The sequence below is a fragment of the Caballeronia sp. SEWSISQ10-4 2 genome, assembly GCF_030464885.1.
GTDB lineage: Bacteria > Pseudomonadota > Gammaproteobacteria > Burkholderiales > Burkholderiaceae > Caballeronia.
Genome location: NZ_JALPRJ010000041.1, coordinates 1 through 57,671 on the forward strand (window position 1 = coordinate 1; position 57,671 = coordinate 57,671).

General features: G+C 59.6%; 50 protein-coding genes and 1 pseudogene (1 of these 51 running past the window's edge). 39 read left to right on the top strand and 12 right to left on the bottom strand.

Annotated features, from left to right (window positions below; all coding sequences use genetic code 11):
• Positions 1 to 498 precede the first annotated feature (498 nt).
• The 5 genes from M0D69_RS25550 (at position 499) to M0D69_RS25570 (ending at position 6,266) form a co-directional block, all read left to right on the top strand.
• The gene (locus tag M0D69_RS25550; protein WP_301784652.1) at positions 499 to 1,710 is read left to right on the top strand and encodes a porin; all 1,212 of its coding nucleotides are present in this window, start codon (positions 499 to 501) and stop codon (positions 1,708 to 1,710) included.
• 211 nt (positions 1,711 to 1,921) lie between these two features.
• Positions 1,922 to 3,244: an MFS transporter gene (locus M0D69_RS25555; protein ID WP_301784653.1), complete on the top strand. Its 1,323-nt coding sequence runs from the start codon at positions 1,922 to 1,924 to the stop codon at positions 3,242 to 3,244.
• A gap of 27 nt (positions 3,245 to 3,271) precedes the next feature.
• On the top strand, positions 3,272 to 4,105 hold the full coding sequence (locus tag M0D69_RS25560; RefSeq protein ID WP_301784654.1) for a shikimate dehydrogenase: 834 nt from the start codon (positions 3,272 to 3,274) through the stop codon (positions 4,103 to 4,105).
• A 12-nt stretch (positions 4,106 to 4,117) separates the two neighbouring features.
• Positions 4,118 to 4,573 (top strand): type II 3-dehydroquinate dehydratase, encoded by a 456-nt coding sequence (gene aroQ / locus M0D69_RS25565; RefSeq protein ID WP_301784655.1) that lies wholly within the window; start codon positions 4,118 to 4,120, stop codon positions 4,571 to 4,573.
• 151 nt (positions 4,574 to 4,724) lie between these two features.
• Entirely contained in the window at positions 4,725 to 6,266 is a 1,542-nt protein-coding gene (locus M0D69_RS25570; protein ID WP_301784715.1) for a methyl-accepting chemotaxis protein, read from the top strand.
• Between the two features lie 73 nt (positions 6,267 to 6,339).
• Here the strand turns inward: M0D69_RS25570 and M0D69_RS25575 are convergent, their stop codons facing one another.
• A complete protein-coding gene (locus M0D69_RS25575; RefSeq protein WP_301784656.1) occupies positions 6,340 to 7,305 on the bottom strand; it encodes a helix-turn-helix domain-containing protein in 966 nt (321 codons plus the stop codon).
• 95 nt (positions 7,306 to 7,400) lie between these two features.
• Here M0D69_RS25575 and M0D69_RS25580 point away from each other — a divergent pair, with 95 nt between their 5' ends.
• Entirely contained in the window at positions 7,401 to 8,648 is a 1,248-nt protein-coding gene (locus tag M0D69_RS25580) for a DUF1479 domain-containing protein (RefSeq protein ID WP_301784657.1), read from the top strand.
• Here M0D69_RS25580 and M0D69_RS25585 read toward each other — a convergent pair.
• On the bottom strand, positions 8,631 to 9,143 hold the full coding sequence (locus M0D69_RS25585) for a hypothetical protein (RefSeq protein ID WP_301784658.1): 513 nt from the start codon (positions 9,141 to 9,143) through the stop codon (positions 8,631 to 8,633). The genes M0D69_RS25580 and M0D69_RS25585 overlap by 18 nt on opposite strands.
• An 85-nt stretch (positions 9,144 to 9,228) precedes the next feature.
• Between M0D69_RS25585 and M0D69_RS25590 the strand changes: the two genes are divergently transcribed.
• The 4 genes and pseudogenes from M0D69_RS25590 to M0D69_RS25605 all read left to right on the top strand — a co-directional run bounded on the left by M0D69_RS25590 (position 9,229) and on the right by M0D69_RS25605 (position 13,303).
• On the top strand, positions 9,229 to 10,059 hold the full coding sequence (locus tag M0D69_RS25590) for an AraC family transcriptional regulator (protein ID WP_301784659.1): 831 nt from the start codon (positions 9,229 to 9,231) through the stop codon (positions 10,057 to 10,059).
• Positions 10,060 to 10,287: 228 nt separating this feature from the next.
• Positions 10,288 to 11,969 (top strand): annotated as a pseudogene (locus M0D69_RS25595) (pyrroloquinoline quinone-dependent dehydrogenase).
• Positions 11,970 to 11,986: 17 nt separating this feature from the next.
• Positions 11,987 to 12,598 (top strand): cytochrome c, encoded by a 612-nt coding sequence (locus M0D69_RS25600; protein ID WP_301784660.1) that lies wholly within the window; start codon positions 11,987 to 11,989, stop codon positions 12,596 to 12,598.
• Between the two features lie 57 nt (positions 12,599 to 12,655).
• A complete protein-coding gene (locus M0D69_RS25605; protein ID WP_301784661.1) occupies positions 12,656 to 13,303 on the top strand; it encodes an ankyrin repeat domain-containing protein in 648 nt (215 codons plus the stop codon).
• Between the two features lie 29 nt (positions 13,304 to 13,332).
• On the opposite strand, the gene M0D69_RS25610 is transcribed toward M0D69_RS25605, so the two are convergent.
• A complete protein-coding gene (locus M0D69_RS25610) occupies positions 13,333 to 14,505 on the bottom strand; it encodes a YncE family protein (protein ID WP_301784662.1) in 1,173 nt (390 codons plus the stop codon).
• A gap of 55 nt (positions 14,506 to 14,560) precedes the next feature.
• Positions 14,561 to 15,376, bottom strand: a complete 816-nt coding sequence (locus M0D69_RS25615; protein ID WP_301784663.1) for a creatininase family protein — start codon at positions 15,374 to 15,376, stop codon at positions 14,561 to 14,563.
• Between the two features lie 450 nt (positions 15,377 to 15,826).
• On the opposite strand from M0D69_RS25615, the gene M0D69_RS25620 reads away from it, so the two are divergent.
• The 7 genes from M0D69_RS25620 (at position 15,827) to M0D69_RS25650 (ending at position 25,084) form a co-directional block, all read left to right on the top strand.
• The gene (locus M0D69_RS25620; protein ID WP_301784664.1) at positions 15,827 to 16,660 is read left to right on the top strand and encodes a transporter substrate-binding domain-containing protein; all 834 of its coding nucleotides are present in this window, start codon (positions 15,827 to 15,829) and stop codon (positions 16,658 to 16,660) included.
• 54 nt (positions 16,661 to 16,714) lie between these two features.
• A complete protein-coding gene (locus M0D69_RS25625) occupies positions 16,715 to 17,440 on the top strand; it encodes an amino acid ABC transporter permease (protein WP_301784665.1) in 726 nt (241 codons plus the stop codon).
• 2 nt (positions 17,441 to 17,442) lie between these two features.
• A complete protein-coding gene (locus M0D69_RS25630; RefSeq protein ID WP_301784666.1) occupies positions 17,443 to 18,093 on the top strand; it encodes an amino acid ABC transporter permease in 651 nt (216 codons plus the stop codon).
• Entirely contained in the window at positions 18,090 to 18,842 is a 753-nt protein-coding gene (locus M0D69_RS25635) for an amino acid ABC transporter ATP-binding protein (protein ID WP_047846232.1), read from the top strand. The genes M0D69_RS25630 and M0D69_RS25635 overlap by 4 nt, the downstream gene beginning before the upstream one ends.
• An 88-nt stretch (positions 18,843 to 18,930) precedes the next feature.
• A complete protein-coding gene (locus M0D69_RS25640; protein WP_301784667.1) occupies positions 18,931 to 19,710 on the top strand; it encodes an IclR family transcriptional regulator in 780 nt (259 codons plus the stop codon).
• A 107-nt stretch (positions 19,711 to 19,817) separates the two neighbouring features.
• Positions 19,818 to 20,945 (top strand): aminotransferase, encoded by a 1,128-nt coding sequence (locus M0D69_RS25645; RefSeq protein WP_301784668.1) that lies wholly within the window; start codon positions 19,818 to 19,820, stop codon positions 20,943 to 20,945.
• An 836-nt stretch (positions 20,946 to 21,781) separates the two neighbouring features.
• A complete protein-coding gene (locus M0D69_RS25650; RefSeq protein WP_301784669.1) occupies positions 21,782 to 25,084 on the top strand; it encodes an EAL domain-containing protein in 3,303 nt (1,100 codons plus the stop codon).
• 75 nt (positions 25,085 to 25,159) lie between these two features.
• On the opposite strand, the gene M0D69_RS25655 is transcribed toward M0D69_RS25650, so the two are convergent.
• A complete protein-coding gene (locus tag M0D69_RS25655) occupies positions 25,160 to 26,224 on the bottom strand; it encodes a hypothetical protein (RefSeq protein WP_301784670.1) in 1,065 nt (354 codons plus the stop codon).
• A 353-nt stretch (positions 26,225 to 26,577) separates the two neighbouring features.
• On the opposite strand from M0D69_RS25655, the gene M0D69_RS25660 reads away from it, so the two are divergent.
• On the top strand, positions 26,578 to 27,567 hold the full coding sequence (locus M0D69_RS25660; protein ID WP_301784671.1) for a metallophosphoesterase: 990 nt from the start codon (positions 26,578 to 26,580) through the stop codon (positions 27,565 to 27,567).
• Between the two features lie 221 nt (positions 27,568 to 27,788).
• Here the strand turns inward: M0D69_RS25660 and M0D69_RS25665 are convergent, their stop codons facing one another.
• Positions 27,789 to 28,673 carry an SDR family NAD(P)-dependent oxidoreductase gene (locus M0D69_RS25665; protein WP_301784672.1) on the bottom strand — a complete coding sequence of 295 codons (885 nt, stop codon included), beginning with the start codon at positions 28,671 to 28,673 and terminating at the stop codon, positions 27,789 to 27,791.
• Positions 28,674 to 28,684: 11 nt separating this feature from the next.
• Positions 28,685 to 29,518: an SDR family NAD(P)-dependent oxidoreductase gene (locus M0D69_RS25670; protein ID WP_301784673.1), complete on the bottom strand. Its 834-nt coding sequence runs from the start codon at positions 29,516 to 29,518 to the stop codon at positions 28,685 to 28,687.
• Positions 29,519 to 29,645: 127 nt separating this feature from the next.
• Between M0D69_RS25670 and M0D69_RS25675 the strand changes: the two genes are divergently transcribed.
• The gene (locus M0D69_RS25675; protein ID WP_301784674.1) at positions 29,646 to 30,215 is read left to right on the top strand and encodes a TetR/AcrR family transcriptional regulator; all 570 of its coding nucleotides are present in this window, start codon (positions 29,646 to 29,648) and stop codon (positions 30,213 to 30,215) included.
• Between the two features lie 145 nt (positions 30,216 to 30,360).
• Here M0D69_RS25675 and M0D69_RS25680 read toward each other — a convergent pair whose 3' ends face one another.
• Positions 30,361 to 31,191, bottom strand: coding sequence for an SDR family oxidoreductase (locus M0D69_RS25680; protein WP_301784675.1), 831 nt, complete (start codon positions 31,189 to 31,191; stop codon positions 30,361 to 30,363).
• Between the two features lie 115 nt (positions 31,192 to 31,306).
• Here M0D69_RS25680 and M0D69_RS25685 point away from each other — a divergent pair, with 115 nt between their 5' ends.
• The 7 genes from M0D69_RS25685 (at position 31,307) to M0D69_RS25715 (ending at position 39,589) form a co-directional block, all read left to right on the top strand.
• Complete coding sequence (locus tag M0D69_RS25685) at positions 31,307 to 32,200, top strand: LysR family transcriptional regulator (RefSeq protein WP_301784676.1); 894 nt, start codon at positions 31,307 to 31,309, stop codon at positions 32,198 to 32,200.
• Between the two features lie 210 nt (positions 32,201 to 32,410).
• On the top strand, positions 32,411 to 33,184 hold the full coding sequence (locus M0D69_RS25690) for a PTS sugar transporter subunit IIA (RefSeq protein ID WP_301784677.1): 774 nt from the start codon (positions 32,411 to 32,413) through the stop codon (positions 33,182 to 33,184).
• A gap of 802 nt (positions 33,185 to 33,986) precedes the next feature.
• Positions 33,987 to 35,108 (top strand): sensor histidine kinase, encoded by a 1,122-nt coding sequence (locus tag M0D69_RS25695; protein ID WP_301784678.1) that lies wholly within the window; start codon positions 33,987 to 33,989, stop codon positions 35,106 to 35,108.
• Between the two features lie 243 nt (positions 35,109 to 35,351).
• Positions 35,352 to 35,648: a hypothetical protein gene (locus M0D69_RS25700; protein ID WP_301784679.1), complete on the top strand. Its 297-nt coding sequence runs from the start codon at positions 35,352 to 35,354 to the stop codon at positions 35,646 to 35,648.
• A gap of 144 nt (positions 35,649 to 35,792) precedes the next feature.
• Positions 35,793 to 36,929 carry an NAD(P)/FAD-dependent oxidoreductase gene (locus M0D69_RS25705; RefSeq protein WP_301784680.1) on the top strand — a complete coding sequence of 379 codons (1,137 nt, stop codon included), beginning with the start codon at positions 35,793 to 35,795 and terminating at the stop codon, positions 36,927 to 36,929.
• Positions 36,930 to 37,130: 201 nt separating this feature from the next.
• Positions 37,131 to 38,774 carry an acyl-CoA synthetase gene (locus M0D69_RS25710; protein ID WP_301784681.1) on the top strand — a complete coding sequence of 548 codons (1,644 nt, stop codon included), beginning with the start codon at positions 37,131 to 37,133 and terminating at the stop codon, positions 38,772 to 38,774.
• Between the two features lie 11 nt (positions 38,775 to 38,785).
• Positions 38,786 to 39,589 carry an enoyl-CoA hydratase gene (locus M0D69_RS25715; protein WP_301784682.1) on the top strand — a complete coding sequence of 268 codons (804 nt, stop codon included), beginning with the start codon at positions 38,786 to 38,788 and terminating at the stop codon, positions 39,587 to 39,589.
• Positions 39,590 to 39,880: 291 nt separating this feature from the next.
• Here the strand turns inward: M0D69_RS25715 and M0D69_RS25720 are convergent, their stop codons facing one another.
• Complete coding sequence (locus M0D69_RS25720) at positions 39,881 to 40,792, bottom strand: LysR family transcriptional regulator (RefSeq protein ID WP_301784683.1); 912 nt, start codon at positions 40,790 to 40,792, stop codon at positions 39,881 to 39,883.
• Between the two features lie 191 nt (positions 40,793 to 40,983).
• Between M0D69_RS25720 and M0D69_RS25725 the strand changes: the two genes are divergently transcribed.
• Entirely contained in the window at positions 40,984 to 41,997 is a 1,014-nt protein-coding gene (locus M0D69_RS25725) for an NAD(P)-dependent alcohol dehydrogenase (protein ID WP_301784684.1), read from the top strand.
• Positions 41,998 to 42,093: 96 nt separating this feature from the next.
• On the top strand, positions 42,094 to 43,233 hold the full coding sequence (locus M0D69_RS25730; RefSeq protein ID WP_301784685.1) for an ABC transporter substrate-binding protein: 1,140 nt from the start codon (positions 42,094 to 42,096) through the stop codon (positions 43,231 to 43,233).
• A gap of 30 nt (positions 43,234 to 43,263) precedes the next feature.
• Here M0D69_RS25730 and M0D69_RS25735 read toward each other — a convergent pair whose 3' ends face one another.
• Together M0D69_RS25735 and rpiB are read right to left on the bottom strand one after the other, a co-directional pair.
• Positions 43,264 to 44,250 (bottom strand): sugar-binding transcriptional regulator, encoded by a 987-nt coding sequence (locus tag M0D69_RS25735; RefSeq protein ID WP_301784686.1) that lies wholly within the window; start codon positions 44,248 to 44,250, stop codon positions 43,264 to 43,266.
• An 86-nt stretch (positions 44,251 to 44,336) separates the two neighbouring features.
• A complete protein-coding gene (gene rpiB, locus M0D69_RS25740) occupies positions 44,337 to 44,807 on the bottom strand; it encodes a ribose 5-phosphate isomerase B (protein WP_301784687.1) in 471 nt (156 codons plus the stop codon).
• A gap of 289 nt (positions 44,808 to 45,096) precedes the next feature.
• Here rpiB and M0D69_RS25745 point away from each other — a divergent pair, with 289 nt between their 5' ends.
• The 7 genes from M0D69_RS25745 to tkt all read left to right on the top strand — a co-directional run bounded on the left by M0D69_RS25745 (position 45,097) and on the right by tkt (position 53,222).
• Positions 45,097 to 46,575: a sugar ABC transporter ATP-binding protein gene (locus tag M0D69_RS25745; RefSeq protein WP_301784688.1), complete on the top strand. Its 1,479-nt coding sequence runs from the start codon at positions 45,097 to 45,099 to the stop codon at positions 46,573 to 46,575.
• Positions 46,572 to 47,558: an ABC transporter permease gene (locus M0D69_RS25750; protein ID WP_301784689.1), complete on the top strand. Its 987-nt coding sequence runs from the start codon at positions 46,572 to 46,574 to the stop codon at positions 47,556 to 47,558. The genes M0D69_RS25745 and M0D69_RS25750 overlap by 4 nt, the downstream gene beginning before the upstream one ends.
• 43 nt (positions 47,559 to 47,601) lie before the next feature.
• Entirely contained in the window at positions 47,602 to 48,603 is a 1,002-nt protein-coding gene (locus M0D69_RS25755) for a substrate-binding domain-containing protein (protein WP_301784690.1), read from the top strand.
• 15 nt (positions 48,604 to 48,618) lie between these two features.
• Positions 48,619 to 49,386 carry an SDR family oxidoreductase gene (locus M0D69_RS25760; protein WP_301784691.1) on the top strand — a complete coding sequence of 256 codons (768 nt, stop codon included), beginning with the start codon at positions 48,619 to 48,621 and terminating at the stop codon, positions 49,384 to 49,386.
• 26 nt (positions 49,387 to 49,412) lie between these two features.
• On the top strand, positions 49,413 to 50,417 hold the full coding sequence (locus M0D69_RS25765; RefSeq protein WP_301784692.1) for a dihydroxyacetone kinase subunit DhaK: 1,005 nt from the start codon (positions 49,413 to 49,415) through the stop codon (positions 50,415 to 50,417).
• Entirely contained in the window at positions 50,414 to 51,115 is a 702-nt protein-coding gene (gene dhaL, locus M0D69_RS25770; RefSeq protein WP_301784693.1) for a dihydroxyacetone kinase subunit DhaL, read from the top strand. Before M0D69_RS25765 ends, dhaL begins: the two co-directional genes overlap by 4 nt.
• 70 nt (positions 51,116 to 51,185) lie before the next feature.
• Positions 51,186 to 53,222 (top strand): transketolase, encoded by a 2,037-nt coding sequence (gene tkt / locus M0D69_RS25775; protein WP_301784694.1) that lies wholly within the window; start codon positions 51,186 to 51,188, stop codon positions 53,220 to 53,222.
• Here tkt and M0D69_RS25780 read toward each other — a convergent pair.
• On the bottom strand, positions 53,219 to 53,341 hold the full coding sequence (locus tag M0D69_RS25780) for a hypothetical protein (RefSeq protein ID WP_301784695.1): 123 nt from the start codon (positions 53,339 to 53,341) through the stop codon (positions 53,219 to 53,221). The genes tkt and M0D69_RS25780 overlap by 4 nt on opposite strands.
• A gap of 69 nt (positions 53,342 to 53,410) precedes the next feature.
• Here M0D69_RS25780 and M0D69_RS25785 point away from each other — a divergent pair, with 69 nt between their 5' ends.
• The 4 genes from M0D69_RS25785 to M0D69_RS25800 form a co-directional block, all read left to right on the top strand.
• On the top strand, positions 53,411 to 54,109 hold the full coding sequence (locus M0D69_RS25785) for a GntR family transcriptional regulator (RefSeq protein ID WP_301784696.1): 699 nt from the start codon (positions 53,411 to 53,413) through the stop codon (positions 54,107 to 54,109).
• A gap of 218 nt (positions 54,110 to 54,327) precedes the next feature.
• Complete coding sequence (locus M0D69_RS25790; protein ID WP_301784697.1) at positions 54,328 to 55,221, top strand: dihydrodipicolinate synthase family protein; 894 nt, start codon at positions 54,328 to 54,330, stop codon at positions 55,219 to 55,221.
• A gap of 131 nt (positions 55,222 to 55,352) precedes the next feature.
• A complete protein-coding gene (locus M0D69_RS25795; RefSeq protein WP_301784698.1) occupies positions 55,353 to 56,777 on the top strand; it encodes an FAD-binding oxidoreductase in 1,425 nt (474 codons plus the stop codon).
• A gap of 81 nt (positions 56,778 to 56,858) precedes the next feature.
• On the top strand, positions 56,859 to 57,671 hold the 5' portion of the coding sequence (locus M0D69_RS25800; RefSeq protein WP_301784699.1) for an MFS transporter. Its footprint extends 531 nt past the window's final position; only the first 813 of its 1,344 coding nucleotides appear in the window; its start codon is at positions 56,859 to 56,861; its stop codon lies off the right edge, out of view.

Here is a 57,671-nt window from a genome sequence, read left to right on the forward strand (position 1 = left end):
GTGATAAAAAATACAGCTAACTCACGCAGACCACTAAGGCCGAAAGCAGCAACCCGGCATCAACCCCGACCACTAACCCTGAAAGCACGAACCCAGCATCCCCCAGCTACACGACCAGTCGATCGCGTTCGCCCGGTGTAGCGCCACACCGACAAAGGCAGCATGTCCAGATAAGTGCAAACCCCAATAATGCGCGATTATCGAACGAATGCGTTCGATAATCGATTTCTTTCAGTAGCAAGACATTGCCCTTGATCGAACATGACATTATTGTGTGGATATGCTGATCCAATAAGCCAAGCGCGGCATGCTCCGTCAGTACGAAGCTTTATTTTCGGCTGAAAAATTCCGGCAGTAGCAGAACCGTTCCGACCGTCATCAAGAAGTAGCGTAACAGGTTAGGAAAGCTGATTAATGAATGTTGCAAGTGTTTCCCGGGTTCATCCAGGTAACCGGCTGTAACAACGACCCCACGAAAAATCGAAGGAGGAGATGCAGATGAAGCAGTCCAGACAGGCAGGAGCCGCGGTCGTCATCACGGTAGCAATGGCTACGTCCGCGCATGCGCAGACCAGCGTAACGTTGTACGGCATCGTCGATAACTCGCTGACTTATCAAAGCAGCCAGACGACCCTCGGTTCTACCAAGGGTGGTCGTTCGAACATCAAGATGTCGTCGGGCGTATGGGCAGGCAGCCGCTTCGGCCTGAAGGGCGCCGAGGATCTCGGCGGCGGCACCAAGGCGATCTTCCAACTGGAGTCGGGCTTCAACAGCGCTACCGGCGCACAGCAGTACACCAATGCGGAATTCGGCCGGCAAGCATGGGTGGGTATGACGAACCCCACATACGGAACGTTTACGGCCGGACGCCAGTACACGTCTTACTATTCGCTGCTCTCGCCGTATAGCCCGACCACCTGGCTCACCGGCTTCTACGGCGCGCATCCGGGCGACGTCGACGGACTGGACACCATCTATCGCGCGAATAACTCACTGGTATATACGTCGCCCAAGCTGTATGGCATCACGTTCAGTGGCTCGTATTCGTTCGCGGGCGTGCCGGGCAGCGTGAACCAGGGTTCGACGTGGAGTGGCGCAGTCCAGTACACCAACGGTCCGTTCGGGATCGCGGCGGGCATCACGCGCCTCAACAACTCGACTCCGGGCGGCGGCGCATTCGGCACGGATTCGACCACGAACTCAGCCGGACAGTCGGGGGTGTCGGCCGTGACCAACGGCTACCAGACGGCGCAGGCACAACAGCGTTTCGCCATCGGCACGGGTTATGCGTTCAATAGTTCGTGGGACGTGTCGGCGACCTACTCGAACGTGCAGTACATCCCCGGTATTCACTCGCTGTACCGCGACACCGCGATCTTCAACACGGCCGGCGCGGTGCTTCACTGGCACGCTTTGAGCACGCTCGATCTTGCGACGGGATATAGCTATACCCGCGCGACGAAAGCAAACGGCATCGACAGCGTCGCTCAGTATCATCAGTTCAACTTGTCCCAGTATTACTCGTTATCGAAACGAACCGGCCTGTATGCGTTGCAGGCGTTCCAGCGCGCGAAGGGCAAGACGCTCGGCACGGCGGGCTCATCGAGCATCATCAATGCGACCGCTACATTGGGCGACGGCTTCCAGTCGGCTCCGTCGTCGTCGCAAAGCCAGTTCGCAGCCGGCGTTGGCATCATCCACCGGTTCTGAGGACCGGGTGTACGGCGGGCTCGCCGCTCGCCACACGTAGCGTTGCAGTGGTAGCGCATACACGGCCCGCCTGGGTGAATACCCGGGTTGGCCGCAGCACAATTCAGCGTAGACCGTCGGTTATACGCTAGGATCGCCACCCCCAATAACATCGCTCGCTGACCAGGTTCGCAGGGCGGGAATATCATCACTTTGAGTCAGGAGACGCCTCATGCAAGAAGTTCATAACTCCCCGGCGGTGCACACCGGCGCGGCGGTCCGCACGCGCTCGCGTACGCGGTTCGTGATCCTCGCGCTGCTCGCCGTGGGCACAATGATCAACTATCTGGACCGCACGGTCCTGGGCATCGCGGCACCGACGATGACCAAGGAACTCGGCATCGACGCGGCCGTGATGGGGATCGTCTTCTCGGCGTTCTCATGGACCTATGCGCTGGCCCAGATTCCAGGCGGCATCTTTCTCGATCGTTTCGGCAGCAAGGTTACGTACTTCCTTGCATTGACGTTCTGGTCGCTCTTTACGTTGTTTCAGGGTTTCGCCGTAGGCCTCAAGTCATTGCTGCTGTTTCGCTTTGGCCTGGGTGTCAGCGAGGCGCCCTGTTTCCCGGTCAACAGCCGTGTGGTCGCCACGTGGTTTCCGCAACACGAGCGCGCCCGGGCGACAGGTATCTATACGGTGGGCGAATACCTCGGCCTCGCGTGTTTTGCGCCGGCGCTGTTCTGGATCATGGGGAACTTCGGCTGGCGTGCGTTGTTCCTGGTGGTCGGTGTTGTCGGCATTGTGTTCGGGCTTGTGTGGTGGATCTTCTATCGCGAACCGCATGACTCGAAGACGGTTAATCAGGCGGAGCTCGATTACATCTCCGCAGGCGGCGGGCTCGAGCCGCCCGGCGGCCAGCAGACGCTGGCGTTCTCGTGGAGCAGCGTCGGCAAGTTGCTCAAGCGCCGCCAGATCGCAGGCGCATGTCTCGGCCAGTTTGCAGGCAATACCACGCTGGTCTTCTTCCTCACCTGGTTTCCGACCTATCTTGCAACCGAGCGCCACATGGGCTGGATCAAGGTTGGTTTCTTCGCCGTGATGCCGTTTCTGGCGGCGGCGATCGGCGTGATGTTCGGCGGCTGGGTGTCCGATCTCCTGCTCAAGCGGACCGGCTCGGCCAACATTGCGCGCAAGCTGCCGATCATCTTCGGCTTGCTGGGGGCGTCTACCATCATCTCCGCGAACTTCGTCAGCAGCGACGTCATGGTCATCGCCATTCTCTCGTTCGCGTTCTTCGGACAAGGCATGGTCGGGCTCGGCTGGACGCTGATCTCGGACATCGCGCCGAAGAACCTGATGGGGCTCACCGGCGGTATCTTCAACTTTTGCGCGAACCTGGCCGGCATTGTGACGCCGCTGGTGATCGGCGTCATCGTGGCGAAGACCGGCTCGTTTTTCTACGCGCTGGCCTACGTCGGAGCGGCTGCGCTGGTGGGTGCGTTGTCGTATGTGTTTATCGTCGGCGATGTACGTCGCGTCGAGTTGGCGGACTGAGCGCCGAACTTTTTGAGGCACGCAGCCATGATTAGCGGAAAAACCACGCTGATTGCCCACATCGGTTATCCGACGGAGGCATTCAAAGCGCCCATGATCTACAACCCCTGGTTCGAACAGAACGGTATCGACGCGGTAGTGATGCCGATGGGCGTGAAGGCCGAGGACTACGCGAGCGTCTTGCCGTCCCTGTTCAGGCTCACCAACATTCGCGGCGCGCTGGTGACCATGCCGCATAAGGTGATGACCACGAGTCTCGTCGATGAACTGACGCCCACGGCCCGCATTGCCGGTGCGTGCAATGCGATTCTCCTGCGCCCCGACGGCACGCTGCTCGGCGATCAGTTCGACGGCGCGGGTTTCACGCGAGGCGTCGAACGCAAGGGCAGGCCGCTCAAGGGTGCGCGTGCGTTCGTGCTCGGCAGCGGTGGCGTGGGCTCTGCGATCGCGGCGTCGCTTGCGGCAGCGGGCGTAGCAGGGCTCGCACTCTTCGATACCAACACCGCAGCGGTCGAGGCGCTTGCCGGCCGCTTGCGTGAGCATTATCCGCAGCTTGTGGTCACGACGGGCTCCAGGGATCCGGCAGGCTACGACGTGGTCGTCAACGCCACGCCGCTCGGCATGAACGACGGTGATCCGCTGCCGTTCGACATCGACCGTATTTCGCCTGCCACGTTCGTTGGCGAAGTCGTCATGAAAGCCGAATACACCCCGTTGTTGCGCGCGGCCAGGGAGAAGGGCTGTGCGGTGCAGGTCGGCACCGACATGCTCTTCGAAATGATTCCGGCGTACCTCGAGTTCTTTGGTTTCGGCACGGCTACGCCCGAGCAATTGCGCGCGGTTGCGCAGATCAAATATTGATGAGGTGATGCCATGAAAAAGGTGCTCGTTCTCAACGGACCCAATCTCAACCTGCTAGGCCAGCGCGAGCCCGCGCAGTATGGCACCGACACGCTCGCCACCGTCGAGACGCTGTGCAAGGAAGCCGGCGAGCGGCTAGGTGTGGAGGTGGAGTGCCGGCAGTCGAATCATGAGGGTGTACTCATCGACTGGATTCACGAGGCTGGCCGGGAGATGGCAGCGGGTAACATGCTGGGTGTTGTGATGAACCCGGGTGCCTTCACGCACACATCGATTGCCCTTCACGACGCCATCAAGGGCGCGAGCGTCACGCTGATCGAGCTCCATATCTCCAACGTTCACGCGCGGGAATCGTTTCGTCACCACTCGTATATTTCGCCGGTGGCGCGCGGGATTATCGTCGGCCTGGGCGTCAAGGGTTATGCCCTTGCCATCGATGCGCTCGTGCAGGTGTCGCAGGCTACGTAAGCGGTCGTAATTGTTAAAGAAGGGCTGAAACGGGAGGCCTGTTTTTTAATCAGTCAGACGAAAAGGAAACCTAACGGTTAATTTCGGCGGGCCGATATATGAGTTGTTGCGTTCACTTCGACAAGGATGCGCCGTGCGCGCTTCAACACCCATGAAAGTATCGACCAAACTGCTCTTACTTGTTATTACAGCGCTGGCGGGCGTCGTCTGCATAGCTGCGATCGCGCTGTCGCAACTCGACCGTACGCTCATCGAAAGCCGTCAAGCGCAAATTTTCATACTGCTGGACAAGGCAGAACATCTTACGTTGTACTACCAGTCGCTCGAAGCCAGCGGCAAGATGAGTCGCGACGACGCGCAGTCCGCCGCTAAAATGGCACTCAGCCAGTTGAATGCAAATAGCAAAAGTTACTATTGGGTAACCAACACCGACAGTATTAACCTCGTTCATCCGAACGCAAAGCTGATCGGTACCAAGGCGGGTGGCAACAAGACCAAGGACGGCAATCTGACCGATACGCAGGCGTATCAGCAAGGTCTCGCGAACAACCATATCGCGCTGGTGGATGTGCTGATCAAGCGTTCGCAAGACGGTCCGCTCGAAGCGAAGTTGCAAGGCGTGGTCGCGATTCCGGTGTGGGGTTGGTGGATTGGCACAGGCTTCTTCTACGACGACATCAATACCGCCTACTGGAAGCTCGCCAAGACACTGGTCGGTATCGCAATTGCGATCTTCCTGGCCGTCGGCGCCATGGCCTGGTTCATGACGCGCAGCGTAACTCGTGCGCTGGGTGGCGAGCCGGCGGACGCAGCAGCATTTGCCGCGCAAATCGCGGCGGGCAACCTGGGCGCTAATATCAAGCTCGCGCCGTCGGACCGCTCGAGCCTGCTGTTTGCGTTGAGCGAAATGCGTCTGAAGCTGCGCGATCTTGTGCAGGGTATTCAGCGTTCGAGCGATTCGATTGCGACCGGCTCCGGTGAAATTGCGCAAGGCAACATCGACCTGTCGCAACGCACGGAAGAACAGGCGGCATCTTTGCAGGAGACCGCTGCGAGCATGGAGCAATTGACCGCGACGGTGAAGCAGAACGCGGACAGCGCGCGTCAGGCGAGCCAGCTCGCCACGCTTGCATCGGATGCAACCGAACGCGGCGGTAGCGCGGTGGATGAAGTGATCGGCACGATGCAAAACATTGCTGAGGAGTCGCGGAAGATCGGCCAGATTATCAGCGTGATCGAAGGCATCGCATTTCAGACCAATATTCTTGCGCTGAACGCAGCGGTCGAAGCGGCGCGCGCCGGCGACGAGGGTCGCGGCTTCGCGGTCGTCGCCGGTGAAGTGCGGACACTGGCGCAGCGCAGCGCGTCTGCGGCGAAGGACATCAAGGAACTGATCGGATCGTCGGTAGCACGCGTCGACGACGGCACGGGTCAGGTCGCGGTTGCTGGCGAACGGATGCGAGAGATTGTGCAGTCGATCAAGCGCGTCAGCGACATCATGGGGGAGATTGCAGCGGCATCGATCGAGCAGAGCACCGGCATAGAACAGGTCAACCGCGCGGTGTCGCAGATGGACGAAACCACGCAACAGAATGCGGCACTTGTCGAAGAGGCGGCGGCAGCCGCGGCTTCGCTGGACGAACAGGCTGGAAGGCTGCGCGCGACGGTGGGGGTGTTCCGGTTGGAGGGCTAATTACGCAGTGGAACAAGTTGCAGTGCAGACGTGAAAAATCAGGCCACCTTCTTTCTGCCGCGGTTCGCCGGGTTCAGTCTTCAGCCTCAGAACGCATTAGCCTTCCAGCTCCACGTCGAAGCGATGGTGAACGTTCAGTCAGTGGTGGAGAGAAGACCTCATCCGGTGCGCTTCCCGACGCGAACTGCCTGCGATACGCGGCGGGCGTCGTCCCCTTCATTGCCTTGAACTGCCGATTGAAGTTTGCAATGTTTCCAAAACCGGACCGCGCCGCGATTATAGAAACGGGTAATGCCGTATCGGCAAGCATCCGGCACGCGTGGCCCATCCTGACACGGGTGATGTATCGGCCCACGCTCTCGCCGATGTGCTGAGCAAAATAACGCGTGAGTGTACGCTCCGACAGGTTTGCGGCCGCGCAAAGCTCAGGCAGCCGCAGCGGCTCGGCGAACCGTGCGTCGATCATCGACAGCACACGGTTGATCCGTTCAGGTTCATGCCCCGATGGCCCCTCGGTCCTTGCATTGAATGCGCTGGGCGATGCAAGTGGAACTCCGGGCGCATCGGCGAGGAGGCACAGGATATCGAGCGTCGCGGCAAGACGCTCACGCGGCTCGCTCGAAAGCAGGTCGCCCGCGCGCAATCGCATGGCCGCTCCCGCGTCCTGTCCGAATGCCAGACCACAGGCCGCCCTGCGCAGCAGCCGGTGCAGCGCTTCATATTCCGGACAACAATCCGCGAGCCGACGCGCCCAGTCGCCATCAAACCAGATCACGATCGCCACCTGTGGTGACGATGAATCGATCGAGCGGTTCGACGCCCACGTATGCGGAAGATCTGGCGGAACCAGTACGAGATCCTCTACCTCGTAGTCCACGACCGAATCGCCGATGTACCGCTTTCCCTGACTGTTCATGGTCAGGGTCAACTCATATTCCCGGTGATGATGCCACTCAAACGGAATGCGTGGCAGGCGCCTGTGATAGATGCGGACTGAACATTTGTCGCCGAACTCGACGTATTCATAGATGGGTTTCATGGCCGAAATTGCGAAATAGTTGTCTGTATAGTATCACTGCTCCGCGTACACACGGCCTATGCTGCTGTGGTAGTAAAACGCAAACGGAGACAGACATGGCAGCACTGCAAATTGATGATCTGCCCGCCGCTATCCGGCAGGCAAAACGCGAGCTCCGCGAGAGATTGCCTAACTATCGCGAGGTATTCGCTGAAGTCGAAAAAGCGATCAGTGAAGAAGCGCGGCTTATCGCTGGGAGACGCGATCGAGGCGAAGCCGTCATTCCCGAGATCCAGTTTTCCGACATCGCCGAACAGCGCGTCGGGCCGGCGCAGATCGAACTCGTGAAGGCGCGCGGGGCATGCGTGATCCGCAATGTATTCGACCGTAAGCTCGTCGAAGGTTGGGACCGGGAGATTGCCGACTATGTAGAGCATAACGATCTCGACAGGCGTCTGCAGCATCGCGCGGAGGACAAATATTTCGGCGAACTCCAGTCGAGCAAACCACAGATCTACGGCATCTACTGGTCCAGGCCGCAGGTGCTGGCCCGGCAGGCACCATCGCTCACGGCCGCGCGCGTGTTCCTGAACCGGCTGTGGCGCAACGAAAGCGAGGGTCGCGTGCACTTCGATCCTGACCGCGTGCCGGTCTATGCCGACCGTCTGCGTCGCCGGCCGCCCGGCTCGGCATCGCTCGGTCTGTCCGCGCACTGCGATGGTGGCTCCGTCGAACGCTGGATCGAAAGCAACTTTCGTAAGGTGTACCGACATGTGTTCGACGGCAACTGGCGACGCTACGATGCGTTCGACGCCGCGTTCCGGCCGGACGTGCTGGAGATTGCGTCGCCGGCGGTGTGTTCCATGTTTCGTACATTCCAGGGCTGGACGGCGCTGACTCCCCAAGGGCCAGGCGACGGCACGTTGCAACTCGTTCCGATTGCCAACTCGATGGTTTATATCCTGCTGCGCGCCCTTCAGGACGATGTCGCCGAAGATGACCTTTGTGGCGCAATGCCCGGACGCGCGTTGTCGATCAAGCCGGAATGGCATGGACCCTTATTCGACGCACTGTCACCTATACCGAAGATGGAAGCCGGCGACACAGTGTTCTGGCACAGCGATGTGATCCACGCGGTAGAAGACGCACACCGTGGCACTGGGTACAGCAACGTGATGTATATCGCGTCGGCGCCGGCGTGTGCCAAGAACAATGAGTATCTGGAGCGTCAATTACCCGCCTTTCTTGAAGGGAAAAGTCCGCCCGACTTCCCGTCTGACCACTTCGAAGTCGATTTCGTCGGACGGGCTACCACCGACGACCTGACGCCGCTGGGTAGAGCCCAACTAGGTCTCGATCTGTAAGCGGCGCGCAGAAAAATCTGCGTCGATGCGCCACGTCTTCCCCTGATCCTGGGAACGTTCGCCAATCCAGCGAAAGGAGTCAGGCGTGATTTCCGTGAAGCTCCAACGCACGGCGTCGCCTGCGCTGTTGTGGCCTTCCTGGACGATGTCGTTACCCGAAGCGCGGCCCAACTGCCGCGAATAATACTGGCGGAGCGGGTCGCTCCACAGGATGTGCCAGGCGTCCAGAGCAGGGTCGTAGACTCGCAGCGTCGTGCCGTGGAAGATCCCCGGAAGAATCCATACATCCTGGATCGCGCGGCCATCGAGAACCCAACCGAAATGAATTTCGCCGCGACCGGTTTGCGGCGTGCCGTCATCGCCGTAGACGATCGTGTCCATCTCCCAGCGGCCGCCGCGGTCAATCAACCAGCCGTAAAGTTTCATTTTTTCGGTGCGATCGGCAGCGGGTTGATTGGTATGAAGAGCAGCAATCAAGGATTGCGATGTCAGCATGATAAGAACTCCGTCAGGCATTGGATTTCCTATCCTAAGCGGCAACGGCTCGCACGGCTTGGGGAAAATTGCTATATCTTTGGATATGGCTCCCACTCCCCATCTCCTTGCAGCAGGTTCCGGATGGCGCGTCCATGACGTCGTCTGCACCGCCAGTTCGCACGACCGGCCTTTCGAAGAGCAGCACGAGGCCCTGTGCATTGCAGCAGTGATGTCGGGCACGTTCCGCTATCGTTCAACTCAAGGGTCGGCCACGCTTGCGCCGGGGGCAGTGCTGCTCGGCAATGAACAAAACTGTTATGAATGCAGCCATGAGCACAGCGCCGGGGACCGCTGCCTCTCCTTTCATTTCACACCTGAGTTCTTCGAGCAAATAATCTCCGCCGTGCCGGGTGCGCGGCGCGTTTCATTCGATGTGCCCAATCTGCCGCCATTACCGGCGTTGATACCCACCGTCGCGGCAGCGGAGGCTGCGCGTGCCGACGGCGACTTTGCCGCGTTTGAAGAGTTGGCGTTGTGTCTGGCCGGCACGGTGTCGACAGCGTTGGCCGGCGCAAAGCGGCTCAGGCGCACACCCAGCCCACGCGATGAACGACGGGTCGCCGCCGTTTTGCACAGGATCGAGCGAGAGTCGCATCAGCCGCTTGCGCTGGCGGATCTCGCGAGTGAAGCCGCAACCAGTCAATATCACTTTCTGCGTCTGTTTTTGCAGGTCGTAGGCGTGACGCCTCACCAGTACCTCATGCGTACGCGATTGCACGAGGCGGCCGTGCGTCTTCGCGGGTCCAACGAGAGCGTCTTGAGCGTGGCGCTGGAGACCGGCTTCAATGACGTGTCGACATTCAATAACCACTTCCGGCGAATCATGGGAATGAGCCCGAGCGCTTATCGTCAACTGAAAGGCGGAGTGGAATAGCGTTCACAGGGTTATTGAAAGAAGTGAATCGATAACGTCGCACCATGTTTTGATCGGTTTAAGCCGCATTCATAAAATCTGGAAAAGCCATTCCGGCTCACCTATTCTTAATCGATGCGGATGACTGAATAATTAGTGCGCCACACAACAAAAAAGAACTATCGGGAGACACGCATGTCCAGATCCCGTACGCCGCTTTTCTCCCTGTTTACCTGCTCCGCACTTGGCATGCTCGCACCGGGCGTAACAGCGCTTGCCGCCGACGAGATACAAGGCGCCGCGACCACTCAAGCGGCATCCATGCCCGACGCACTGCGACCCGTGACACATCAGCAACTCGATTCGGCCGGTGGTAACCAGGCTGCGTGGTTGCAGCCCAACGGCTCCTACACCGAAACGCGGTTCGCGCCCGCCACGCAAATCACTCCGGCAAACGTGTCGAAACTGAGGCCGGCATTCGTGTTTCAGACGGCCGTGATGGAATCGATGGAAACGGCGCCCATCGTGTCGAACGGCGTGATGTTCCTCACCACGTCGTATAACCACGTCTATGCCATCGACGCCGTGACCGGCAAGGAATACTGGCATTACAAACACAAGATGGGCTCCGTCACGACCTATTGCTGCGGGCCGAATAACCGCGGTGTCGCGATCTTCGGCGATCGCTTGTACATGGGCACGCTCGACTCCAAACTCGTCGCACTCGATACCAAGACCGGCAAGCTCCTGTGGGAAACCCAGATTGCGGATCCTGAACTTGGCTACTCGGAAACCATGGCGCCAGTCGTGGTCGACGGTAAGGTGCTGATTGGCACGAACGGCGGCGAATACGGCATTCGCGGTTTTGTGAAAGCGTTCGATGCCGACTCGGGTCAACTTTTGTGGACCTTCTACACCATCCCCGATACAGGGCAGGAAGGCATCTGGGCGGAAAACGATGCAGTCGGCCGCAACATGAAGCGCGACGTCGCTAACGAAAAGCAGCAACTGGCGGCGAAGGGCGGGGACTTCTACAAGACGCTCGGCGGCGGTGTCTGGATGACGCCGGCCATCGACCGGAAAGAACATACGGTGTATTTCGTGGTCGGCAATCCTTCGCCTGACCTGTATGGCGCGGTGCGTCCAGGAGACAATCTTTATACGGATTCGCTCGTTGCAATCGATCTCGATACCGGCAAATACAAGTGGCACTACCAATACATCGCCCATGATCTATGGGATCTCGACGCCGCGAGTCCGCCGATCCTCGTCGACGTGCGGGACAAGAGCGGCCGGATGATTCCGGGCATCATCCACGGCGGCAAGACCGGGTTTATCTATGTGCATGACCGTCGTGATGGACACCTGATCCGCTTCTCCGAGGTCATGATTCCGCAAGAGGGTGTATGGACGCTGCCGACGCCAACCGGTGCACGCATGCTGCCGGGCGCGAATGGCGGCGTGGAATGGTCGCCCATGGCCTTCGATCCGAAAACCCGCATGGCATACGCGGCAAACCTGCATCAGCCGATGACGTACCAGGTTGAAGTGTAGCTTATCCGGGCGGCAAGCTGTGGCTTGGCGGCGCCTTCAAGACCATTCCTTCGGAAGAGCAATGGGGCAAGCTGGTCGCAGTCAATATCGATACCGGCAAGATCGCGTGGTCCTATAAGACCGCGCAGCCGTTGATCGGCGGTGTGCTGGCAACCGCTGGCGGTCTCGTCTTCAACGGCGAAGGCAACGGGCTGTTCCGAGCCTTCGACGCAGCCACAGGCAAGAAACTCTGGGAGTTCCAGTGCGGTGCGGGTGTCAACGCTCCGGCTGTCTCCTACACCGTTCGCGGCAAGCAATACATCGCGGTCGCGGCAGGCGGCAATACGCAACTCGACTTCAAGCGCGGCAACAGCGTGCTTGTGTTCGCGTTGCCTTAGGACGCGGGGACGCGGGGATGCGGGGTCCCAGGCAGCGTCTTCGAGCTGGACAACGGCATGCGCTTGCGTTGAGTGTGTGCGTGAGTTTCTGGGCGCTTCCTGCCGCCGTTCATGCCGACGCCGATGCTGGCAAAACCAAGGCGGCGGTCTGCGTTGCGTGCCACGGTCCGATGGGAAATTCGACCAGTCCGGACTATCCGGTTCTGGCCGGTCAGACGGCGCGTTACCTCTATCTTGAGCTCCGTGATTTCAAGGCTGGACGTCGCAGTGATCCGCGTATGAGCCCGATGGCGGCTAACCTCTCGCCCGAGGACATGCATGACCTCGCCGACTATTTCGCGGCGCAACAGCCGGTGCCGGTTGTTTTCAAGGCCGATCCCATCAAGGTCGACGCCGGCCGCAAGAAGGCCGCCGAAGTCTTGTGCACGATGTGCCATCTCGGTGGTTTCATCGGGCAGAACGAGATGCCGCGGGTGGCTGGGCAGCACTATCAATACATCGTCAAGCAGCTCGAGGATTCCCGCGCGCGCAGGCGTACCAACGACGCTGGCAGCATGACAAGCGTGACAACCGGCCTGTCCGAAGCGGATATCGAGAACCTCGCTAATTGCATTGTCAATCTTCAGTAGGCTGACTTGGTAATTTGACTCAATAAGCCGAGCAAGCTTCTTTTGCGAGTGTGTGAGATGAAGAGAACGTCTGGCTGGCGCACGATTGTTCTTGCGCTCGCCGCTTTCAGCGGCGTCGTTCGGGCGGCCGACTTGAGCGTCAATGAACAATTGCTCGCGGCGGCGCGCAGCAATGATGAAACGGGCGTGACGCGAGCGCTCGACGCAGGCGCCGCTGTTGATTCGCGTAACCGTATCGGCGATACGGCGTTGATCAGCGCCTGCAAGAAGGGCCTGGCGCCGATGGCGCGCGTCCTGATCGATCATGGCGCGAACGTCAGCCAGGCCGACGTGCAGGGCGTGACGCCGCTGATGGCTGCGGCGTTCGGCGGATACAAGGAGATCGTTGCGTGGTTGCTTGCTCATCATGCAGACGTGGCCAGCACGGATCGTGTGGGCAAGACCGCGATCGAATATGCGGCCGGACTTGGACACACCGCCGTGGTCCAGCAACTGCTGGATGCGGGTGTGGATGTGAACACGGTTTATCACAACCATCTGACGGCACTCATGTGGGCGGCCGGCTACGATCAGATACAGACGGTGTCGCTACTGCTTGCACGAGGGGCAAAGCGTGACATGCGTGACGATCGCGGCTTGACGGCGAAAGATATCGCGGACCAGACCGGATCGAAGCAGGCCGCGCTGGTTTTATCGAAACAGTGAGCGCGGCTTGCGTCGCTTCCTCTCACGCGTCAACGCATGTTGCCCGTGTGCCCCAGCGAATAACGCCCGGGTTGCGGCCAGACGGTCAGGCCATGCGGTTCCATGCCGACGGCAATAGACGTGACCGCACCGGTCGATGTGTTGATGGCGTACACCACATCGTCGTAGCGGCCCGAGAGCCACAGCATGGTGCCGTCAGCGCTGACGTTGCCCATGTCCGGGCTGCCGCCGCCTGGAATCGGCCAGGTCGTCAGGACTTTTCGCGTGGCAAAGTCGATGACCGACACACTGCCTTTGCCATGAGGCGCTCCGTGAACGCGGTTCGATCCGCGATTCGAAACATACAAGTGCTTACCGTCGCGGCTCGGATAGAGGCCGTGCGTGCCGACGCCCGTCGGGATGAAACCGATCTTCGTGAAGCTGTCGCCATCGATCAGGTAGACGCCATCGGCCATCATGTCGGCGACGTAAAACACACGGCCGTCGGGCGCTACGCGGATGTCCTGCGGCATGCCCTTCTTGTCGAGTTGCAGATAGCCCACCACCGTCCTATTCACCATATCGATCTTCGCAAGACGTCCGCCGAACTCACAGGTAAAAAGCGCGTATTTTCCGTCGATGGAAAAGTCCGCATGATTGATCCCCTTGCACTGCGGCACGGACAGGCTGGAGGTCAGCGCCATGGTATGCGGGTCGCGAAAGTCGAGCCGCGCATGCGCTTCCGCGACGACAATGGCCTCCTTGCCATCCGGCGTGAAATACATGTTGTACGGGTCGTCGACCATCACAGCGTGGCCGGGCTTGCCCGTCTTCGGGTCGATCGGCGTCAGGCTGCCGTCGGTGCGGCCCTCGGCATTGTTAGCTACCCATAGGGTTTTCAGATCCCATGACGGAACCACGTGCTGCGGGCTCAACCCGACGCGATATTTATCGACAACCTTGAGCGTGGCCGGGTCGATCACATACACATCGTTTGAGCGCAGATTGGGCACGTAGACCCGAGGCAGAGCATCGGCTACCGATGCACTGAGATGGCCCGCACCCGCTTCGCTATAAAGATTGCTGGTGTCGACCACGGGCGGCATGCCGGGCACAGTCGCAACGGCGGGCGCGGCGAAGGCAGCGCTCGTTGACCATAAACCGGCGGCCGCAAAGCTGATCGAAGAGACGAGACGCAAGAGGCGGCGGGCACACGAATGCATGGCAGATCCTGTGATTGATTGAAGCACCAGCTCGACGCCGGCGAGGAAGATAGTGTCAGCGTCCGGCAGTTTCTTTTTTGATCGCATCGATGGTTCGCGACACGATCGCGTCTATGCCGGCTTGTCCGAGTTGCGCGGTCGAGTGCCGCGGATCGCCGCCATAAACGCCAACGGAAGATCCCGGCTTGGGCGCATTCTTCATGTCGTCGAGCCGTACCATTTGCGGTGCCACTGCGAGCAACAGGGAGGTATCGGCGAGCCCGGCGTGCGTGCCGATCTCGTCGTCCCGAACGCCGTGCTCACGAAGGATCTGGTCATACCCCGTGGAACTGGTGCCGTAGTACTCGGCCGGGACGAACGCGCGCGCATCCGAACCCGCCCAGCTCTTGTTGAGCCGTGCAACGACGCGCCGGACGTCGTCCTGATAACCACCGTGATCGCCGAGGAAAACGATGTTGCGAAAGCCGTGGACCTTGAAGCCGTTAGCCGCCGATTCAAGCGTCTTTTCGAATACATCGTCCGGTACGGTGATGGTGCCGGGGAAACGCATGTGCGAAGTCGGGGGCGCGGTGTTGCCTTCGGGCACATACGCGATCACCGGCGCAACGATTGCATTGCCCAGTCCTTCGGCAATGCGTTGCGACAGGATCTTGACCCGCACGTTGTGCTTGCCGAGCGCGACATAAGGACCGGTCTGCTCGGTCCCGCCGATCGGGACGAGGATGGTTGTCTTGCCCGCATGGATCTCGTCGCGCAGCTCGGTCCACGTCAGGTCCTCGAGCTCGACAGTCTTGGGCGGAACCGCCAGGGCGATTTGCGCGACGACGAGAAGAAGGGCGGCGCCGACAGCCTGTCGTAAGGGAAAACGCATAAATGATCCTCGTGGAAAACTCAGATTGGGTCTCGACCCGCGAAGCGTCTTTGCGAGCTCTGACAGGCTCGCGACGCGCAATGCCCTCTAGATTATCTGCATCGTTCGCCGCCGTGAGTGAAAACGCGAGATCGAATTCGCAACGCCAAACCAGCCGTTCGCATCAGCGGCACCCCCCATTGCCACGTGTTTTTTTCTGTGAAAGACTTCGTTCATCTGCTGTGCCGGACATCATTCCGGTATATCAGACAACTGGTTCAGGTGCTCTATCAGGCATCGGCGATCGTTCATGCAAAGAGGGCCGGACCGCGACATCGATTTATGCAGGCCCATGCCGGGGCATGGGAAGGGCGTTGAACCCAGGGGCTTCTCTGGCCGCCGCCGTCTGCCCATAAGCAATCCCTGAGCAATCCCCAAGCGGACATTTTCACTTTCAAGGCTGAGACCCAAATGAGATTTGTCAAAGAAAGCGCACGTATTGCCTGTCTATTCGCGGTGGCTGGTCTGGTGACGCTGGCCGGCTGCACGAAGGTTGCCGCACCGGCCCAGGACGGGGCGACAGAGTCCACTCTGAAGACGGTCTTGCAGCGCGGTACGCTGCGCGTCGGCGACTGTCTGAGCTTCGCTCCCTTCGGTTTCTATAACAAGGATGGTGCGCCCGACGGTTACGACGTCGACCTCGCGAAAGAACTGGCGAAGCAAATGGGTGTGAAGCTCGAGGTTGTCAATACAACGAGCGCCAACCGTATTCCGAACCTGCAAACCAGCAAGGTCGATGTGGTCTTCTGTAATTTCACGCGCAATCTTGAGCGGGCCAAGGAAATCGGCTTCACCAATCCCTACGTCGTGGCCAGCGAAGCGCTGCTCGTCAAGAAGAGCAGCGGCATCAAGTCCGTCAAGGACATGTCCAGCCGCACGATCGCGACGGTAAAGGGATCCACGAACGGCGACGAAGTGCGCGCACTGAACATGCAGGTGAAGATCCAGGAATTCGACAGTTCGCAGGCCGCCATCCTCGCAGTCAAGCAAGGCCAGGCCGACGCGATGATCGAAGACAACAACTTCCTCGCTTATCAGGCGTCGCTCGATCCCGAGTTGACCGTGACCGACGAAGCGCTCGTTCCGCTGGAATACAACGCGTTCGGCGTGAAGGCGGGCGATCAGGTCTGGCTCGATTACCTCAACCTGTTTCTGTTCCAGATCAACGCGTCGAAGATGAACGCCCAGCTCTATAAGAAGTGGTTCGGAGCCGACCCGCGTTTCCCGTTGAATCCGCAGTACTGAAGTGCTGAAGCGCCAGCGCCGGTTGCATCGCGCGAGTCTGAAGATGGAGGAGCAATGAGCTATCAATGGGTGACCCTGTCGGGCTATCTGAACGATTTCGTGCGAGCGGCCTGGCTAACGCTCCAGGTCACGTTGCTGGCCTTCGTCGTCGCGATGCTGCTCGGCTTGCTGGCCGCACTGGCGAGCACGTCGCGGGTCGCGGTGCTGCGTGCGATCGCCAGTTGTTATATCGAGGTGATCCGCAACACGCCTGTGCTGCTGCAGATCTTCATTGTTTTCTTCGGCTTGCCGTCGATGGGCATCACGCTCAATGCATATACCGCGGGTGTCATCGCACTTGGCGTGAATGTCGGCGCGTATTTGGCCGAAGTGTTCAGGGCGGGGATTCAGTCGGTGCCGCGCGGTCAACTGGAGGCGGCTTCCATCCTCGGCCTGGAGCGTTCGCAGATCTTCATTGAAGTGGTTATGCCGCAGGCTGCGCGCGCCGTGTATCCCGCGATCGTCAACAACCTGATCCAGCTTCTGCTCGGGACTTCGCTGCTGTCGGCTATCGCGTTGCCGGAACTGACCGGCATGGCGACCGTCATAAACTCGCGCACGTTGCTGTATATCCAGACGTTTACCGTGACGTTGATTGCCTATCTTGTGCTGAGCAACTTTTTGTCGTGGATCGCCGGGGTGATTGGGGCGCGCTTGTTTCATCCGCCGCTCGTGTTGCCGAAGCGCACGCGTATGCCGTTCCTGATCAGGCGGCGCGTGAGTCCTGGAACCGGAGAGTGAACATGACAAGCGATCTCTTGATGAGCAGCCTGCCCATCCTGCTTCAGGGCCTGCTGACGACGCTCATTCTCTCGGTAGCAGCAATCGTGGGCGGGACGCTCGTGGGGCTGCTAGCAGCGGTATTACGGACCTTCGGGCCGTGGGGAACGCCACGACTCGCCCGGCTCTACACCGAGCTGTTTCGCGGCACGCCGGTCCTGATCACGCTGATGTTCATCTATTTCGGCGTGTCGTATTTCGGTTACGCCATCGATGTCTTCGCAGCCGGTGTGATAGGGCTCAGCGTCTATCAAGGTGCCTATATTGCAGAGGTTTTCCGCTCGGGGATTGAATCGGTCCAGAAGGGGCAGTGGGAAGTCTCGCAAATCCTTGGACTAAGCAAGACGCAGGCGTTCTTTTCGGTGATCCTGCCGCAGACTGGCAAGATCGTGCTGCCGCCGTTGATCGGCCAGTATTTGTCCCTTATCAAGGACACGTCGATTGTCAGCATGATCGGCATGTCCGAGCTGATGCACCAGGGCCAGGCGATTGTCGACCGGATCGGCAAGCCGGTGGAGATTTATGGTCTCGTCGCCGTGCTGTATTTCGTTGTCTGCTTTCCCCTGTCGCGGTGGGTGCGCCGCCATGATCGAAGAAGGAGCCTGTTGTCATGAACACTGCCATCGCGCCTAAACCCATCATCAACCTGAGTGGCGTCACCAAGTCGTTCGGTACGACCCAGGTGCTCAAGGAGATCAACCTCGACGTGCGCCAGGGCGAAGTGCTCGTCCTCATAGGCGCCTCCGGTTCAGGCAAGAGCACCGTACTACGCATCATGAGCGGTCTTGAAACCGCGGATGCCGGCGAGGTCTGGGTCAACGAAGTGCCGCTTCACGACGCACGCCGCGCACGCGAGATTCGCGGGCACGTGGGCATGGTGTTCCAGCAGTTCAACCTGTTCCCGCACAAGAACGCGTTGGGCAATGTTTCACTGGCCTTGATCAAGGCACGCAAGATGAATCCCGCCGATGCCCGCAAGCGTGCGATGGACGCGCTTGATCGCGTGGGTCTCGCCGATCGTGCCGATCACTATCCAAGCCAGTTGTCAGGCGGCCAGCAGCAACGGGTCGCGATTGCGCGCGCACTGGCCGTGGAGCCGGGCATCATGTTCTTCGATGAAGCCACCTCGGCGCTCGATCCCGAGTTGGTCGGCGAAGTCACCGAGGTCATGCGAGGCCTTGCACGCGACGGTATGACGATGGTGGTCGTCACCCATGAGATGGGGTTTGCGCGCAAGACCGCCGACCGCGTGGTGTTCATGGACAAGGGCGTGATTGCAGAGCAGGGCGCACCCGAGCAGATCTTCGTGAATCCGCAGAACGTGCGCACGCAGCAGTTCCTGCACCGGGTCCTCGACCATTGAGCGCAACCGGTATGCAACTGTTCACGCGCTAAACTCGCGTCAGTCCAAGATCGAAAAAGCAAATCATATTGCCGACGGAGTTCGAGTCATGTCTGTAGCGGAATCTTCAAGGGCGAGGGGAGTCGACCGGGTCGTCTCCATCCTCAAGCAATTGCATAGCGTGCGGCGTCCGATGACAATGCGCGAATTGATCGAGGCGACCGGCGCGCCGCGCTCCAGCATCTACGAACTCGTGACGATCCTGACCGAGGCAGGGTGGCTGGAAGCGGGGGCGGACGGCAGTGTGTTTTTCGGCCGCGAGATGCACTACTACGGCTCCGACTATGCCGTGCACAACGACCTGATCAGCCGGGCTCACCAGGTCATTCTCGGGCTTGTCCGGCGCCACGATGAAACTGCCCAGCTATGTATGCTGGAGGGCAATAAGTACACCGTGGTCCTGTCGGAAAACAGTTCTCGCCCGTTCAACATCAGCTCGGACATAGGCGTGAAAGTGCCGATTCCCTGGACCGCGTCCGGCCGTTTATTGCTGGGACATTTGAGGGCAGACGACATTCGTTCGTTGATTCCAGAGGAAGACTTTATCCTCGACAACGGCAAGCGGATCGAGGTATCGGAATTTCTGGGCGATGTCGAACGGGCCGCGCGGCAAGGGTTTTTCTGCACGGAGGGTCTGTCCCACACGTTTCGATATTGCATGGCGGCACCCGTCAGGGACAAGAACGGGCAAGCCGTTGCCGCGCTGTGCTTCATGACCAGCCGCGACACAGACCCGAACAAGCGGGCGGCCATGCTGGAAGACCTCATAGGCTCGGCTAGAACACTATCGCAGCCGTATTACGGAACGAGTTTCGGAATGGCGAGTTGATGGCGGTACGAGGCATTGCTTGCTTAGCGGCGCAAGACTTGAACGAACCGGTGTGCTGCAGATTCAGGTAAAGGTCGTATCAGGGCAGCCGATTCACGGAGATTTCAATGAAGATCAAGGACTTTCTTGTCGAACGCTGGATGGACCGGTACGAGCATGAGGCGCGCTATAACCTCGCTGAAACCTGCGTCGAATCGCTGACTGTTGCGCAACTGCTCGAATTGACCGGCAAGCAGGACAGCCTGCTCGACGAGCTCCGACCCATGAAGCTGACCTACGGAGCGATCGAAGGATCGGACCGGCTGCGGGCCAATATCGCGGCTTTATATGAGCGGCAGACGCCGAAGAATATTGTCGTGACGCACGGTGCTATTGGCGGCAATGCGCTGGTGTACGAGACGCTGGTTGAACCCGGTGACTGCGTGATCGCCGTGTTGCCGACCTACCAGCAGCATTATTCGATTCCTGAAAGCTACGGCGCGAATGTGCAGACCATGACGCTGCGCGAAGAGAACGGTTTCCTGCCCGATCTCGACGAGCTTCGCAAACTGGCCAGCCAAAAAACGAAGCTCATTGCCATCAACAACCCGAGCAACCCGACGGGCTCACTGATGGATGAAGCTTTCCTCAAGGTGGTGGTTGCAATCGCCCAATCGTGCGGCGCATATCTCTTGTGCGATGAGGTTTATCGCGGCACCGATCAGCAAGGCTCGGGGTTCACCGCATCTGTCGCGGACCTTTACGAGCGGGGTATCAGCACCGGCAGTATGTCGAAGACGTGGTCGCTGGCCGGCTTGCGCCTGGGGTGGATCGCCGGACCGGTCGAACTGATCCGCGCGGTGTGTATTCATCGCGACTACAACACCATCAGCGTAGGGATGATCGACGATTATCTTGCGTCCATTGCGCTCGAGGCGAAGGACAAGATCCTGGCGCGCAACCACGCCATTACGCGGACCAACCTGGCGGTCCTCGACAACTGGATCAGCAAGGAGCCACTGGTTTCGTACATCAAGCCCAAGGCTGCGACGGTTTGTCTCGTCAAGGTCGACGTCGAACTGTCATCGGCTGAATTTTGCACTGCCTTGATCGAGGCCACCGGCGTCATGTTTACACCCGGCAGCGCGTTCGATATGGAAGGGTATATCCGGATCGGATTCGGCAACCCGCTCGATGTCCTTCAACAGGGGCTGGCGGAGGTTTCCGGCTTCCTTGCAAGCATTGGACGCAAGTGAAGGAAAACAGCTTCCCGCACGCTTTGCCGCTCGGCATCGCTTTGTTGATCTCATTCAAAAAACTGTCCGCTTTCTAAGCAAATGTGCGGTCTCCCCGCCATTGCGACACAAACACCTCAACGTGGCAACACCCCGTTCGCAACTTCGATAGAAAAATACGGTTTTACCCTCTCAATCCAAGAATGAATACTTTGTGATGCAGACTGTTTTCTGGAAGACACACAGGACATTTTGCTTACTCGTTGCTATTACAAATTTTACTAACGAGATTGGATTTTTTTGCCCGGCCATTAAACTTTTCTCTGCAAAGGCCGTTATCAGGTTGAGGATCACTATCGGGCTCAGTGCGATTGGCGCTTTGAACAACGCACTTTGCTCACCAGGCGGCGATCACTGAGTTTGTCGTCGTGTCCTCAGCAATTGGCTTGCAATGCTGAAAGAAAGCCTCGTTGGCGAACATCACCTCGGCCGCATAGCTTTTTGGTGGGCACCGCGACACCGTAGCCTCGGCCTCGCAAGACGATGCAGCGGACCGCGGCGAATTCTAAAAGACAAACACGGGCCATTGCCTCGCCGGTTGAACGAGTACGGGTCGAAACTGCTCTTCAAGAGATGCGGCAAACTTCCGCTCGACGTGCGGAACCCACCGCCGCGAGGAGAGCACTCGTCTCCATGCTCGATTCACTCGGTTATATCGACGAAGTTGGGGCGGCTGCAAGCGTCAAAGTGATGCTGAGTTCACTAGCCGGGCGCCTTCGTTGACTAATTCCGAGGTCCCGCGCGCTAGTGACTTGAACAGGAAGGAACGGCAGCCATGCAGAATCGGAGCAGGCATCATGCGTCACGACACACGAAACCTGGATAGCACGGGCAGTCGCATCGGATTGATGGCTCAGGGTGTAGTGAGCGCTCAGATCATCCGCATGCGTCGGCTGGGTGCGAAAGTGCGCTCCGCGCTTCGGCGTTTGCTCGAAGCCTACGTACTGTTCCCGCTATTTGCGGCGATGCTGCTCGTGTTCGCGTGGACGGCCGTCATTCATCTAGTCACCGTCGAACACGCCGTTGCCCGGGGTGCCGCGGTGGAATTGAGTCGCGAACTCGCTGATACCTATGAAGCGCAGATGGTGCGCGATCTCGTCGCCATAGACCGAGCGCTCAAGACGGTCAAGTATGTGTACGAGACGAGGGGCAGTGTGCGGTTGTCAGAGCTGCAGGAGCAGGGCCTGCTGCCCTTCGCGATCGTGTTCAAGGTAGCGATCGCTGGCAGCGACGGCCGTCTTCGCGACGCGACACGGGTGCAGGCACCCGCGACCCTGGTAGACCAGCCGTATTTCACCGTGCAGCGCGATCGCACCAACGACAGTCCAGTGCCGTTCGTAAGCGGGGTTACTCGCAACGCCACGACTGGCGTCCCGGAAATTATCTTCAGCCGGCGATTGAAGAACGCAGCCGGAGAATTTGCCGGGATCGTAATGCTCTCTGTGAACCCTGGCTATTTCACGAGCAGCTACGACCACGCGCGCATGGGCAACGAAGGCGTATTGGCGCTGCTCGGTACAGATGGCGTGATGCGCGCAGAGCAAGTGGGCGAACGGTCCTCGTGGGGCGCGGTCCTCCCGGAGACGGCTATGCGAGCCGCAGAAGCATCGTCCGACCTGTCCGCCGTGCAGCCGTGGGATCACGGCGTGCGCCGCTATACGAACCTGCGCCAGTTGCAGGGCTTCCCGCTCATCGCGATAGTCGGTCTTGGTCAGGAAGAACAACTCGCGCAGTTCCGAAGTCACCGGCGTGCTTACCTGCTATGGGCAAGCTTCGGCAGTGTGGTGCTGGTCCTGCTGGCAGCCGCGCTTAGCCGCTCGAGCTGGCTGCTCGCGGTAAGCCGGCAGCGAGCACGGCGGGCACAGCAGACCTACTACGCTGCATCAGAAGCGAGTCTCGACGCCTTTTTTGTCCTTCGCACTGAACTTGGCCCGAACGGTAAGATTATCGGCTTCATGGTGCAAGATACCAACCGGCGCGGTGCCGACGTGTCTGGACTACCGCGCGACTGCTTGATCGGCCGGTCACTCGACGTCGCGTTTCCGCGATCCCGCGACGACGGCATGCTTAATGAGTTTGCGAGTGTCGCGAGGACGGGGGTGATCGAGGAGCGGGAGTGGGTCCACGAGCGGCGCGACGCATCGTCGGCATGGCTGCATCGGCAGGTCGTGCGCGTGGAAGACGGCGTGGTAGTGATGATGCGCGACATCAGTTCCCGAAAACACGCCGAAGTCCGGCGTGAGGAGCAGAATCGGGTGCTGGAAATGATCGCCACCAGTACACCACTGGCAGAAGTGCTGTCATCCATGATCCGGCTCCTCGAGTCACAGATCACAGGGGTGGTGTGTGCTGCCTTGCTGTGTGATGACGACGGTCGGCACTTGAAATTGGGCGCTGCGCCCAGCTTACCCGAACGCTATAGCAAGCAGATGCGCGGCTCGCTGATTGGTCCCGATGCGGGACCGAGCGGTCGCGCGATCCATTGGCGCAAGCCGGTGTACGTACTCGATGTGAGGCAGGATGCGCACCTTGGTTTTCGGATGGAAAGCTGCGGCGTACACGGCTACGGCGCATGCTGGGCGCAGCCCATTCTGTCGCATGACGGCAGCGCGCTAGGAGTACTTACGCTGTTTGTACGGCATCCTCATGAGCCGACCTCGGACGAGGGGCAGGCCATCGCAATGGCGACGCGCATTTCCGGCATCGCGATCGAGCGCAGCCAGGCGGAGCAACGCATCCGACACATGGCGAATCACGACGCGCTAACAGGCCTTCCCAATCGTACTTTGCTCTCCGATCGTCTGAATCAGGTCTTGCTGCACGCGCAACGCTATCAGCGCGGCGTGACTGTGGTCTTTATCGATCTCGACAATTTCAAGCTGATCAACGACAGCCTCGGTCATCGCGCCGGCGATAGCCTGTTGAAGATTGTGGCTGACCGCATGGTGCGGTGCGTACGGCGCACCGATACCGTGGTGCGGCTCGGTGGCGACGAGTTTGTGGTCGTTCTGTTTGATCAGGCACAGGACGGAGGAGGCATTACGGAGACCATCGAAAAGATTCGCGATACGATTCGCGCGCCGGTCGAGCTGAACGATCAGAATTTTCAGGTGACGTGCAGCATGGGGCTCGCGAGCTATCCGAACGACGGCGCTGATGCTGAAACGCTGCTGATGAACGCTGATGCTGCGATGTATCGCGCAAAAGAGATGGGCCGCAACAACTATCAGTTGTACACGTCCGAGATGAACATCAAGGTGCACGTGAAACTGCGACTTCAGGAACAGTTGCGGCACGCGCTCGCGAACGACGAATTTCGTTTGGTGTATCAGCCGCAGGTCGATTTGCAAACCGAGAAGATCTTTGGCGTGGAGGCGCTGTTACGCTGGGATCACCCGACGGAAGGGCTGGTCTCCCCAGTCACGTTCATTCCGCTTGCGGAGGAAACGGGGCTAATTGTGCCGATCGGTGACTGGGTGCTGCATACGGCCTGCTGCCAGAACAAGGCCTGGCAGGACGCAGGTATGCCGCCCATGACCATTTCTGTCAACGTCTCGGCACGGCAGTTCCTGCAGAAGGAATGGGTGGGACGGGTGGCGCATGCGCTGGCCGTGAGCGGGCTCGATGCACAGTATCTCGAGCTCGAACTCACCGAGAGTCTCATCATGCAGGATCTCGATGGGGCCATTGCTGTCATGACGCAGTTGCAGGCCATGGGCGTGCAGCTGTCTATCGATGACTTCGGCACTGGCTATTCCAGCTTGAGCGCGTTGAAACACTTCCCGATCGTGCGCCTGAAAATAGATCAGTCGTTTGTGCGCGAACTTCCTGACGGCGAGGATAACCGCGCCATCGCGCGTGCTGTTATCTCGCTCGGACGGCAATTAAATCTCAAGGTCATTGCCGAAGGCGTCGAAACGGAGAAGCAACTTAATTTCCTGCGTGACAACGACTGCCACGAAATCCAGGGCTATCACTACAGCAAGCCGGTTACGCCGCGCGAGTTGGAGCAATTACTGAGGGAACCTTTCGCTTGGCCTTCGGACGAGTCCGCTGAATATGCATCTCGTCAGCCGTTAAAGCGATCTGCAAGGACGTGAAGCCCCGCGTGGGAACGCAGTTTGACCACCTGCCGGCATGAAACGGTGAGATGCACGCTTGGCACGCGCGACGCATCAGGTGTTCGCACCGTACACCACGAACTCGGGCTGGTCCGGAAGATTGTCCAGGAACAGGGTGCCTTTGTCGTCCGTGTCGTACCGGTAGATTTGCTGCTTCGTTCGGAGAGCGACATAAAGATTGCCCGCACTGTCGAACGTCATCCCCGATCCGGTATGCGGCAGCTGTATCTTCCCGGTGAGCGCCAGGGTCTGCCCGCTCTGCGCGACAGGATTGCCTGCCAAAATCTGCTTGCCGGCGCACACGAGTAACGTACTGCCCTGCACGAGCAGATGGGTCGCACTGCCGATCGCGTTGCTCGAGCCCCAGTAGGTGCCCGATACCGGGTCGTACAGCCTGATGACTCCCGCAGCCTCATCGCTTACGCACAGCACCCCATTGCACAGCACGACATCGCGCACGGAATGCTGGATCTTCTCTTGCCCTCCCTTGCCGGCCGCGTCCGGCTCAGGCGTTGACATACTGTACGTAAGGCCTCCCTGATCCGGCGGCACGGGCGGTGTGGCGGGCACGGGAGGCAGAGCCGGCATGGCCGAGGCCACGAACGTGCCGTCAAGAAATTGGGGATTTTGAGTGGGATCGAGAAACTGTTTGAGCCATGCCGCCGCCGCGCCTTGTTGCACGCTTCCTGTCTTGCCGTCGGTCGACACGTTCAGCAAGGTCACGACGTTAGTGTCCTGACTGGACACAAAGCAACTGCGCCCGTCCGCCGTCAGTTCGATGGCGAATGGATGATCGATCGCCAACACGTTGCCGTCGCCCTGACCGCCCGAAGCGAATGCGCCGACATAAAACCAGTTTTCGTTAGGCAACGCCGAGGCGGGCGCCTTCGCGAAGCAAAGGACGTTGCTGGTCTTCTTCGCCCCATTGGAGACATAGAGAAAGCCGTTCGCAAAGCACAGGTCCCGCAACTCCGAAAGAGCGACGTTCGCCGGAACGCACAGCACGTTCAGGTAGGGCGGCGGATCCTGCGGCACGGTTTCGTCGTAGGCATAGACATTATTGACGGGGCAAGGAATGTCTGTCGTGGGTTTGCCGCCGTGAAAGGTCACAAATAGCATGGGGATTCCTTCGGTATCGTGGGCGAGCAACTTATTAACTTTATTAAGTTAGGCCACAATTGCCACGACTGCAAATCAGGCGAACGGAAAATGAAAAGAGGCGGTACGAGCGTGCGGCCATTTCGAGAACCGGAGAGTGCTTACCTAGGCCGATTCAATAATGCCGTTACGTCCGAGATGCGCGTTATTCATTCAGTTTTGACGTTTCTTCCATTGTCACCTAGAACATAGGGGCAGCAACGCGGTCCTGATTTTTGTCCAGCAGTGTCTTTCCCGTTGTCACAGCAATGTCATTGGCGCGTTCGTGCGGACCGCCGTGATTCCCGATTGTTCGCTCGACAGGAGATTCCATCATGGCAGCAGGATTCAAAGGCGCGACATTCGCCAAGGCACGCCGAGATGTCGGCAACCCGATTTCGCCGGTTGCTCCGCATCCGCGCTTCGAAGCACTACCACCCTATACCGGAACCGGGAGTGACCTGGTGCTGATGCTCGAATCGATCTTGCCCGGTATCACGGCGAAGGCGGCTGAAGCAGGGAAACTCGTTTTCCATTCGGTCGGTGACACTGGTGGCATTCACGGTACGGAAACACAGTCCGCGATTTCAGATGCGATGGAGGCCCAGATCAAAAATGCTGCCGACGGCAGCACACCGAGCTTCTTCTATCATCTTGGTGACGTTGTGTATTTCAACGGCATGAGCACGCACTACGTCGAACAGTTCTACGAGCCGTACCAGTACTACGACGCCCCGATTTTCGCCATTCCTGGCAATCACGACGGCGATACACAGACCCGTCCCGGCGATGAGAGCGACAGTGAGTCTTCGCTTTACGGGTTCATGAAGAACTTCTGTAGTGTGACGTCGGAGCCCTTCTTCAAGTATCGCTCGACGATGACACAACCGTATTGCTACTGGACGCTGGAAGCACCGTTTGTCCACATCATTGGTACCTACTCGAATGTCGACGGGCTGCCGGATGCTCGCGGGACCAATGCTCAACTCACCTGGCTCGCCCAGCGACTCAAGTCCGTGCCACAGGACAAATGGGTCATTCTGACGGTCCATCACCCGTGTTATTCGCTCGACTCGGTTCATGGTGGCTATCAGGAAACACTGGACGCGATGGATAGGGCGTTCGAAATGAGCGGCCGTGCGCCGGACGCGGTGCTGTCCGGGCACGTGCATAACACTCAGCGCTTTTCGCGCGATTTCAATGGCAGCAAAACCATCCCGTACGTCATCGCGGGCGCCGGAGGCTATGCAAACAACTTACGAGCGATGCACAAGCTCCAAGCCGGCCTGGAGAAAGTGGCGCTGCCCTATGGGACGACAGTATGAGGGGTCGATCTCCAGTTTGCCGATGACAAGAATTCGGGCTTTCTCCGAATCACGGCGAGTCCTGCAGAGCTCGTTCTAGACTACTTCTCGGTATCGTTCGACGCTGCGCCCAAGGTTTCGAAGAATCCCGTCGACTCGCTGTCCATCAAGGCGAATGGCGCCCCAATGAGTGCGTGATTCAGCGGGTGTTGAAGTTCGTTAATTCTGCGTGGAGGCCGGTTTCATTTCGGCTTCTTCAGCACATCGAGCCCTTCCGGTAGCTGCGCACCCGGGAAATGCGTGGAAAGCGTGGTTTCGCGCCACTGCTCCAGTGCCTCGGCGCGCTCAGCGTCTGCGAGACTGCAGACGTGCAGCGCATCGCCACCGAGCAACAGACGCAACGGAAGCTCGTCGCGACGTGACAGTTGGACGATTAATGTCGCAATCTTTGCGGGATCACTGATTTCGTGACCGCCGTACGCTTCCAGAAGCCTGAGCATCTTGCCGACTGACTGTTCGTAGTCGGGCAACATGTCATCAATGCCGCTACGTGCTTCGCTGGCCCAGTCGGTGCGCATCCCTCCAGGTTCCAGCGTGCATACGCGGATGCCCATGTGAGCGACCTCCTTCGCCACAACATCGCTGAAGCCGCCGACGGCCCACTTCGCTGCCTGATAGGCGGACAACCCTGGCGTCGACGTGCGGCCGCCCGCCGATGACACCTGGAAAATATGACCAGCGCGTTGTTCACGCATCACTGGCAGCACCGCACGGGTCAGGTTGACCACACCGAACAGGTTGGTTTCCACCTGATCGCGGAAATCTTGCGACGTCATTTGCTCGAACGGAGCGGTGTGGCCGTAACCAGCGTTATTAACCAGCACGTCGAGGCGGCCAAAGGCATTAAGCGCCTGGTCGACTGCGCGCTGCGCTGCAACCTCATCGGTGACATCGAGTGCGACGGGATGAATCCGGTCTTTATAGCGCTCGACTAGATCTACCAGGCGTTCGGGATCGCGTGCGCCAGCAACAAGACGATCGCCGGCGGCCAGGACCGCCTCGCTGACGAGGCGCCCAAGGCCTCGCGCAGCGCCGGTTACCAACCAGATTTTTGAAGTATCAGACATGGTGAATCCCTTTAGTTGCGGCCGCCCTGCGCGGCCTTCGAAACGTTCTCCCAGCTTTCCCAAACCTTCAGGCGTTCCGCGTAGACCTGTTTGATCAACGGAAGCATTGCGCTGCCGAGGATGAGACGAAGGGGAGGCTCGGGCGCATCGACCACCTTCAGAATCGCTTCTCCGGTTGCGGAAGGATCGCCAAAGGTGTCGGCTGACAACATCGATGCCAGATGCTGGCGTACAGACTCGTAAGCCGGCATCGGCGGTGCCTGCCTGATGGACGATTCATTCATGAAATCCGTGGCGAACGGTCCCGGCTCGATGATTGTGACCTTGATCCCAAATCCGGCAACCTCGCTGGCAAGTGCTTCGGCCATACCCTCCACGGCAAACTTTGTCGCTTCGTAGATACCGCCCGTCGGGAAGGCAACGATTCCCCCCGCACTCGATACCGGCAGAATATGTCCCGATCCCTGCGCTCGAAGGAGAGGGAGGGCAGCCTGAATCACAGACAGCGTGCCGAACACGTTGGTCTCGAAGTTGGCGCGGGCGTCCTGAATGCTGACCTCCTCGATGGCCCCCATATAGCCATAACCGGCAACACTCAAGATCACATCGAGGCGTCCGAAGTGCTGGTGCGCGCGATTGACGGTACGGACAACCTCGTTGTGGTCGGTGACGTCGAGCGGGAGCAGCAACAGGGCCTCGTCGTATTGTTGTTGAAGGGCAACGAGTGATTGCAGGTCACGAGCGGTAGCCGCGACCTTGTCTCCGCGTGCCAGCGCTGCTTCTGCCCATCGACGGCCAAAGCCACGCGACGCACCGGTGATGAACCACACTTTGGGACTGGCCATGTGTATCTTCCGAATTAATTGATGATCGATACGAATTGACATTTTTGGTAAAAGTGTAAATTTAAGTCTAGTTCATCTGACGGTTTTCGTCAAAGTGTCGTGCCGTCGACGTGTCATAATCGACGTCATGAGCGAAGCAAATTCAACGCGCCGTGACCAGGTGGTCCAGGCGGCGATAGGCGTATTTCTACGATATGGCTACGCGCGCACGACAATGGCCGACATCGCGCAAGCGGCGGGTCTGTCTCGTCCGACGCTGTATCTGGCGTTTCCCGACAAGGACGCGATCTTTCATGCAGTCGTGGACGCGATGGTGGTTGACAAGCTGAGCGAGATTCGCCAGCGACTGCCTCGTTATCGCGGGTTCGAAAAAAAGCTGCGTTATGCCTGTGAGGCGTGGGGAGCAGAGGGGTTCGAGTTGGTACAGGCACACCCGGACGCAAAAGACATGTTTGATCTGGGTTTCGCGTCCGTCTGCAATGGATTTTCCGCGTTCGGAGACTTGCTGACGGAGATCATCAGCGCACCACTCGCTGAATCGGGACTCGGTATAGCAGCCGGGGATCTGGCCGAGACGATCGTGTTTGCTATCAAGGGGTTTAAGGAAATCGCTCGCGATGGTGCAGACATGCGGCGAATGATTGGCGTGCAGGTCACGATCGTCTCTGCCGCGCTTGGTCGGAAAGGCCGAACGTGACAAGTGGGCGCGCCGATTAGCGAGCGCGCAACCTGAACGACAAAGTCCCGGCCCAGACCGGACGGTCAACAACACGCCGTTATTTATGAACAATCGCTCGTCCCAGATGCAGCTATTGCATCAGCGCCCCTCTGCGCCGGTCCGCTTAGCTGATCGAGTCGGCTGAAAACGCGATGTCCTTCTGTGCTTCGAGCATCCTCAGGCGCTCAGCCAACGCAGCGTTGATCGAGTCGTAGGCACCGCCGCCAAGCGTCAGGCGTAACGGCGGATGTGCTGAGTCCGCCGCGACGATCATCGCGGCGACCGTCTTGCCGGCATCGCCCCGAATGGCAAAGCTGCTGGACGCGATCGCCCGCCTGACGTCGCCCGCCGGGGTGTCGTCGTACTCGGGCATCGGCACCGCATGATCGAGACCGGCACCGAACTGCGTGCTCGTCGGCCCCGGCTCCACGATCACGAAGTCGATGCCGAATGACGCCACCTCCTTCGCCACTGACTCGACGAAACCTTCGATGCCCCATTTCGTAGCGTGATAGAGGCTGAAATTCGGGTAAGCGATCTGTCCGCCTTCAGACGAGACCTGGACGATCCGGCCGCCGCCCTGGCGGCGCAGGTGAGGCAGCGCGGCACGGATGACCTGAATCGATCCGGTGAGATTGGTGGCGATCTGCCGGTCGATCTGTTCATCGGTCACTTCCTCGGCCGCGCCGAATAACCCGTAGCCCGCGTTGTTCACGACTACGTCGATACGGCCCATCGCTTCGAACGCGGCAGCAATATTGGTGTGCACCGCGCGGATGTCGGTGATATCGAGTGTCAGCACCTGCAACCGGTTGTCGTACTGTTTTTTCAGATCATCGAGCGCTCCCTCGCGCCGCAGCGTCGCGACGACCCGATCGCCGCGTTGCAGCAGGCGCTCGGCGAGTAGCCGGCCGAGACCTGACGACGTGCCGGTGATAAGCCAGGTCTTCATCATGATGTGCGTCTCTATAAAGTGGATGGAATGGCATTGCCTGATTACCAGTCTAGGTTCCCGTCATTGGTCAGAGAAGTCTCTATAGTGCGTATGACCCCGTGAAAATTCGCCACCAATGACCAAGCCGACACTTGCCGATCTCACCGCGTTTTCCGCTGTCGCAACACATCGGAGTTTCCGCCGTGCCGCCGACGCACTCGGCGTTTCGCGCTCCTCTCTAAGTCACGCCATGCTCGCATTGGAGCGTGAATTGGGCGTGCGCCTGCTCAATCGCACGACGCGTAGCGTAGCGCCGACAGAAGCCGGCGAAGCGTTGCTCGCGCGGCTTGCGCCCGTGCTCCGCGATCTTGACGAGGCACTGGATGCTGTTGCCGATGCGCGCGGCAATCCGAGCGGCACGCTCAGGATCAATGCCAATGAGACTGCGGCGCGGCTGTTGTTGAAAACGGTGGTGCCGCGTTTTCTGAAGCGCTTCCCCTGCATGGCGCTCGATCTGGTCGCGGAGGGACGGCTCGTCGATATCGTCGAGCAAGGTTTCGATGCCGGAGTACGGCTTGGCGAGTCAATCCCGCGCGACATGGTGGCGGTGCGCATCAGCGACGATCTTCGCTTCGTAGTCGTTGCAGCGCCTTCGTATCTCGCGGGACGAACACCGCTCATCACGCCCGACGACCTTCGTAGCCACGACTGCATTCGCCAACGGCTGCCGAGCGGCAAGCGCTACCGCTGGGAGTTCCGCAAGCACGGGCAGGAAGTGGCGATCGATGTTCCGGGCGTACTCACGCTGGATCACAACGGGCTGATGGTTGAGGCCGCGTCCGATGGTTTGGGCCTCGCCTATGTGCCGGAGTCCACGGCCCGCGACTGGCTGGACGATGGCCGGCTGGTTACCGTGCTGGAAGATTGGTGCCCGTTTATTCCGGGGCTCTGCCTGTACTATCCTGGACATCGCCACGTGCCTGCTGGTCTGCGGGCGTTCATAGACGTGCTTAGGGAGGTAAATCCCTGACGCTTCGCTGTTTGACCCATGGACAGGCCGACAGGCCGTTGAACCAGTGATTTTTTACGCAAACTTTATGCCGGTCTGGATACCCTTAGAGTAAGCAACTGAAAAGGGGGGGGCGATATGACGCACCCACTGGCGGGCCTGCGGGCTCTCCTCGCATCTGGCAAGACCCGTGTCCACCGGCGGTCACGTCCCGCGCCTGGTCGCAATGTGATGATGCACGTCACCCTCGACGCGCAACACGCCACCCCACTACGTCAGGCTCTGATCCGCGATTGCACCGGTCAGACGTGGACAATTCGCCTCGCACCGCTGCCCGGAACGGACCGCATGCGGCTTTCGCTTTATCTGCCCAGGGACGCAGTGAGCGGGGCGATCCAGCGGGTAGTGCATCTGGCTCCGACCGCCGAACTAGGGCAACTGTTTGAAGTCCCCGACACCCCCACCGACGCTTGGCGGGATTTGATGAACCCGGCGTCCCCTCCGTGTGCCGACCCGGTCGCTCAGCCAGACGAGATGGCGGCTGGAGGCAACAGTATTGCGCAACTCCTCTCTCGGGATCATGTCCTGCTCGGTCTCGATGTCGCTAACCGTGCCTCGCTTTTCGTGCAGCTTGGCTGCGTCTGCGAACAACGCTTCGGGCTGCCGGCGGCGACCGTGATCGCGGGCCTTGAAGCGCGCGAAGCGTTAGGCTCAACCGGGCTGGGCCAAGGGGTCGCCGTTCCACACGGTCAAATCAAGGGTCTGCGTCGGGCCATGGCGTTGTATGTTCGTCCGGCGACACCCATTCCCTTTGATGCGCCCGACGGAAACCCCGTGACCGACGTGGTCGTGCTATTGGTCCCGGAATGGGCCAACACCACGCATCTGCATCTGCTGGCTGACGTAGCGCAACGCTTCTGCGACCACCACTTCCGGGAGCGGCTCCATACCTGTGTCGACGCACAGGCCGTGTGCCAGTTGTTCGTCGGCTACGGCACACCGTAGACCGCACCGGATAGGCTATACAGCGGCTTTTTGTAATTCACGCGATTTTGGCAAACGTTGAAACCGCCGGGTATATGTTCCGGCGGCCAGGCGACGCCCGTTACAACTGCGTGTCCGGAACCGCGTCTTCATCCTTCGGCACGAACACGATTTTTGTCCTTGGGTTGCAGTCAATCAAGCATGTGTACTCGCAGGGCGAAGAATGACCATCATGTGTCTGACCGCGGATAACGCGTAATCAGTGTAGAGCCTCGATGACGTCTGGGGTAGGAACGGATTACATCCGCTCTTGGGGGAGCACATTAGCTGAGAAATACCGGCGCACCCAGGCCGTCCCCTTACGTAGGAACGGGAGCGGCCGGTGACAAAATTACCGTCGCGTTCCGGCAATGAATTGTACGCTGACGGCAGGGGATTTATATCAAAAGGATTGCTAACTACAGGGGCTGGATTGAAGTGACAACTTACGCTCGGCGTGCCATACGCTTGCTTTCCAAAGATAGTGAGCGCGGCGCCCGAATAGCGCGAAGCGGTCGAGTCTGAAATGACGGTTCCTTCATTTGGCGAGCCTTCTCGGAGTCATGTTGAATGGCCGGGGAGTGTCCGCAAATTTAATCCAATATTAGTTGTTGACTTGTATTTGTCAATCGCGCCGGGCGGGAGGAGCCCGGCAAGATAGTTTCTCCGCATTGCCCCCTATGCGCAGAAATTCGAAGAACTAATAGAATTATGAGAACGACTTATGCGTAATATGCGTTCAATAAATACTTCATAAGACCTTTTTTCTTTCTTCGGGGCAGCCATGCGACTAGCCGACTTCATTTTGCGTGACATGGAAACAATCCTGGGGCAATGGGAGGCGTTCGCTCTCACCCTGTTACCGGCAGCGGCAAACATGAAATCGCTGGCGTTGCGAGACCATGCGCAACAGATCCTGGAGGCCGTGGCCAAGGATTTGTCGACTTCCCAGACCAAGGAAGCTCAACGCGAAAAATCAATGGGTCGAGCACCACAACTGATCGGAGCCCCGGAGACCGCTGCACAAACGCATGCCCTTCTGCGCGCGCGAGGCGGTTTCGATATCAACCAGCTTGCCGCTGAATACCGCGCACTGCGTGCAAGCGTTCTTCGCCTGTGGATGGAGGTGTGTCAGCCCGAGGCGCCTCATCCGGATGACATCATCCGATTTAACGAGGCCATCGACCAGGCGCTTGCCGAATCGGTCAGCTATTTCAGCGCTCAGGTAGATCAAGCCCGTAATCTCTTACTTGGAATGCTTGGGCACGACATGCGCAGTCCGCTCCAGACCATCCAGATGACAGCGGTCTATTTGGCGGCGCTGAACGCGGGAGACAAAGTGTCGGGAGCCGCGTCTCGTTTGATCCACAGCGGCGCTCGCATGCAAGCGCTACTGGACGATTTGCTTGATTTCAATCGAACTAAACTGGGACTGGGTATCAATATCGCTCCGACCAACGTCGACTTGGCCAATCTGTTTGCCGATGAACTGAACCTGGTACGAGCGGTTCATCCGGACCGCCATGTCGATCTGGAGGTGGTGGGCGACTCTCAGGGCGTTTGGGACGGCCGACGTTTGCAGCAGTTGCTCGGCAACCTGGTCCTGAATGCGATCAAGTACGGAGCGCCGGACGCACCGGTACAGGTGATCGTGACTGGTGAGGAGGAGGAAGTCCGTTTCGAGGTGAAGAATATCGGGGCCGCCATTGAACAACAGACTTTGGATCGGATCTTTGATCCTCTCAGGCGAGGCCCGGATCAGCAGAACAAATACGACACGGATGGCAACCTGGGGCTCGGGCTCTATATCGCGCGCGAGGTCGCCAAGGCCCATGGCGGCGACATCGAAGCGCGGTCCGACGCGGCAGAAACGGTGTTCGCCGTGCGCCTGCCGCGTCGTAAGTAGTGCGGGATGCCTTCGTTGCTGACGTTCTCTGCGGTTTTCGCGAAGCTAGAAGAAGATCGGTACGGACAATTCTCCGGCGCGATCCCCTTATCAAAGCGCCAGTCGGTCTGGTCGGTAGGTGTGCTGCCGCATGATTTACCTTTGATAAAACCCGGCCTGGCGGAGGGCTATTAGCTACACAATCATATGATGAGAATTTTTCCGCGCTGCACACCTCTAAGTGGTAGCAAGCGGAATACGGAAATGGACTACGCATCGATTCAACCTGCGTTGACCACCCTGTTGCGCAATCGGCCGCCGGGCACCACTGCCGACATTAATAAGCAGACGGTTGCATACTGGGACGGCTACGAGGTTAGGGGCGTTCATCTGCGGCACGACAAGAGCGGGCGGCTAGATGGAGATTTCGACTTCGACGAGCGCACATTCAATCAACTGCACGCGGATCTGGTCGCGTGGATGGCCGCGCCTCGTTATACGGTACGCCCTGAACTCGTTGAATGGCTGAAGGACGCTCCCCCGTTCGACTGGGGCGCTTGACAGCCCATGTGCCCTGGCGTCCTCGTCTGCTGGCTGATACGCTTGGTTTTGTGGGTCGAGACGCGGCCTTATCGCGTCAGCTAATGCAGAATTCAGCGCGTCGAGTTCATTGCGTTGCGAGAATCAGGCTTCGTGAGGGCGCAGATGGAACAGCAGGTAGATACGCTCGTGATAGGCGCTGGGCCTGCAGGCCTCGCGGTTGCTGCGTGTCTAAAGAAGCGGGGAGCCTCCTGCATCATTGTGGACCGGGCGACCGAGGTCGGTTCGAGCTGGCGCCGTCACTACGACCGGCTGCACCTTCACTCCGACCGGGACCGTTCGGCCCTGCCTTATCTTTCGTTTCCCGCTGGAACGCCACGTTATCCGTCGCGCGAGCAGGTGATTGAGTATCTCGAACTGTATGCGCGGCATTTCGAGCTCGTACCGCACTTCAACGAGGAGGTCAGGACTGTACGGCCACGCAACCCCGGATGGATTGCGACCACAACAGCCAGCGTCTATCATTCGCGGCGTGTGGTCGTGGCCACCGGCTACAACGCCGTTCCCTACCTGCCACGGTGGCGTGGCCAGGAGCGCTTCGGCGGCCGCATCTTGCACAGCAGCGAGTACCGCAGTGGCGAGTCATTCCGCGGCCAGAGCGTTCTGGTCGTCGGCATGGGCAACAGTGGCGGAGAGATGGCGATCGATCTCCACGAACATGGCGCGCGAGTGGCAATGGCAGTGCGTGGGCCGGTGAACATTGTCCCTCGCGAGATCCTCGGTGTCCCCGTACTCGCTATCTCTATCGCGTTGAACCGCCTTCCTACCCGATTCGCTGACGCGCTGGCTGCACCACTCGTGCGGCTCACCATCGGAGACATCACCAAGCTGGGTTTCCGCAAGCTTCCGATGGGTCCCTTTACGCAAATCAAGGCGAGGGCAAGAATCCCGCTCATCGACGTCGGTACAGTCAAACTGGTCCGCGAGGGCCACATTGAGGTGCTCGGAGACATCCGCGAGATGGGCAAGACTGACGTGACGTTTGATGACGGGCGTGTGCGGGGCTTTGATGCAATCGTTGCCGCGACGGGGTTTCGCCCGCGAAGCGAGTGTTTCCTGGAGCCACAGAACGATATCCTCGACGTGGAGCAACAGCTGCCGCCGAGCGACGGGGAGAAAAAATCCGGGCTGCATTACTGTGGGTTTATCGTCTCGCCGACCGGTATGTTGCGCGAAATCGGAATCGAGGCGCAACGGGTTGCAGACGAAATCACGCACCTCGAGCGCCACCCGGTGTTTTGAGGATTCGCGCGGCTGTGCGTCCTTGTACTCCCCCGGAAGGCATGCATCCGTCGTTCATGTCTTGGCTTGCGCATGCGCATGCGCTAGACCGATGTCTGCGTCAATCGCGCGTAATATCGAGTACGAAGGGTGGAGGGCGGAACTTCATCTTCCGAACAGTCCTGCTAAAAGACGAAGGCCAAATGAGATAAGGGAGATGCGATGAGCAACGACATATACGAAGAGGGATTGAACAAAACCGCTGCCAACTTCGCGGCCCTGACGCCTTTGAGCTTCATCGAACGTGCGGCGTCGGTATATCCGACGTTGCCCGCCATTTCGCACGGCGCGGTGCGACGTGACTGGGCGCAGACCTATGCTCGCACACGGCGTCTGGCCTCCGCGTTGAGCGCCAGAGGCATCGGCGTTGGCGATACGGTCGCCGCGATGCTGCCCAATATTCCCGAGATGATCGAGGCTCATTTCGGTATCCCGATGATCGGCGCAGTCCTCAATACGCTCAACACTCGACTCGATGCCAACACGCTCGCGTTTATGCTGAATCATGGCGAAGCGAAAGTGGTGCTGGTCGACCGGGAATTCTCCACCGTGATGCGCGAGGCGGTCGCACGTGTAGATCAGCCGATTCTCGTCATCGACGTCGACGATTCCGAATATGCCGGACCGGGCGAGCGTATCGGCGAACTTGATTATGAAGCGCTGCTGGCGAGCGGCGATCCTGCATTTGAATGGGCACCTCCATCCGATGAGTGGAATGCGATCTGCCTGAACTACACATCAGGGACAACAGGACATCCGAAGGGCGTCGTCTATCACCATCGGGGGGCGTACACCAACGCGGTCAGCAACATCCTCGAATGGGATATGCCAAAGCACGCGGTGTACCTGTGGACGCTGCCGATGTTCCATTGCAACGGCTGGTGCTTCCCTTGGACTGTGGCCGCGCGGGCGGGCGTCAACGTATGCTTGCGCAAGGTCGATGCGAAAACGATCTTCGATCTGATTCGCCGCGAGCGAGTGACGCACTATTGCGGCGCGCCGATCGTACAGAACCTGCTGGTCAATGCTCCCGACGAGATGAAAGCCGGGATAACGCACCGTGTCCACGCAATGGTCGCCGGCGCGGCGCCGCCTGCGGCAATGATCGAAGGAATGGAGCGGCTCGGCTTCGAGCTGACGCATGTGTACGGCTTGACTGAGGTTTATGGCCCGGCGGCCGTGTGTGCGCAGCAAGCTCAATGGAGCACGCTCGACATAGGTGAACGCGCGCGCCTGAATGCGCGGCAGGGCGTGCGCTATCACTTGCAGGATGCCGTGACGGTACGCGATCCCCTGACGATGCAGCAAGTGCCGGCGGATGGCGAGACAATCGGAGAGATCATGTTTCGCGGCAACATCATGATGAAGGGTTACCTGAAGAACCCGGACGCAACGCAGGAAGCGTTTCGCGGTGGCTGGTTTCACACCGGGGACCTGGCGGTCGCCAATCCGGACGGCTATGTCCGGATCAAGGACCGCAGTAAGGACATCATCATTTCGGGCGGCGAGAATATTTCAAGCATTGAAATTGAAGATGTGCTGTATCGCCATCCAGCGGTACTCGCGGCCGCCGTCGTTGCGAAGCCGGACCTTCGTTGGGGTGAGACGCCTTGCGCTTTCGTCGAGTTAAAGGCGGGTGCAACGGTAAGCGCCGCAGAGCTCGTCGCGCATTGCAAAGCCCATCTCGCGAGTTTCAAGGTGCCGCGCGCGGTGGAGTTCTGCGAGTTGCCGAAGACATCGACCGGCAAGATACAGAAGTTCGAACTGCGTAAGCGCGCTGGATCGGTCGCGGCCATCGACGTATGACGGAGGCGAACATGAACGAAAACGCAAGTCCAGAGCCGTTGGTGGTCATCGATCGGGATATCTACGGAGTGCCCGGCGCAGTGCGGATGACGCTGAACCGGCCCGACGCGTTTAACGCGTTGTCCGAAGCATTGATCGACGCGCTGCAAAGCAGCTTGGACGAAGTGGCTGCATCGGATGCGCGCGTCGTTGTGCTTGCGGGCGCGGGCCGGGCGTTTTGCGCGGGCCACGATCTGAAAGAGATGCGCGCCAATCCGTCGTTCGAGTACTACCAGGCTCTGTTTGCCCGCTGCTCGCAGATGATGTTGACCATCCAGCGTATGCCGCAGCCCGTGATCGCGCGCGTGCACGGAGTCGCGACTGCGGCGGGTTGCCAACTGGTCGCGATGTGCGATCTGGCGGTAGCCGCAAACGATGCTCGCTTCGCCGTGTCCGGGGTCAATCTGGGATTGTTCTGCTCGACGCCAAGTGTGCCGCTGTCGCGCAATCTGTCTCGCAAGGCCGCATTCGAAATGCTTGTGACGGGCGACTATATCGACGCACAAACCGCGTGTGAGCGCGGCCTTGTGAATCGAGTCACCACGCCTGAACGGCTGGACGATGCGATTCGTGAACTCGTGGCGAGTATCAGTGAGAAGCCCCGTGTAGCGATCGCCGCCGGCAAGAGTCTCTTCTACCGGCAGTTGGAGGCAGGCATCGATACGGCGTTCCAACTGGCCGGAGACACGATGGCGCGCAACATGCTGGACGACGCAGCTCTCGAGGGAACCGAGGCGTTCATTCAGAAACGCACGCCACGGTGGCGCGAAACGTAAGGCGGCGAACGCAGTGGGTCACGCGCTGGCGGTGACCCTTGGCCTGGCGTGTCCCGCGCCGCGTGTACAAGCGAACATCTCGTCAAGACGCCACGTGCTGCCAGGCTTGGCTCCGCTCCGTTCCGCTAGCCGGTCTTCAGCACCCGCTGAACGTCGTGACCGAGACGACGAGGCCGAAGATCTCTTCCTGAAAGATGCACATCTTGTTGCGACCGCGGAATACGGTCGATTCATCCCTGCCACCGACGGCGCAGCAACCCCGCTGCCAGGGGTGTTATCGCCGATACCTAATTAAAGTGCCCACGGCGGCCGTGGATTGAACGCGGCGACAAGGAAGTCGATCATGACCCGGACCTTCGCCGGGGGTGCTCGATCTGGCGAGCGAACCAGGTGTATGCCGCCCAGATTCGCAGTGCTGGCGTCGAGTGTGACTCTCTCCAGTTCGCCTCGCCGGATTGCGTCGGCAACGATGAACTCGGGCTCGTAAAGAACCCCGAGACCGGCCACGGCAACTGCGACGAGGGCGTCGCCGTTATTGGCCCGCAGGGTTCCCTTTACGGCAACGCGCTTGTCCCCGTCCTTGCCGAACCGCCATTCTTCGGGTCGTGAGATGTTGGAAAAGCAGACGCTCAGGCAATTGTGATTCCGCAAATCGGACCAGAGCTTGGGACGTCCGTGCTGTGCCCAGTAGCCGGGAGCAGCACAGACGATCATGGCGCTTTCGGTCAACCTGCGGGACACGAGACGGCTGTCCTTCAGGTGTCCGACGCGGATCGTCAGATCCCAGCCTTCTTCCGTGAGGTCGATCACACGATCATTCAACCCGAGATCGACGGTGACCTTGGGATGTTGCTTGCTAAAAGCCGGAATGAGCGGCGCCACGTAGCGGACACCAAACGAAAGCGGGGAATTCAGCCGGAGCAGTCCGGTCGCTTCCACGCGTTGTGAAGCGATCGACGCCTCGGCTTCCTCCAGGTCGGGAAGGAGCCGCGTGCACGCTTCCAGATACTGTTGGCCCGCCTCGGTGAGGGTGAGCTTGCGCGTGCTTCGATGAAACAGGCGCACGCCCAAACGCTGTTCCACCGCATCCAGATGCTTTGTCGCCATGGCTGGCGACAGGCCGAGTTGTCGCGCGGCGGCGGAAAGGCTTCCCGCATTAGCGGCACGAGAAAACACCTGCATTCCTGTAATGCGATCAAGCATTGCAATTTCTCACTTGCGGTAAAAACTGAATCGCTTCGTCAGGGGATTATCGCTTATTCGGTGAAACTGTAAATTCCACGCCTGGCATCCGTATCGCCGAGTCGCGCGCCGATGGTGCATGCAACAAAGTGAGTCGATGAGATCGGGCAGTTTGCTCGAACAGTCTGCCGAGAGATTTTCAGGAAAAAATGATGAAGGCTTATCAAATCCAGGCTGGCACCGGAATCGCCGGGCTTAAACGTGTTGAGCGCATGAGCCGTGCGCTCGAAGCTGGTGAGATTAGAGTCCGCGTCAGCGCCGCAGCACTCAACTATCGCGATCTCAGTTTCGCGAAGGGACAGTTCTACAATCCGCCCGGCTATCCGCTCGTGCCGCTCGTGGACGGATGTGGGGACGTCGTTGCCGTAGGTTCGGCGGTAACGCGTTTCAAGGAAGGCGATCGCGTCATCACGAGCTACTACCCCCGATGGATCGACGGTGCATTGTCGCCCGCCAAGACGGCCGTCTCCTTTGGTGCCCAGCTCGACGGCACACTTGCGGAAGAACTCGTCGCCAGCGAGGATGCGTTCGTTCTGGCGCCGCGCAGCCTCGATTCAATCGCGGCCGCGACGCTCCCTTGCGCCGGCGTGACGGCGTGGAATGCCCTGTTCGTTGCCGGCGCGGTCAAGCCCGGCGCAAGTGTGCTTCTCTTGGGCACCGGCGGCGTATCGCTATGGGCACTGCAGCTTGCCAAAGCCGCTGGCCTTTTCACGATCGTAACGTCATCGCAAGACGAAAAGCTCGAGCGAGTGCGCTCACTCGGGGCTGACGCGACAATCAATTACCGGACGACGCCGGAATGGCAGGACGAAGTGTTGCGGCTCACCGGTGGAGTCGATGTCGTGGTCGAAGTCGGTGGCGAAGGCACATTGGCGCGATCACTGAAGGCCGCGGGGGCAGGCGGGACCATCGTCGTTATCGGCCGGGTCAGCGGCGGGGGCGGCGTCTCGATCGAGCCGGGCGCGCTTATAGGCGGAGCCAAACGCCTGGTCGGCATTACGGCCGGTAGCCGCGCGATGCTCGTGCAGCTCGTCCGCTTCGTCGACGTCAATGAGATCACCCCTACCGTCGACAAAGTCCTCTCGTTCGACGAGGCTTCGTCCGCCTATGAGTATCTCGAGGGAGGGCGGCATTTCGGCAAGGTGGTGATCGACATCCGCGCATAGCGCGATGTTGTTCTTTCGTTCTGGCAAAACGGATCGCCTTCCCCGCCATTGGTTCGGCTGTGATCGTCACTGAGGCCCACAGCAAAGGAGTCGTGTATGAGATTAATGTCAGCATTGTTGGCGGTGGGGTATGTCATTACTGTTAGCTCGGCATTCGCCGCGGACCCGGTTCGGATCGGCGTCACAACCATCCTGAGCGGCCCAAATGCCGATCGTGGACAGAGCGAGCAGTACGGCGTCGAGTTGGCGTTACAGCGCATCAACGAGTCCGGCGGCGTGCTCGGCAGGCCTGTCGAGGCGTTTTACGCCGATAACGCCGCCGACCCGGCGACAGGTATTGCGGCGGCGAAGCAACTTATTGAGCAGCAACATGTTTCCGTGTTATTGGGCGCGCTGGCGACTCCGGTGACGCGGGCTGTGATGCCGGTAGCAAATGCGGCGAAGGTGCCGCTTGTGATCGACATCTCGGCCGGCCAGGAGTTCGTCGACGCCGCTGGTTCCGGCGGGTATAGCTACGTGTTCAAGACCAGTCCCTCCGATGGTGACGTTGCGGCAGCGATGATCCAGTGGCTGAAGGCCAGAAACGTCCAGCGATTAGTTATCCTTTCTGACGACAACGACTTCAACCGCGCCAACGCGACGGCGATGGAAACAGCCGCGGCGGCCGCGAATATAAGGACGTTGTACAGCGAGATAGTTGCGAAGGGAACGACGAATCTTGCGCCGGCTCTTGAGCGATTGACGGCCCTGCATCCAGATCGCATCGTTACTCTTCTCAGCGTGTCCAGTGCGGCGTTTTTCCGTGCTTACGAGCAAAGCGGCGCGGGTATCCTTCTCGCTGGCCGCATTGATTTCGCGGCGGCCATTGCGAACTCTTCCCCCCAATTCGTGGCGGCCGGAGGGCTCGATCAAGCGACGGGGATTTCAGTGTTTACGCCTTCGGCTTCCACGCCCGCCGTGCAAGCGTTCGTGACGTCTTATCGAGCTAAATACGGACTTGCTCCCAGCCAACGTTCGATCTTCGCGTTTGAGGCGACAGAGCTGGTCATCGACGCGATCCGCCGCGCGAAGTCAGACGATCCCGCCGCAGTACAGCAGGCGCTGCGATCGACGCAGATGCCCTCCATGCTTGGCGGCACTTTTGCCATGGATGAGCACAATCATTCCCACACCGCAATGCAGGTCGTCGGAATACGGGGCAGCAAGCTCGCGGTTCTCGACCAAGTCGGGAGGTAGGCCTTATATGCCCGATTAAGACGGTGCCTCTTATTGGGTTGCCACATCGGACTGCTGTGAAAAAAACTGACCGCGCGTAGCGTCTTCCAGACTGACAATCGATTGAGCGATAGCTTCGGTAGTGGCGAGCGTGGTGATCACGCCCGTTCGTAACGCTCCCAGAACGGCAGTCGTTTTCGTATTTTCGCTGGCTACGGCAATGACATTTGGAATGTGCTTCAGATCTTCCAGGCTGAGGCCGATGACCCGGTCGCGCACGGGAGTGATAACTGGACGGCCCGCCATGTCGATGAAGTGGTAACCCATCAGGTCTCCGACTGCCCCGCACTGCCTCAGCTCGGCGATCTCGTCTGTCGAAAACCAGCCGGTGCGAACCATATTGCTGTCTTCATTGATGTCACCGACGCCGACGAGCGCGACGTGCGCCCTGCGTGCCTTATCAAGCGTGGGTTTGACGGCGTCATTGTTGAGCAGTCCCTTGCGGACCTCCGGGTCACCGACCAGCGCAGGCGCGTAAAGCGTTTCGCTGTCACCCCCAAAACGGGCCGCGAGCCGTCGACTGATGTGATCGGCATTCATGATCTCGCCGCCGCGATAGAAGCCGCCGATCGCGCAGACGAAGGTGGAAGAGCGCTGCGTCGACGAGATCGCGTGCTCCGAGATCGCGTTGATATTACGCCCCATGCCGACAGCGACAATCATGTCGTTGGCGAGAATGCGGTCGAGATGACTCGCGACGAGGCCAGCGAGAAGTTCGCGCTGCTTGTCCTGATCCTTGTGATTGATCGACACGATCGCTTTCTCGATGCCGAATCGTGCGATCAATTCACGCTCGAGGTCGCGCGTATCGCGCGGATGGTGCTTCACGCGAATCTCGACGATGCCTTCCTCCTGCGCACGTTTCAGCAGGCGGCCTATCTTGGCGCGCGAAAGCGAGAACTGTTTGGACAGATCTTCCTGTGTGAGTCCGTCGACGTAGTAAAGCGTCGCCAGACGAGTCAGTTCGTCAGTGGTCATATGGTTATCTCATTCCCATTCGGCTGGATGCAACGTGACCTGGCACGTGCCGGTGTCCTGGTGGGTCGATGAGCTGACCGACCGGATCACACAGTTTCGTCGCCGCGCGGTAATTGATGACTATCCTCGTATTCCTTGATGCGGTTTACCTTCGGGACAGAGCGCCCTCCGTCAAAGCGCGCTCCAAGCCAGGTGTCGACTATCGCTTTCGCCAGTTCGGGGCCCACGACGCGAGCGCCGATTGTAATGATTTGCGCGTCGTTGCTCTTGCTTGCCCGCTCCGCCGAATAGGTATCGTGACATTGGGCGGCGCGAATTCCGTGCACCTTGTTGGCTGCGATCGCCATCCCAATCCCAGTGCCGCACAGCAGAACGGCCCGTTCGAATTCACCTCGCGCGACGCTTTCAGCCACCGCGAACGCGATGTTCGGATAGTTCACAGGCTCTGTGCCGTGTGTGCCGAAGTCAACAACATCCACGCCCTTGTCGACCAAATATCGCTTGATCAACTCCTTCAGGTCAAGCGCAGCTTCATCACATCCGATTGCCAGTTTCATATTTCACTCCGATCTTCCAGTTTCATTCGACAGGTATTGATCAAATGTTCGTCAATGAACAAATTCTCAATTCAGTTTGCCGGAATGTCAAGATCGCAGTGAGGGTGGTTTTTGCGATTGCCCACGCGGAACAGATCGCGGGTAAGCGCCTGAAAGGCAGGATGGTATTGCGTATTTAGTGCGTACGGGTTAACCACATAAGCACAGAGATTGACACGCATAGGGTCCCAATCTAGGATGCCATCTAACTGCTCAATTGTTCAATAACGAGCAAATGTTAGGAGACAAAGTGAACGACCTTCTTGTTGAAGCCACAGATGTGCAGAAGGCATTTAATGGCGTTCGGGCAATCGATGACGGCCGTCTGAGCTTGCGGCGCGGAAGCGTCCATGCGCTATGTGGCGGAAACGGCGCAGGTAAATCGACCTTCCTCAGCATCGTCATGGGTATTACCCAGCGCGACGCCGGAGAAATCCTCTTCAAGGGGCGGAGTGTCAATTTCCAGTCACCGGCCGAAGCGCTGGCTAACCGTATCGCGATCATTACCCAGGAGCTGTCGCCGATTCCCGGCATGACTGTCGCCGAAAACCTGTATCTCGGTCGCGAGCCCCGCAGGGCAGGTGTCCTGGTCAGGTATGCAGCGCTCATCAAGCAGGCGCAGGAGCTGCTGGACCGGCTTCGCTTTCCAGTCGACGCTCGCGCGAGAATGTCGTCGTTGAGCCTGGCGCAGATTCAACTCGTCGAGATCGCCAAGGCGTTCAGCCACGACTGCGACGTGATGATCATGGACGAGCCGACCTCTGCCATCGGCGAGCGCGAGACCGAGGTGCTGTTCAGTGCGATTCGCAACCTGACGGCGCATGGGGCCGGGATCATCTACGTCTCGCATCGCCTCTCCGAAATATTCCAGATCGCCGATGACTACACGGTCTTTCGCGACGGACGATACGTCGACAGCGGGCGCATCGCCGACATCGACCGCTCCTACCTGGTGAGCACGATCGTTGGACGCAAGCTCAATTCAGCCGAAAAAACACGCAGGCCTGTCGGCAAGCCCGTACTTGAGTCGACAAGGCTCTCGCGGGACTCGGAATTCAACAATATTTCGCTCACTGTTCACCAAGGGGAAGTCCTCGGCATATACGGACTCATGGGTGCGGGCCGGAGCGAGTATCTCAACTGCGTGTATGGGCTGACCCGCCCCGACAGCGGTCAAGTCACGCTCAATGGCCGCGCGTTACCGGTTGGCCATCCGCGCAAGGCAATTCAGGCGGGACTGTCGCTGGTGACCGAGGACCGCAAGGAGACTGGCCTCGTGCTGTCCGCTTCCGTACGGGACAACATCTCGCTTTCCGCCTACAAGCGACTGTCTCGCCTGTCCTTCATCAACCGGCGAAAGGTGAGAACCCTCGTCGAGACGATGGTCGAGCGCATGCGGATCAAGATCAGTTCGGTATCGCTGCCGGTGTCGTCGATGAGCGGGGGGAACCAGCAGAAGGTCGTGCTCGCGCGTTGTCTTTCAACCGAGCCGACGTGCCTGTTGTGCGACGAACCAACCCGAGGCATCGACGAGGGCGCCAAGCGCGAGGTGTACAAGCTTCTCGACGACTTCGTCTCGAAAGGGGGCGCCGCCATCGTGGTGTCTTCGGAGGCTCAGGAAATTCTGGATGTCAGCGACCGCGTCGCCATTTTCAAGTCGGGGCTGCTGGTCACCGTGATCGACGGCCATACCACCACTCAGGAAGATCTTCTTCACCTCGCATCATGAATACTGAAACTACTTCCCTGAAAGTCCCCGTGGTTCAAAGCCGCGCGGCGCATATGCGCGAAGTCTATCGTCGCTACGGGATTGTCGCGGTGCTCATCGCCTTGTGCATCGTGCTGTCTTTTGCGAACCAGTACTTTTTGACGGTTGGCAACATCGCGGACATCCTTCGGCAGACGTCGATCAACGGCATCCTTGCTGTTGGAATGACCTACATCGTCCTCACGGCCGGCATTGACCTGTCTGTCGGCTCGACGCTCGCGCTTGCGGGCATCGTCAGTGCGAGTCTTGTGACCGGCGCGCATCCGCACAGCGTGATGTTCGGGCTGATGGCCGGACTCGTCGTTGGTGTGGCCGTTGGCGCAATCAACGGAGTGCTCGTTGCCCGGCTCTCCGTGCCGCCCTTTGTCGCGACGCTCGGCATGCTGAGTGCGGCGCGGGGTCTCACTTTTATCTATAACGACGGCATGCCTGTGACGGATCTGCCGGATGGATACCTGAACATCGGCACGGGTGCGATCGCCGGGGTGCCCGTACCGATCATCATTTTTGCCCTCGTCGTCGTGATGTTCTGGTTTGTCCTGCGCTATACGACTTACGGCCGATACATCTATGCGGTGGGCGGCAACGCAAGGAGCGCCAAGACGAGCGGCATCTCGACCGGAAAGATCATCTTTTCCGTTTATGTGATCGGCGGACTGCTGGCGGGCCTCGCCGGGATCATCCTCGCCGCCCGCACGACGTCGGCTTTGCCGCAGGCCGGCCTATCCTATGAGCTGGACGCGATCGCGGCTGTAGTGATCGGCGGGACGAGTCTTTCAGGCGGCTCGGGGTCACTCGGCGGTACGGTCGTCGGCGCGCTGCTGATCGGCGTTATCAATAACGGCTTGAATCTGCTGGGCGTGTCGTCGTATTACCAGCAAGTTGTAAAGGGCGTCATTATCGTCGGCGCCGTCCTTCTCGATGCTTCGCGCAAGAAGCAATAACGTCAACCCAAAAAGAAACAATCCGGAAACTCAGGAGACTTAAATGATTTCGTGGAAAAAAGCCGTTCTGGCCTGCGCAGTGATGGGCCTGACCTGTACCGCGGCGCAGGCGAAACCCATCCGCGTCGGCGCGGCCGTGTACGGTCTCAAAGGCGAATTCATGCAGATGTGGACCAATGCACTGAAGGCGCACCCGGCAGTGAAGGACGGTACCGTGCAGCTGACAGTCTTCGACGGGAATTACGACGCGCTGACCCAGAGCAACCAGTTCGACACGATGATCACGCAGAAATACGATGCAATCATTTTTGTGCCGATCGACAAGGCGGCGGGTGCGGCTGCTGTGGCAAAGGCCGCTGCGGCTCACATTCCGGTCATCGGGTCGAATACGCGTGTTTCAGGTGACAAGCTTACGTCGTATGTCGGAAGCGACGACGTCGTCGCCGGACGGATGGAAGCAGAGGCCATCGTCAAGGCAATTGGCGGAAAAGGGAACGTGGTGATTCTCGAGGGCCCGATCGGTCAGTCCGCGCAGATCGACCGCTCGAAGGGGATCCAGGATGCGCTGTCGAAGACCCCTGCAGTCAAGGTCATCGAGCACAAAACGGCGAACTGGTCGCGTGCCGAGTCGCTGGGTCTCGTGGAGAATTGGCTGACCGCACATCCAGACCAGATCAACGGGATCATTGCGGAGAATGACGATATGGCACTTGGCGCCATTCAGGCATTGAAGTCCAAGGGTATTGATCCGAAGAAAGTGCCCGTGGCCGGTATCGACGGCATTGTCGATGGCATCTCGGCGGTGAAACGCGGCGAAATGACAAGCTTCTTCCAGGACTCTCAGGCTCAAGCGCAAGGCGCGCTGGATGTCGCGCTGCATACGGTGATGGGCCCGTCGTACAAACCGCGCTCGGAAATCTGGGCCGGATATGGGGCGAAAATGCCTTGGGCCGACGGCACGGAAAAATCCTATACGGTGCCATGGACAGAGGTCACGCCGGCAAATGCGCAAGAGATTCTCAACAAGATCCCCAAGAGTAATTAATTAAGGAGTTGAGCGATGCCGGTCAATACAACGACCCTTTTCGATATCACGGATCGCGTCGCGGTCGTGACAGGTGCGGCGAGCGGTATTGGGCTTGCCGTTGCCGAGTGCCTTGCCGCAGCGGGTGCGCGTGTTGCGCTGCTCGATATCAACCCGGCAGTCAACGCCGTCGCCCGGTCGCTTCCTGGCGGCCCGGACCGGCATGTGGGTATCGCCACTGATATCACCGTCGCCGGAGCGTCGGACGCCCTGGTTCGGCGCGTAACCGAGACGCTGGGCGCGATCGACATACTGGTCAACAATGCCGGCGTCGCTTTGCTCGACAACGCGCAGACATTGTCCGAGGAGGCATGGGACAGGACAATGGAGATCAACCTCAAGGCCCCGTTTCTTCTCTCGCAGGCGGTAGGCAAGCAGATGTTGAGCCGCGGCTCCGGCCGGATCATCAATCTTGCCTCCCAGGCGAGTGTCGTCGCGCTGGAGCGTCACGTGGCGTACTGTGCAAGCAAAGCTGCGATCGTCGGCATGACCAAGGTGCTTGCACTCGAATGGGCGAAACACGGCATTACGGTCAACGCCGTTTCACCAACGGTCGTCGACACCGAGCTCGGCAGGAAGGCATGGGCCGGCGAGGTGGGCGAAGCGATGAAGGCGAAAATACCCACTGGCCGATTCGCACGCCCTGACGAAATCGCTGCGTTGATCCTGTATCTGGTCAGCGACGCGGCCGCCATGATCAATGGCGAGAATATCGTGATCGATGGCGGTTACACCGCCCAGTAACAACACTCAAGATGCAAAGGAACGGTATGAATCGCGTCATTAACAACCCTGATCTCGTTGTCGAGGACATGCTGCGAGGCATCCTTGCCGCACACCCCGAACTGCGCGCGGCGCCGGAGAATCCTCGCGTGGTTTCGCATGTGCAAGCGCGCCAGGAGGGGCGCGTGGGCATTGTGACCGGCGGAGGATCGGGGCATGAACCGGCGTTCATCGGTTATGTCGGGCGCAACCTTGTGGACGCCGCGGCTATCGGCGAAATCTTCTCGTCGCCGACCGCCAAGTCGTTCTTTGACGCCTTCAAGGCGGCTGATAGCGGGGCCGGCGTTGCATGCCTTTACGGCAACTATGCCGGCGACAACATGAATGTGAAGATGGCGATCAAGCTGGCCGAGCGCGAAGGGATTCGCGTGCGCACGGTCGTCGCTAACGATGACGCCGCGTCGGCACCGAAAGACGAGATCGAAAAGAGGCGCGGTGTTGCCGGTGAAATTGTCATGTGGAAGGTCGGCGGAGCACGAGCCGCTCAAGGTGCATCGCTCGATGAAGTGGTCGCCTCTGCGCGCAAAGCCGTGGAGGCGACCCGCTCAATCGGTATCGGACTGTCCGCATGCACGATTCCGGCGGTCGGCAAGGCCAACTTCGTGATCAAAGATGGGGAAATGGAAGTCGGCATCGGCCATCATGGCGAGCCGGGCATCCTGGTCCAGCGCACCGTGCCCGCGAAAGACATGGCGAAGCTGATGCTCGACAAGCTGTTGCCGGACCTGCCCTTTGCCCGGGGCGACAAGGTATCGGTGCTGCTCTCCGGCCTCGGCGCGACGCCTTTGATGGAGCAGTATATTTTGTACGCCGAGGTGGCCGACTGTCTGCGCGAAGCAGGCATCGACATCGAGTTTTCCTTCGTGGGCAATCTGTTCACGTCCCTGGAGATGATGGGGGTAACGCTTACGCTGACGAAACTCGACACCGAACTGAGTGCTTGCCTCGCACATCCGTGTCGCAGCATCGGACTTACCGTGGGAGATGCATGATGACCGAAACAATCAAACTGGCTGACGCAGGCGAAGTCGTTGTCGACCTTGTTCATACCATCAACGCGAATCGTCAGTACCTGAGTGAAGTCGATGGCGCCATTGGTGACGGCGATCATGGAATCAACATGAGCAAGGGCTTCACCCAATGCGGTGAACATTTGGCGGCACGCGGCGCCATGCCGTCGCTGCCGGTGGCACTGGGTGATTTATCCACGGCGCTCATGGAAGGCATCGGTGGCTCGATGGGTCCGCTTTACGGCACATTCTTTCTCGGCATGAGCGACGCATTCGCGGACCACATCGAACTCGACAAGGCATTGTTCTACCGCGCGCTCACCGACGGTATTGCCTCCATTCAGGAAATTGGCGAAGCGAAGGTCGGTGACAAGACGTTGATCGATACGCTGGTTCCAGCACGTATTGCGTACGAGTCCGCATTGAAGGCGGACAAGAGCTTTCGCGATTGCCTCAGCACGATGGTGGCCGCCGCAGAGGCCGGTATGAACTCGACGCGGGACCTGCGCGCGCGCGTCGGCCGCGCAGCTCGGCTTGGCGATCGTTCGATTGGCGCGCTCGACGCCGGCGCCTGTTCCTGCTTCCTGATTCTGCGCAGCATGGGTGAGTCGATCACCCGTTTGCTGAATAGCGCCATCTCCGCATCTGGCGGGGCAGCAGTGAGCGTGCAGACAGACTAGCAACGGAAGACTCGCTCAACGAAGTGAGTCTTCTGCCAGAACTATTAGGTATCCAAATTATAGGTGATGCATGTCTTACGTTAATCCGACTCGGCTTGAGCTTGCCAACGCTATCCGCTTTTTGGCAATCGATGCGGTTCAGGCTGCTAATTCCGGACATCCCGGCATGCCAATGGGCATGGCCGATATCGCCGAAGTGCTGTGGCGTAAGTATATGATGCACAATCCGTCGGCGCCCGATTGGGTTAACCGCGATCGTTTCGTGCTGTCGAACGGGCACGGCTCGATGTTGCTGTATGCCGTGTTGCATCTGACGGGCTATGAGCTTTCGATTAACGACCTGAAGGGGTTTCGCAAGTGGCAGTCCATTACGCCCGGGCATCCCGAGCGGGGTTTGACTCCGGGTGTGGAGACCACCACCGGTCCGTTGGGGCAGGGCTTGGCCAATGCCGTAGGCATGGCGTTGGCCGAGCGGCTGCTCGCCGCCCAGTTCAACGAGCCGGGATTCGACATCGTCGACCACTACACGTATGTATTTCTCGGCGACGGCTGTCTGATGGAGGGCGTCTCGCACGAAGCGTGTTCGCTGGCTGGCACCTGGGGCATCGGCAAGCTCATTGCCTTTTACGACGACAATGGCATTTCGATAGATGGACATGTCGAGGGCCGGTTCACCGACCAGACGGCGATGCGTTTTCGTGCCTACGGATGGCATGTCGTCGAGAGCGTCGACGGCCACGATCCTCTGTCAGTCGAGCACGCGATCGATGAGGCGCGTGCCGAACGTGACCGGCCGTCGCTGATCTGCTGCAAGACGGTGATCGGGCACGGATCGCCCAATCGGGCGGGCAGTCACGATGTGCATGGTGCGCCTCTGGGTGCCTCCGAAGTCGCGGCGACACGCGAATATCTCGGCTGGAGTCACGCACCGTTCGAGATTCCCGATGCGATTCGCGGCGCATGGGATGCGCGAGCTGCAGGTCGCGACTACCACATGATCTGGCGTACGCTGTTCGAGGCCTATCGCACGTGCTTTCCCGAAAAAGCCAGCCGCTTCGAGTTGCGCATGCATAGCGGCTGCAGCAAGCGATCAGCCGACGTGATCGGGCGCCTGCTGGAAGGTAGCGACTGGTTCGAACAGAAAATGGCAACTCGCAAGGCGTCTCAGAAGTGCCTTGAACTTCTGGTCGAGCAAATACCTGAATTGCTGGGAGGCTCGGCGGATCTTGCGCCGTCAAACCTCACCATGGTGCCCACCTCCCGGGCAGTCGCAGCAGACGACCGGTCGGGCCATGCAAACTATATTCATTACGGTGTTCGCGAGTTCGGCATGGCTGCGATCATGAACGGCCTTGCGCTTCATGGCGGTTTTCTTCCGTACGGCGGTACCTTCCTCGTTTTCTCCGACTACGCAAAGAATGCGCTTCGCATGGCGGCATTGATGCGACTGCAATGCGTTTACGTCTTCACCCATGATTCGATCGGACTGGGCGAGGATGGGCCAACCCATCAGCCGGTCGAGCATGCGGCAATGCTGCGCATGATTCCCGGGATGAACGTATGGCGCCCGGCAGACGCGGTTGAAACGGCGGTCTCATGGGCTGCGGCACTCGAGACGACGGACTCGCCGACCGCGCTGCTGCTTTCGCGCCAGAATCTGCCGCCGCTCTCCCGCACCTCACAGGCGAGGGAACAAATTCGTCAGGGCGGGTACGTGCTGTCGGAAGCCAGCGGTGGCAAGCCGGATATCGTTCTGATCGCGACCGGCTCCGAGGTTGAACTCGCGCTGAAGGCACAGGCAGAGCTTGCCAATCAGGGCATCGCTGCGCGAGTTGTGTCGATGCCATCGACCACGACTTTTGACAAGCAGCCGCTGGCGTACCAGCTTTCCGTCCTGCCGCCGAAGATCCGGCGCGTCGCGGTCGAAGCCGCCGCCAGTGATTTCTGGCGCAAGTACGTTGGTCTGAGTGGTGCAGTGATCGGGTTGTCGCACTTCGGTGAATCCGCTTCGGCTGAAGTGTTGTACGAGGAGCTCGGTATTACCGCAAGCGCGATTGTGAGCGCCGTGTGCCGCACGCTCGAGGTTGAACCCGATACCGTCGACTAGCGGAGCACGCCGTCGAGTTCGTCGCCGCGCATGAAGAGCGTGAGTCTGTCGCAGAAAGGCTTCCCCGGCGTATTTGCGCAGACCTGCTTCACACCCGTATCGGCGGAAACCATATCCATCGTCTCATTCCGATAGAACCGTGCGTGCTAACATGTTGCCGTGTAATCAGCAGGCACTTGAAATTGGCTATGAATACGTCGCCGCCGGCAGTGAATGAGCTTGATGATCGCCAAGGCAAATCGCTTCGGCTCGTCGCTTATGAAAATTTCACGCAGCAAATCCTGAACGCCAATATCCGTCCTGGGCAATTCGTGTCCCAGCGCGAACTGATGTCGTTGACGGATATGCCGCTCGGTGCGATTCGCGAAATGGTGCCGCGCCTCGAGGCCGAGGGGCTGATCAAGACGGTACCGAATCGTGGCCTGCAGGTGTGCCATGTCGACCTGCGGTTGATCCGCAACGCCTTCCAGGTGCGACTCGTGCTCGAACGAGAGGCAGTCGCAAATTTCGCCCGCAGCGCGTCCGACGCCGATCTGGAGAAGATCGAGCGGGCGCACAGGGACATCGTTCGGCGCGCGTTGGCGAAGAAGATCGACGGCCGTCTTCTCACTGACGCGCAGACCGTCGACTGGGGGCTGCACGACATGATGATCGATGCCATGGACAACGAGATCATTTCGAATATCTATCGGGTCAACAGTCTGCGCATCCGCTTGATCCGACTCGAACACGTGGTGTTGAACCCCGCCGTCGTGCTTCCGACCATGTACGAGCATCTCGAACTGATTGCTGCACTCAAGGAGCGCGATGTGCAAAAAGCGGTCGACCTCCTCAGCACGCATATTGCGAATGCCCGGCAACGCACGATGGGCACCTTCGGCGTATAAGACTTCGGCGTATAAGACTCCGGCATATAAGGCACGCTTGCAAGACCCGGGCTGACCGCCGCGCCCGGAGCGCAACTTCAGAACTCTCCTTTGACGTCCTGCCAGTTCTCAACTAACATGTCAGTCACAGTTTGGTGTGCAATTGGTTCCCGCCCACGTCATGACGAACAGGCGGGCGGATGTCGCGCCGCCATGGCGCATGACTGAGAGAACTGACTATGCCTTCCGAGGGACAAGGGATTTTTGCGGCCGTCGCTACGCCGCTCGACGCGGAAAATCGAGTGGATTTGCCATTGCTGGCGCAGCATTCGATAGGTCTCCTGCGAAGCGGGCTGAACGGGATCGCCCTCTTTGGCACGACCGGGGAGGGCCCGTCGTTCACTGTAGCCGAGCGCAGCGGGACACTGGAAGCGCTGCTTGCGCGGGGCGTGGAATGCAGCCAGATGATCGTTTCAACCGGTGCCGCGGCGCTTGGCGACACAGTTCATCTGACGCGGCATGCATGTGCGCAGGGCTGCCGGCGCGTGTTGCTCCTGCCGCCCTTCTTTTTCAAGGGCGTCAGCAGTGCCGGCGTGGTTGATGCGATCGGGTCGGTGATCGACGAGGTCGGCGATCCGGAACTGCGAGTCATCCTCTACCACATCCCTCAGGTGGCTGGCGTCGGCTTTACCGACGAGGCCATCGCTTCGTTGCGTCAACGTTATGGCGCAGTGATCGAGGGCATCAAGGACAGCAGTGGAAGTCTGGCGAATTCGCTAGGGTTGATCTCCAATCACCCAGGCCTGAAGGTCTATGTGGGTGCCGAGGACACGATTCGGGAGGCGCGTGCGGCTGGTGGTGCCGGGTCGATCTGCGGGCTTGCGAACATCGCGCCGGATCAGGTTCGAGCCTGTTACGAAGGTTCCGAAGGCGAATCCCCTGACGTCATTGCGGAACTTCTGCGGGCGGTTGGCGGAATGGCTTTCGTGCCGCTTCTCAAGGCATGGCTCGCTGCGCGCCACCGGAACGACGGCTGGCGCCGGGTGCGGGCACCGCTTGTTGCCGCCGCCGCAAATGCAGCCGCCTCGCTGCCGCGAGCACTCGTCACGGCGGCGATGGAAGCAAAGGGGTAATCGCCTCGGGAAACTGTTTGACATGATTGCGCGCGGACCTTCGCTCAAAGGCGGTCAAGCCACGGCTACGCGGGGCGGGACTGGATCTGCGGCGAGCCTGCGTGCGACGCAACAATAAGGAGGAAGACAACATGGATGACGAGCTCTGCATGCCTGAACGGGTCGACGGTTCCGCTCAGGCGCTGTTCGCGGCGCTGCGCGAAGCGCTGGGTACCTCAACGGTGCTAAGTGGCGTGGATATCCCGGCGCGTAACGAAAAGGACTGGAGTACGCTCGGGCCGGTTCAGCCGCTTGCGGTCGTGCGCCCGACGAACACCGAGGGTGTTGCTGCAGCGATGCGCATTTGCGCGCAGTACGGCGTGCCGGTCGTGCCACAAGGGGGGCTGACCGGTCTCTGTGGGGGGGCGCGGCCTATAGAGGGAGCGGTTGCGTTATCGCTTGAGCGCATGGTGGGGGTCGAGGAGATCGATACCGCGTCGGCGACCATGACGGTGAAGGCGGGTACGCCCTTGCAGATTGTGCAGCAGGCAGCCGATGAAGCCGGCTTCTTCATGCCGCTGGATCTCGGCTCCCGCGGCTCGTGCGCGATCGGCGGCAATCTGTCGACCAACGCCGGCGGTAATCGCGTGATCCGCTATGGCATGGCGCGCGAGATGGTGCTTGGGATCGAAGTCGTGCTGCCCGATGGGACCGTAGTGACCAGCTTGAACAAGATGTTGAAGAACAACGCCGGCTACGACCTGAAGCATCTTTTCATCGGTAGTGAAGGCACGCTCGGGATCATCACGCGTATTGTCCTGCGCCTGTCGCCGAAGCCTGGGTGCACGATGGCGGCGTTGTGCGCACTCGGAAGTTACGAGAAGGTGGTGGCGTTACTGAATGCGGCGCGGCGCGGCCTGGGGCCGCTGCTGTCTGCATTCGAAGTGATGTGGCCGGACTACTGGCGCACAGTCACACAGCAAGTGCCCGGGGTCAGCAGTCCACTGTCCGGTGAACACGCATGTTACGTGTTGATCGAGGTTCAGGGGATGGATGAAGCGTTCGATGTGCCGCGTTTCGATGCGTGGCTTGAGCGCCAGATGGAAGAGGGGATCCTGGCCGACGCGGCGGTCGCGCAATCGATGGCTGACGTCCACGCGTTTTGGGGCGTGCGCGATGCCTGCGCCGAATTTCCGCAGGTACTTGGGACGCACGAGGCATTTGACATCGGCCTGCCGGTCGCGGTGATGGACCAGTACGTGAGCGCCTGCCTCGCGGCGCTGAGAGACAAATATGCAAACGCGGTCGCGCTTTTCTATGGCCACATCGGCGATGGCAACCTGCACATCGTTGCCTGTGTACCCGGCGCGCAAATCCAGCCGAAAGAGGAGATTGCCGCAATCGTATACGCGCTTGTGCAACAGTTTGGCGGAACGATCTCGGCCGAACATGGCATCGGCATTTCTAAAAAGCCGTGGCTATCTTATACGCGCAGCGAACCCGAACTAGTCCTGATGCGTCGCGTGAAGGACGCACTTGATCCGCGGAACCTGCTCAACCCGGGCAAGGTGGTCTGACGGTTTAACTCAAGCACCAGCGATCACCGGCAACAGACCGGGGACGCTCCATCCCTATGTGGGGAAGACAAAGGAGACGAGATGTTGAATAACCGACAGGCCGGCGTGTGGACGGAAGAGGCATTGCTGGAAAGCGCGATCAGCCGCGCGAAGTGGCGGATCGTGCCGTTTCTCATCCTGATGTACATGCTGGCTTACCTTGACCGTGCCAACATCGGGTTTGCGAAGCAGGCGTACCAGGCATCGACGGGGGTGAGCAACGCGGCATTCGCGTTCGGCGCCGGCATTTTCTTTATCGCTTACGCGCTCTTCGAAGTGCCGAGCAACCTGATCATGCATCGCGTGGGCGCGCGGACATGGCTCGCCCGAATCATGGTCACGTGGGGCTTGATCTCGGCCGCCATGATCTATGCGAAAAGCGATTTTCTTTTCTCCTTCATCCGTTTCTTTCTCGGCGCAGCCGAGGCCGGATTGTTCCCTGGTGCGGTCCTTTACATGACGTACTGGTTTCCCGCACGCGCGCGCGGGCAGATCCTGGGGATCTTTTATTTCGGATCGCCACTCGCGCTGATGCTGGGTGGCCCACTCTCGGGGTTGCTGCTGGAACACGACGGCCTGTTCGGCTTGCACGGCTGGCAACTCATGTTTCTCGTCGAGGGACTGCTCGCGTCCGCAGTCGGTGTATGGGCCTATTTCTATCTGTGCAATCGCCCGGAAAACGCGAGATGGATGCCGCCCGACGAAGCGCAAGCGCTTGCCCGTGCGCTCGCGGCAGAGGAGCGCGGAAAGGAGGTATCGGGCAAGACGAGCTTTCGGGCCGCGCTGGCCGACCCGCAACTCCTGCATTTTGCCCTCCTGTACTTTTCGATCCAGATCGCAGGCTACGGCGTCGCT

Bases quoted from the DNA above. Each gene is read 5' to 3' on its own strand.
- M0D69_RS25550 (WP_301784652.1), top strand. From the start codon at position 499: ATGAAGCAGTCCAGACAGGCAGGAGCCGCGGTCGTCATCACGGTAGCA.
- M0D69_RS25555 (WP_301784653.1), top strand. From the start codon at position 1,922: ATGCAAGAAGTTCATAACTCCCCGGCGGTGCACACCGGCGCGGCGGTC.
- M0D69_RS25560 (WP_301784654.1), top strand. From the start codon at position 3,272: ATGATTAGCGGAAAAACCACGCTGATTGCCCACATCGGTTATCCGACG.
- aroQ (WP_301784655.1), top strand. From the start codon at position 4,118: ATGAAAAAGGTGCTCGTTCTCAACGGACCCAATCTCAACCTGCTAGGC.
- M0D69_RS25570 (WP_301784715.1), top strand. From the start codon at position 4,725: ATGAAAGTATCGACCAAACTGCTCTTACTTGTTATTACAGCGCTGGCG.
- M0D69_RS25575 (WP_301784656.1), bottom strand. From the start codon at position 7,305: ATGAAACCCATCTATGAATACGTCGAGTTCGGCGACAAATGTTCAGTC.
- M0D69_RS25580 (WP_301784657.1), top strand. From the start codon at position 7,401: ATGGCAGCACTGCAAATTGATGATCTGCCCGCCGCTATCCGGCAGGCA.
- M0D69_RS25585 (WP_301784658.1), bottom strand. From the start codon at position 9,143: ATGCTGACATCGCAATCCTTGATTGCTGCTCTTCATACCAATCAACCC.
- M0D69_RS25590 (WP_301784659.1), top strand. From the start codon at position 9,229: ATGGCTCCCACTCCCCATCTCCTTGCAGCAGGTTCCGGATGGCGCGTC.
- M0D69_RS25600 (WP_301784660.1), top strand. From the start codon at position 11,987: ATGCGGGGTCCCAGGCAGCGTCTTCGAGCTGGACAACGGCATGCGCTT.
- M0D69_RS25605 (WP_301784661.1), top strand. From the start codon at position 12,656: ATGAAGAGAACGTCTGGCTGGCGCACGATTGTTCTTGCGCTCGCCGCT.
- M0D69_RS25610 (WP_301784662.1), bottom strand. From the start codon at position 14,505: ATGCATTCGTGTGCCCGCCGCCTCTTGCGTCTCGTCTCTTCGATCAGC.
- M0D69_RS25615 (WP_301784663.1), bottom strand. From the start codon at position 15,376: ATGCGTTTTCCCTTACGACAGGCTGTCGGCGCCGCCCTTCTTCTCGTC.
- M0D69_RS25620 (WP_301784664.1), top strand. From the start codon at position 15,827: ATGAGATTTGTCAAAGAAAGCGCACGTATTGCCTGTCTATTCGCGGTG.
- M0D69_RS25625 (WP_301784665.1), top strand. From the start codon at position 16,715: ATGAGCTATCAATGGGTGACCCTGTCGGGCTATCTGAACGATTTCGTG.
- M0D69_RS25630 (WP_301784666.1), top strand. From the start codon at position 17,443: ATGACAAGCGATCTCTTGATGAGCAGCCTGCCCATCCTGCTTCAGGGC.
- M0D69_RS25635 (WP_047846232.1), top strand. From the start codon at position 18,090: ATGAACACTGCCATCGCGCCTAAACCCATCATCAACCTGAGTGGCGTC.
- M0D69_RS25640 (WP_301784667.1), top strand. From the start codon at position 18,931: ATGTCTGTAGCGGAATCTTCAAGGGCGAGGGGAGTCGACCGGGTCGTC.
- M0D69_RS25645 (WP_301784668.1), top strand. From the start codon at position 19,818: ATGAAGATCAAGGACTTTCTTGTCGAACGCTGGATGGACCGGTACGAG.
- M0D69_RS25650 (WP_301784669.1), top strand. From the start codon at position 21,782: ATGCGTCACGACACACGAAACCTGGATAGCACGGGCAGTCGCATCGGA.
- M0D69_RS25655 (WP_301784670.1), bottom strand. From the start codon at position 26,224: ATGCTATTTGTGACCTTTCACGGCGGCAAACCCACGACAGACATTCCT.
- M0D69_RS25660 (WP_301784671.1), top strand. From the start codon at position 26,578: ATGGCAGCAGGATTCAAAGGCGCGACATTCGCCAAGGCACGCCGAGAT.
- M0D69_RS25665 (WP_301784672.1), bottom strand. From the start codon at position 28,673: ATGTCTGATACTTCAAAAATCTGGTTGGTAACCGGCGCTGCGCGAGGC.
- M0D69_RS25670 (WP_301784673.1), bottom strand. From the start codon at position 29,518: ATGGCCAGTCCCAAAGTGTGGTTCATCACCGGTGCGTCGCGTGGCTTT.
- M0D69_RS25675 (WP_301784674.1), top strand. From the start codon at position 29,646: ATGAGCGAAGCAAATTCAACGCGCCGTGACCAGGTGGTCCAGGCGGCG.
- M0D69_RS25680 (WP_301784675.1), bottom strand. From the start codon at position 31,191: ATGATGAAGACCTGGCTTATCACCGGCACGTCGTCAGGTCTCGGCCGG.
- M0D69_RS25685 (WP_301784676.1), top strand. From the start codon at position 31,307: ATGACCAAGCCGACACTTGCCGATCTCACCGCGTTTTCCGCTGTCGCA.
- M0D69_RS25690 (WP_301784677.1), top strand. From the start codon at position 32,411: ATGATGCACGTCACCCTCGACGCGCAACACGCCACCCCACTACGTCAG.
- M0D69_RS25695 (WP_301784678.1), top strand. From the start codon at position 33,987: ATGCGACTAGCCGACTTCATTTTGCGTGACATGGAAACAATCCTGGGG.
- M0D69_RS25700 (WP_301784679.1), top strand. From the start codon at position 35,352: ATGGACTACGCATCGATTCAACCTGCGTTGACCACCCTGTTGCGCAAT.
- M0D69_RS25705 (WP_301784680.1), top strand. From the start codon at position 35,793: ATGGAACAGCAGGTAGATACGCTCGTGATAGGCGCTGGGCCTGCAGGC.
- M0D69_RS25710 (WP_301784681.1), top strand. From the start codon at position 37,131: ATGAGCAACGACATATACGAAGAGGGATTGAACAAAACCGCTGCCAAC.
- M0D69_RS25715 (WP_301784682.1), top strand. From the start codon at position 38,786: ATGAACGAAAACGCAAGTCCAGAGCCGTTGGTGGTCATCGATCGGGAT.
- M0D69_RS25720 (WP_301784683.1), bottom strand. From the start codon at position 40,792: ATGCTTGATCGCATTACAGGAATGCAGGTGTTTTCTCGTGCCGCTAAT.
- M0D69_RS25725 (WP_301784684.1), top strand. From the start codon at position 40,984: ATGAAGGCTTATCAAATCCAGGCTGGCACCGGAATCGCCGGGCTTAAA.
- M0D69_RS25730 (WP_301784685.1), top strand. From the start codon at position 42,094: ATGAGATTAATGTCAGCATTGTTGGCGGTGGGGTATGTCATTACTGTT.
- M0D69_RS25735 (WP_301784686.1), bottom strand. From the start codon at position 44,250: ATGACCACTGACGAACTGACTCGTCTGGCGACGCTTTACTACGTCGAC.
- rpiB (WP_301784687.1), bottom strand. From the start codon at position 44,807: ATGAAACTGGCAATCGGATGTGATGAAGCTGCGCTTGACCTGAAGGAG.
- M0D69_RS25750 (WP_301784689.1), top strand. From the start codon at position 46,572: ATGAATACTGAAACTACTTCCCTGAAAGTCCCCGTGGTTCAAAGCCGC.
- M0D69_RS25755 (WP_301784690.1), top strand. From the start codon at position 47,602: ATGATTTCGTGGAAAAAAGCCGTTCTGGCCTGCGCAGTGATGGGCCTG.
- M0D69_RS25760 (WP_301784691.1), top strand. From the start codon at position 48,619: ATGCCGGTCAATACAACGACCCTTTTCGATATCACGGATCGCGTCGCG.
- M0D69_RS25765 (WP_301784692.1), top strand. From the start codon at position 49,413: ATGAATCGCGTCATTAACAACCCTGATCTCGTTGTCGAGGACATGCTG.
- dhaL (WP_301784693.1), top strand. From the start codon at position 50,414: ATGATGACCGAAACAATCAAACTGGCTGACGCAGGCGAAGTCGTTGTC.
- tkt (WP_301784694.1), top strand. From the start codon at position 51,186: ATGTCTTACGTTAATCCGACTCGGCTTGAGCTTGCCAACGCTATCCGC.
- M0D69_RS25780 (WP_301784695.1), bottom strand. From the start codon at position 53,341: ATGGATATGGTTTCCGCCGATACGGGTGTGAAGCAGGTCTGCGCAAAT.
- M0D69_RS25785 (WP_301784696.1), top strand. From the start codon at position 53,411: ATGAATACGTCGCCGCCGGCAGTGAATGAGCTTGATGATCGCCAAGGC.
- M0D69_RS25790 (WP_301784697.1), top strand. From the start codon at position 54,328: ATGCCTTCCGAGGGACAAGGGATTTTTGCGGCCGTCGCTACGCCGCTC.
- M0D69_RS25795 (WP_301784698.1), top strand. From the start codon at position 55,353: ATGGATGACGAGCTCTGCATGCCTGAACGGGTCGACGGTTCCGCTCAG.